Below are 57,671 nucleotides of genomic sequence, written 5' to 3' on the forward strand. Positions count from 1 at the left end.
AGAGTATACCCCTGATGAACTCAGTGCATTGCTGAATAAGGAATTTCGCCCGCAAAGTGATCATACCCGCAGTGCCGTTGAGAATGCGGTGAAAACACTGGCACAACAGGCGTTGGAAAATACGGTCACTATTTCTGGCGACACCTACCGAACTATCCAATCATTGATTGCTGAAATTGATACCAAAATATCACAGCAGATGAACCATATTCTGCACCATAAAGAATTCCAGACCTTGGAAGGTGCCTGGCGTGGTTTGCACTATTTGGTCAACAATACAGAAACCGATGAGATGTTGAAAATCCGTGTGATGTGCATTTCCAAAAAGGAATTAGGTAACACACTAAAACGTTTCAAAGGTGTTAGTTGGGATCAAAGCCCGATTTTCAAAAAGATCTATGAAGCGGAATATGGTCAATTTGGTGGCGAACCTTTCGGCTGTTTGGTGGGGGATTACTATTTCGACCATACCGCGCCGGATGTTGAACTTCTGCGCCAGATGGCACAAATCAGCGCGGCAGCACACTGTCCATTTATTTCAGGCGCATCACCGAGTGTTATGCAAATGGAATCGTGGCAGGAATTAGCGAATCCACGGGATCTTTCCAAGATTTTCCAAAACACGGAATATGCACCTTGGCGCAGTTTACGTGAATCAGAAGACGTGCGTTACATCGGATTGGCGTTACCTCGTTTCCTCTCCCGTCTGCCCTATGGTGCCCTCACCAATCCCGTTGATAATTTCAACTTTGAGGAGAATACGGAAGGCCCAACCCATGGTAACTACACCTGGGCAAATGCCGCCTATGCCATGGCGGTCAACATTAACCGCTCTTTTAAGCTGTATGGCTGGTGTACGTCTATCCGTGGTGTAGAATCCGGCGGTATTGTAGAAAACTTGCCTTGCTACACGTTTCCTTCCGATGATGGTGGCGTGGATATGAAGTGTCCGACTGAAATAGCCATTAGTGATCGGCGTGAAGCAGAATTGGCACAAAATGGTTTAATTCCGTTATTGCACCGCAAAAATACGGACATGGCCGCCTTTATCGGTGCCCAATCCTTGCAAAAGCCGGCAGAATACTACGATCCGGATGCGACCGCCAATGCCAACCTGGCTGCCCGTCTGCCCTACTTATTTGCCTGCTGCCGTTTTGCCCACTACCTGAAATGTATCGTGCGCGACAAAATCGGGACTTTTCAGGAGCGTTCAGATATGGAGCGTTGGCTTAATGATTGGATTATAAATTATGTTGATGGTGATCCGATCAACTCATCACAGGGAACCAAAGCGAGAAAACCGCTAGCCGCAGCAGAGGTTCTGGTAGAGGACATAGAGGGTAACCCTGGCTATTATCAAGCTAAATTTTTCCTGCGTCCCCACTATCAATTGGAAGGCTTGACCGTTTCTCTGCGTTTAGTCTCAAAACTCCCTTCCTTAAAAGGAACCTGATATTAACATGTTAAAGAACAGTCTTTACCTGTATACCAGTCCAACTTCAAGTTGCAGATTGCAAGCCAATGTGGGTGTTTATATCTCCCCGCGCCGCGGGGAGATATAAGACGCATCTTACTCTCTAAGACCTCCCTACCCTTGAATTTCAAAATACGCATAGATCCTTATGCATAACACCAATATGTATTTATTGGATTCATTTCATTCAACTCAATAAGGCGGTAATTATGTCTATTCCTGGTATTGATGCATTTATTAATTTTACTGATGTTAAAGGAGAATCAGGTGATAACGAGTTCAAAGATTGGACGGCGGTCAGATCGTTTTCACTTGAAATGGCGAACAGTATCAACGCACACGCCCAAAATACCGGGCTAGGTGCAGGTATTGTGACAGTCTCTGGCCTGTCGTTGGATCTCTTGTTTGACAAATCCTCTATCACCTTGCGCCAGTACCTTGTTAAAGGAACACATATCAAGGAGGTGAAACTTAATGTCCGTCGACAAGGGGGCACACAACAACCTTGGTATACACTCGCTTTGACAAATGCCTTAGTGGCTAAATCCAGCCTGACCTATGGGAGTGAAGGATTTTATGCCTCTATCCATCTGGCTTTCCAAAAACATAAAGAAAGTTATTTCTCTCAAGAATATGGCTCAGGTGCTAAGGGTGCTGAAGTCAGCTATGAATGGGATGCATATGCCAATAAAGCGGGTTAATACGCATAAACCACATTAACAGCTTTCCTGTGGGCGCCCGCAGGAAGGCTTTCTTTTCCACTTATTTCTCGATGAATTATCTCATAATTTATTGTTATTATTAACATTTAACCCCTAACATTTCATCCATAACAATAGGTATCCATGCTTATGAGATTCACCATTGTTAAGAATTCTGGTTCAAGCCAACCACCACAACTAAGCTGTGACTTTTCTCCCCCAGGAGGCACAATCGGTCGCAGTACGGAAAATAATTGGTATTTGCCCGATGAAGAACAGGCCATTGCCCGGTTGCAGGTTATTGTCTCCATTTCTGTTGATGGAGAATGCCGGATAAACAATCAAGGCGCTGCCTCAGATGTTTTACTGAACATGATCCCCCTGGCTCCCAAACGCCAGGTTGAAGTCCGTGATGGTGATAGGCTAAATATTGGTAATTATCAGATCCAAATCATTGATATCAAAAAAAACTCGTCACAACAATTTCCCAACCAAGTGACCAACACCGGATACCCGCCAACGCCCAGTGAAATTTGGGACGATCTTGAACAGGCTTTCCCGACACCTGATGATTTACACCAAGATAAACCAGACCAGATTAAACAGGAACTGGACGAGAATAATCCTCTGGTAACAAGCCAATACGATAAAGAACGAAATCCCATTGACCCACTGGCTCAAATTGAGGCCACAACCGATCTTGATGCCCTACAATTACGGGCGACAGATCCGATTGCCATGTTTAATTCAGATACCACTTTTCAACAGGAAGATATACTGAATAACCATACACCTACCACATTATTGCCGCGTGATGAGCAATACCATGATCAAGATGATAATAAGCAGGAAGTTGACCCACTGGCACTGTTTTCCGACAAACACATTAAGCCTGCACCGTCAGCTAAAAATGATGATCTGTTGAACCAGATATTGGACAACGCCGTACCATTGAACCCCGTGGGTGACGGGACGATTTCTAAACCCCAGCCGTTTTCGAATCCATTTGAATTATTTGAACCCCCAGAAACACCCCCTGAGCCGATAGCGGATCAAAATAAAATCCCATCATCTGACCTGCCTCCGCTCTTTGCAACAGAAACAATCCCCCAGGAGCCAGTTAAGACACCCAAAAGCGATCCTATAGAGCCTAGGGAAACAAAAAAGGGAATTTTCCAAAATTATTACCAAGATCAAGATATACACAACCACCAAGACGCATATGAGAATCAAGCCAGCAATGTCAAATTGGAAGGGGCATTACTGGCGGCATTAGTGGATGGTATGGGACTAAAAGAGATCAGCAGGCTACAGTTTGATGAACAACATATGTATCAATTAGGACTGTTAGTCAGACAGTTAACCCAGGGTATCGTTACGCTCAACACCTTACGTACCCAACTCAAGCACGAAGCAAATGCAGCCGAGCCCCAATTCCTGCCTGACGCCAACAATCCATTTAAACTTTTGCCTTCTGGCCAGTCTATCTTGGCACTGATGCTTGGCAATCATTTACCCGGATTTATGCCACTTGAGCAGGCAACCCGTGACATTTTAATCGAGTTGCAGGCACACCAATTAGGCATGATTGCGGGTATGCGTGCCATTACGGCAGATATATTGCATTCATTCCATCCAGCTATTCTTGAGCAAAAAGCACGAGAAGACGATTGCTTGTCGCGTTTGCCGTTGTTATCGAGCAGCAACAAAGCCTCTATGTGGGAATACCTCATCAAATATTATCAAAAGACGGCAAAAGAGTTTGAACAAGACCCGGTGCTGTTTGGTGAAAACTTCCTGCAGGCCTATGAAAAAGAAGTTAACCGATATAAAAACTCCCAATCATAATGGCGAATAGGTAATCCATGAATGACAATGTCACTTTATTACATGGCGGTTATCATAACCGCAATAATGCTACGCGCATTACTGCCAAAGATAAAATGCAGCCTTCTTTATTGGATAGGCTTACCGATAATGAGCCTGATAAAAAACAGGAGGCAACTAACAATTACCTGCTATCGCACACCGCCTTACGACAGAATCTCCTAAGGGATTTGCAATGGTTGCTCAATAATATCAATAGTGAATCGGAGCAAGATCTCAGTCGATTCCCAGAAATTCGCCATTCTGTCTATAACTTTGGTTTGCCTCCCTTATCGGGTAAATGCCTATCTGAAATAGAATGGGAAGATATTCAACACAGGATCATTACCGCAATTCATATATTCGAGCCACGTATCATTCCTGACGGGCTTGAAGTGAGTTGTGTCTCCGATACCCATTCATTGAGCCTATATAACACCTTATCCATAGAAATAAAGGGGTTCTTGTGGTGTGTTCCCTGGCCACTGGAATTCTTGTTCCGTAGTGATGTCGATTTGGAAAACGGTTATTTCACCATCAGAGAAGCCGGGTAAGGTCGAGACAACGAAGACACTAGAGGGGCTATGGACAATAAACTGCTTGAATATTACAACCGTGAATTAATGTATTTACGGGAAATGGGCAAAGAATTTGCCGAACTCTACCCTAAGGTCGCCAATCGCTTAGGAATGCATGGCATTGACGTTGTCGACCCTTATGTTGAACGCCTAATGGAAGGTTTTGCTTTTCTGACTTCCCGTATCCAATTGAAAATGGATGCGGAATTTCCACGCTTTTCCGAACAATTACTGGAAATGCTGTACCCTAACTATTTATCGCCTACACCTTCAATGGCAATTGTCGAACTCAAGCCAGATACCAGCAAGGGAGATATCAGTCACGGATTTTTAGTGCCACGTGGCACAATTATGCACTGTCAACCCCTGAAAAAAGATGGCATCAATTTCCACTATGCCACCACACAAGATGTGACCTTACAGCCGCTTCACCTAAAAAATGTTGAGCTTGGCAGAATTCCGGCTAACCTCCCGCTCGTCGCCTTAAACCTTCATCAATATGGGGCGGTCTGTGCGCTACGCATTCATCTCGGCTGTCAGGGTAAATTCTTCCTCAATGAACTGAATCTCAAGAAACTCGTATTCTTTCTTTCAGGGACGGATTTTCAATCCCAACAATTGTTGGAACTGATTATGGAACATTCGGTAGGCATCGTGTGCCAGACGCTGGGTGAGACTCCCCAATATCATGTGCTGCCCGATATTTTTCCGCATCATGAAGGATTTGATGATGATCAATCATTACTTCCCAATGATCCGCGTAATTTCAGTGGCTATCGGCAACTCCAAGAATATTTTGCTTTTCCTGCACGTCTCCAATTCTTCAGTATCAGTGGCATGGAATCGTTGCTGAAAAAGACAAAAGAGAAAAGTGAATTTGAGTTAATCGTGCTTTTGGATAAAACCCATCCCGATCTGGAACGTTTAGTGGATGTCTCTTACCTCGCCTTGAACAGTACCCCCGTCATTAATTTATTCCCTAAAATCACGGAACGGATCTCGGTGGAAGAAAGTACCAGTGAATACCATTTAGTTGTCGATAATATTCGCCCCCTGGATTACGAAATTTTTTCGGTACAGCGTCTGCATGGCGCAGACATCAAGCGCAAAGAAACACAAATATTCAGGCCATTTTGGTCTACTTTTAGTGACGATAAAGGCAATCACGGCTCTTACTTCTCTGTGCGCCGTGAACCCCGTATTTTATCTGCACATGCCCGTCACTACGGAACCCGAACCAGTTATGTCGGAACAGAAGCCTTTGTTTCTATTGTTGATGAACAACACACCCCGTGGCCCAATGAACTCAAATTCCTCACCGCCGATGTCATGTGTACCAACCGTGATTTATCGACAATGCTGCGCCAACAGGATCTCGACAATTTTGCCATGCTAGATTCGATTCCTATCAACCAAATTGTCTTTCTCAAACGACCCACAATTCCACGCCCTGCCCTGGCTCAAGGTTCAGTTTCCTGGAAATTAATCAGCCAGCTCCAACTGAATTACCTGAATTTCATGGATAAAGATGACGAACAAGGTACGCAGGCATTACGACAATTGCTAAGCCTATATGCCAACCTTGCAGAGCCGGCCGTCAACCGCCAAATCAATGGTATCCGACATTGTTCATTAAAAACGATTTACCGACGGGTTCCTGAGCCAGGCCCAATTGTCTTTGCCCGCGGTGTCAGCATTAGGATAGAAGTAAATGAACAAGAATTTGCGGGAACCAGTCCTTGGCTGTTAGGCAGCGTATTGGAAAAACTCTTTTCACGCCTGGTCACCATGAACTCGTTTACTGAAATGACACTGTATAGCCAGCAACGCGGCAATATCGGTTTTTGGCCTGCCCGCATGGGCGACAAGAAATTGATATAAGAGAAAAAATAGATGCAAAAAAATGCTATTTCTATTCATCGCCTATGTCGTTTGCCGGATGACTTTTGGCAACAACTCACTCAGGCACCGTGGCAATTCGACTTATTTCAAACCTTGCGCCGTATAGATGCCCAGTCTGGGGCATATTATACCCTTGGCTCAGCCCCATTACCGAAACACGAACTGTTGCGATTGGGGCAAAAGGCTTCCATGATATTTGCCCCATCGACTATTGCCGGCGTTAAGCAAAGGGAAAACTCAAAGCTGTATGACATACTTATCTACAGTTTTGGCTTGTTCGGTCCCAATGGCCCATTACCATTACATATGACCGAATATGCCCATACGCGGCAATATAATTATCAAGATCCGACTCTGGGTGCATTCGCCAATCTATTTCACCATAGATTAATCTTGTTATTCTACCGGGCCTGGGCTAATACCCAACCCACCGTATCCCTCGATCGCCAAGATAATCAACGTTTTTGCCATTATCTCTCCTGCCTGGTGGGGATGGGGCTGCCCGCCCAACAAAAACCAGATACTATCAACGATCATGCCCGTTATTTATTATCAGGGCATTTATCCCGCCAAGGGCATGGCGCGGAAGGGTTGGAGAAAATTCTATCCTGTTATTTCAACATACCACTAAAAGTGGTACAGAATATCCCTCAATGGCTAAAAATTGAAACACAGGATCAGGCTCAGTTAAAAGCAGGACGCAACATGCCCCAGTTGGGAAAATCAACCTTTTTGGGCATTGCTCTCTACGATATTCAGCACAAGTTTCGCATTGAACTAGGCCCGCTAAGCATGGATGAATATGACTTGTTCTTACCGGGAGGCTCTAAATCAAGGCAGTTGCGTGACTGGGTTTATCAATATCTGGGGATTGAGTATGCATGGGATGTCCGGTTAATTCTCCACCAATCAGCGGTGAAAAGCACTCATCTATCAGCACCAACAAAATTAGGGTTAAACAGTTGGCTTGGCAAAATTGAGCCTGATGAGAATAAACACCCTCCCCATCGCGGGGATTTAATTTACCACCCGGAGTGATTGGTTGATCCCTCTCTTTCAACACCCCCAATCACTGTCAACACTACCTGTCAACACCATCACGGATTATACGCTATGTCAGAAATCAGTCGTTCTGTACTCTTTGGCAAACTGAACCGTACCCTGTTCACTTCTTTAGAAAGTGCCACCACTTTTTGCAAACTGCGGGGCAATCCTTATGTTGAATTAGTTCACTGGTTGCATCAACTCCTGCAACAACAAAATAGCGACTTACAGCAACTTATCCGTTATTTTTCACTGGATGAAGCAACGCTGGCTAAAGACATTGTTACAGCGCTTGATCGCTTGCCACGTGGAGCCAGTGCCATCTCCGATCTTTCTGAACATATTGATAATGCCGTAGAGCGTGCTTGGGTATATGGATCATTGAAATTTGGTGTCAATGAAATTCGCAGTGCGCATTTGCTGATAGGGATATTGAAAACCTTCAATTTACACAATGCACTGAAATCCATTTCTCCTCAGTTTGACCACATTAATGCGGATACCCTGATCGACCATTTCAATGGTATTTGCGGTGATAGCGATGAATCCCAGGCAAGTGTATCAATGGATAAACAAGGTACAACGCCGCAAAGTACAACAACTTCCTCGCTACAACAATATGGACAAGAGCTGACTGCCCGTGCACGCAAGGGTGAAATTGATCCGGTATCAGGACGTGATGAAGAAATTCGTCAGATTATTGATATCCTAATGCGTCGCCGCCAAAACAACCCCCTACTGACTGGCGAGGCCGGTGTTGGTAAAACCGCCATCATTGAGGGATTGGCATTGAAAATTGTGGCGAAAGAAGTTCCCCCACCTTTACGCGATGTTCAGCTTTGGTTACTGGATATCGGGATGTTACAGGCCGGAGCCAGCACCAAAGGAGAATTCGAGTCACGTTTACGTAAAGTGATCGATGAAGTGCAGTCCAGCCCCACCCCAATCATTCTATTCATTGATGAAATTCATACCTTGATTGGTGCAGGGGGGCAACAAGGAACGGGTGATGCCGCCAATCTGTTAAAACCTGCATTGGCTCGCGGGCAATTACGCACCCTGGGCGCCACAACCTGGTCGGAATATAAAAAATATATCGAAAAAGATCCCGCCCTTACCCGTCGTTTCCAGGTGGTTCAAGTTCATGAACCCGATGAAAACAAGGCGCTACTCATGCTGCGCAGTCTGATCAAAGCACTGGAACAGCACCATCACGTGCTGTTGCTGGATGAAGCCATTGAAGCTGCTGTACGCCTTTCCCATCGCTATATCCCTGCCCGCCAATTACCAGACAAGGCTGTCGCCTTGCTGGATACAGCCTGTGCCAGAGTTGCAATCAGCCAATATGCGGAGCCTCCCCAATTGGAAGATTGTCGCCATCGCATGGACGCATTGCAAATTGAGCTAGAGATTGCCGAACGAGAAATTAAAGTCGGTATCGGTGATAAACAACGCCTGACCGCCATTCTTCATGAACTCGCCAATCTGGAAACGGAGAAAGTCCAATTACAGGCACGCTGGGAACAAGAACTGGCTTTGGTCGATAAAATTATTGCTTTGCGAACCCAATTGCATGAAAGCCAAAATGATACCCTTGAAACTGATGCCTTTGAAACAAAGCACACTGAACTGTCAGGGCTACAGCAACAATTGAATACCTTACAAGGAGAAGAACCCCTTATCTTTGCTGCCGTAGACAGCAATATTGTTTCTTCCGTTGTTTCAGATTGGACAGGCATTCCCCTCAATCGCATGGTAAAAGACGAAATCGATGCAATATTACAGTTGGCTGATACCCTCAGCCAACGTGTCATCGGCCAGTACCACGGGTTAGAGTTAATTGCAAAACGGGTACGCACTTCACGCGCCAGGTTAGACGATCCCAATAAACCGGTGGGTGTTTTCATGTTGTGTGGGCCGTCTGGTGTCGGTAAAACGGAAACCGCGCTCGCTCTTGCCGAAACGTTATATGGTGGAGAGCAAAATCTGATCACCATCAATATGAGTGAATTTCAGGAAGCACACACGGTATCCACATTGAAAGGTGCCCCCCCTGGTTATGTTGGTTATGGTGAAGGCGGTGTATTGACGGAAGCTGTCCGGCGCCGGCCTTATAGTGTGGTCTTGTTAGATGAAATCGAAAAAGCCCACCCTGATGTACATGAAATTTTCTTCCAGGTCTTCGACAAGGGTTGGATGGAAGATGGGGAAGGACGCCACATCGATTTTCGCAATACGATTATCATCCTAACATCCAATGTCGGGACTGATTTGATCTGTTCACTGTGCACCCAACAAGACGCTCGACCAGCGCCTGAGAAACTCAGCACGGCATTGCGTAAACCCTTATTGGATGTGTTTCCTGCTGCCCTGCTGGGGCGATTACTGGTCATCCCTTACTATCCATTAAGCGATGAAGAGATGACAAACATTGTGCATTTACAATTGGAAAGAATTAAAAAACGCCTGCTGGCAAACCATGACATTACAGCAACATTTGATGATGCCATGGTTGAACACATCGTTAGCCGGTGTACAGAAATTGAGTCCGGCGGACGTATGGTTGATGCTATCTTGACCAATTCCCTGTTGCCGAAAATTAGCCAGCAATTGCTTTCTGCCAGTGCACATAATGAACAATATCATTATCTTAGGGTTTCACTTGAGCAAGGTGAGTTTCAATGTCAGTTCACAGACTGATCAATTTGCCGATTAAAATGCCGGTTTAAATAGATAACCCAGGAGCCATCCATTTGCAGAACTTTCACCAGACACATATCGGTGGCAACACTGGCTTTACCCACCCACTCCCCATCGGCTACTGCCTCAATGAATTTGAAATCGAAGAAGTCATTGGCAAAAGCAGGGGCAGTATTGTGTATCGTGTTTGGGATCACCATCTTAAGCAAGCCATTGCAATCAAAGAATATACTCCCTATCCTTTTGCCACCCGCAGACACGATATGACACTCAGCTTACGCGGGAAAAAATCAAAGAAACGGTTCCATGCCGGGTTGCAAAACTTTATCCGTGAAGCACACTTAATGTCGAGTTTCGAACATCCCTGTCTCCCCCATTTTCTGCGTTTCTGGCAACAAAACTACACCGCATATATAGCGGCTTCCTTTTATAAAGGAATGACATTAAATAAATTGAGAATAGAACACCCCCATTTCATCAATGAAAAGTGGCTATGTCAGATACTGCTCCCTTTGTTGGATGCGCTGGATATTCTCCATCAAAAAAATTACTTACACTGTGACATTTCTTTGGACAATATCTTGATCCAAGAGAATCAATCACCCATCTTGCTGGACTTAGGCTCTATCCGCCAAACAACAAAATGCTTATCTGATGATACAGAGATAACCATCCGATCCGGCTTTACGCCCATTGAACAATACACGGCCAACGAAGAAAACCAACAAGGTCCCTGGACAGATCTCTATGCATTGGGGGCGGTGCTATATACCTTAATTGTGGGTAAATCACCGCCAGTCAGTATCGTGCGCAATTTTGAAGACCATTATCAGCCCCTGGTCAAATTGCGTCCAATGGGCTATTCCCTGCCGTTTCTACAGGCGGTTGATTCTGCTCTGGCAATAAATCCTTCAGGGCGTCCACTGTCTATATCCAAATTCATTGCCATTTTTTCAACAAAACCAACACGGCCAACCGTTCCCACGCACATCCCAACAAATTTATAAGTCCACATTCCCCCACGAATCATTAATCAATGATGTCAGCACATGATCCTGCCAGACGCCATCAATCATTAAGTAATTCCTGGCATAGCCTTCTCGTTCAAAGCCTAACTTTTTAAGTAACTTCCCACTGCGGTGATTATGTGGCATATAATTAGCCATAATTCGGTGTATTTTCTGCTGACTCTGCATGTAGCGAATGGCGGATTGCAATGCTTCGTACATTAACCCTTGCCCTTGCCATTTTTCGCCCAAAGAATAACCAAGGTAACAGGAGTAAAACGCCCCTCGTATAACATTATTGAAATTGGCAACCCCCATGACTTCATTTTCATCAGGATCTAATAACAGGAAATTAAATGCCAATCCCTGCCGCTGTAATTCCGCAATATAACTCAGCCTGTTTGTCCATCCAGAAGGTTGATAAAAACCACCATCCCTTGTCGGTTCCCATGGCTTAAGAAAATCTTTATTTTCTGAATAATATTCAGCCAGCCTATAAGCATCCCGTTCATACACCACACGAACAACCATTCTATTCGTAATAAAGCGAATCTTGGGAGATGTAGAACGATAACCAAACATATTGTCTCCTGATACTGACTTTGGAAAATTTTTAAATAATTTAGCGCCGAAGACATTTTTAATCACCATCCGACGATAAAAAAATATCATCTATGCTCCCTCTACCTTAATACTTAAATTGAGTCCAAAATAACCAGAAATTTACATTTATTTTTTCATATTTCAATGGTGCATAATGTCATTAGTTTCACAAGCACGTAGCTTGGGTAAATATTTTCTTTTATTTGATAATCTATTGGTTATTTTAGGTTTTTTTGTTGTTTTCCCCTTAATTTCTATTCGCTTCGTCGAACAACTTGGCTGGGCAGCCGTCATTGTCGGCTTCGCACTAGGTTTACGTCAACTGGTACAACAAGGGCTGGGCATTTTTGGTGGCGCTATCGCGGATAGGTTCGGTGCCAAGCCCATGATTGTTACAGGTATGTTACTTCGTGCGCTAGGGTTTGCTCTAATGGCTTTGGCAATGGAGCCTTGGATATTATTCCTCTCCTGTATTTTATCTGGGTTAGGCGGAACGTTGTTCGATCCCCCAAGGGCTGCATTGGTCATTAAATTAACCCGCCCTCATGAACGTAACCGCTTTTACTCACTCTTATTGATGCAAGACAGTGCGGGTGCCGTAGTTGGGGCACTGATAGGAAGCTGGTTGTTGCAATATAACTTCAATATTGTCTGCTGGATTGGTGCAACGATTTTTGTGCTGGCAGCCCTATTTAACGCTCTGTTTCTGCCCGCTTACCGTATCTCTACCATTCGAACACCCATCAAAGAAGGAATGGGGCGAGTGATTAAAGATCGACGGTTTTTTTACTATGTACTGACATTAGCAGGGTATTTTGTCTTATCAGTACAAGTTATGTTGATGTTTCCGATTGTGATCCATGAAATTTCTGGTACAGCTACCGCAGTTAAGTGGATGTATGCCATTGAAGCCGTTATTTCCCTGACATTGCTCTATCCTATTGCCCGCTGGAGTGAGAAATATTTTCGCCAGGAGCAACGTTTGATGGCTGGCCTGTTTTTAATGAGCCTCTGCATGTTTCCAATCGGTTGGGTCAATCAATTGCATCTTATCTTTGGCCTGATTTGCCTGTTTTATCTGGGCTTGGTCACCGCAGAGCCGGCACGGGAAACGCTCAGTGCATCACTGGCTGATCCACGGGCACGGGGTAGTTACATGGGGTTCAGCCGTCTGGGGCTGGCATTAGGCGGCGCATTGGGCTATACCGGCGGGGGATGGCTCTATGATGCAGGCCATGCCTTGAATATACCGCAATTACCCTGGCTCCTGTTGGGACTCGTGGGTCTGGTTACCATTTATGCCCTTCATTACCAATTTAATCAGAAAAAAATTGAAACGGTCATGATTAACAAACATTAATCATTTAATGGGATAATTAAACAATAATCATCAGGAAATAGTGTAAAATCTGCCCATTGAGAACAAAAGGAGACAACAATGAGAAGATTTTTCTTAGGCGCCGTATTGCTATTGGCTGGGCTAATCAGCGGCTGTGATCAATTCAAGGAAGTCAGTATCAACGAAGGCTTGCTCAATGACTACTTACTGAAAGGCGTTCATTACCAAAAGCAAATTAGTCTGCCTGGTGCTACCAAAGCGAATATTACACTGGGAGATTTAACCAGTCAGATAGGCCGCCAAGAACCCGAAAAAATTGCGTTGTCGACTCTGGCAAAAGTTCAGTTAGTGACTTTACTGGGAACGATCCAGGCTGATATGAAACTGACGATTAGAGCTAAACCAATATTTAATGCAGAAAAAGGGGCTATTTTCATCAAGGAGTTAGAAATCGTAGACTACCAAACCACACCAGAAAAAATGGCTACCCCCATTAAGTCGTTACTCCCTTATTTGAATGCCTCGTTAAGTGAGTTTTTTGATGATCATCCGGTTTATGTTTTGAATCCTGAAAAAAGCAAGGCCGAAGCTACTGCCTTAAAATTAGCCAAAGGATTGGAAATTCAACCGGGTAAATTGGTTATTGATTTGGTTGATAAATAATTTTCATTATCAATGATAATAGTAATGGCGGTTTATTAAACCGCCATTATTTATTGTTCGCTATTTACCGATTGAGTTGCTTACAGGTTACGTTGTCACGCTAATTCCAACTCTTCACGTAATGCTTGTAATGCTTCGCGGGTAACAATCGCCAATGTTCGATAAAAACTGCTGGTCGCATAGGCTTCAACTTTACCAAGAAATTGTCCACTCCAAGGCAATAAATACTCATCAAATAACCTAATTTGGGCCTGAACTTCATCTTCTTCAGCCTGATCTTCCAACCATGACGCCGCCAACAATAAAGAGCCAAATTGATCAGCCGGAGTATCAGACAAAGGCATGCCCCGCTCCGCTAAAAACTGACGCACCTCGCTTTCATCCTTATTGCTATAATCAGAGCGGCAAACTGCAACCCCCGCAGATCCCCCAGTAAACAAGGCATGATAATCGGCTTCAATCACCGATAATTCGCTGTGTTGCTGTAACCTATCCAACAATTCATCCTGCTCCAAAGGCCACAATTGTTTCAGTTTTCCCTCAGCAATTAAGGTCACCACAGGTTGCAAAACAGGATCTTGTGGAGCCCGATTAAACAATGTTCCCAAGATGCGGCAAACAATAGAAAATTCGTTCATGGTTTCATTCTCTCCCAATAACCGACTTAAATAATCAATATCTGTTATTGTCCCTAATCGTCTGCCTTGCTGTAAAGCGACTTATTAATAACCAAGGGTCATATCAACGAGACCCGTAGGTGATCCCCCCTTTTCCATTCGCCGGATATTGTCACAAATTCTATCCATAGCTTCATCAGGGATCGTTTTAGCCGCGATATGTGGGGTGATATTAATGCGTGGGTGAGTCCAGAAAGGATGAAATTTTGATAGTGGCTCTTCAACAAAGACATCAAGAGTGGCGCCGGCAACATAACCTTTGTCAATGGCAATCAGCAGGTCTTGCTCTACCAGTTGAGCACCTCGTGCAATATTAATCACATATGAACCAGGTTTTAACTGTTTGAATAATGAAAAATTTAAGATACCACGCGTTTCTGGTGTATCTGGCAGGATATTAATCAACACCTTACATTCAGAAAGAAAATCATCTAGCTGCGTTTTTCCGTAAAAACTGTCAACATCATCAATTTGTTTTGCTGTCCGGCTCCAGCAGCGGATATTGAAATCAAACTCTTTCAATTTTTCAATAACGCGACGCCCTAAAACCCCAGCCCCCAAGACACCAATAACAAATTGTTTCCGGTTATGGGAAGGCATGGGATTCCAAAGGCGCTGTTCTTGATATTGTTTATATTCATCCATGCGGCGGAAATAGTATAAAACCGAGGCAACCGCATATTCCTGCATTTGCCGTGCCATGCCCGTATCTTCAAGGCGTATCAACGGAACCCCTTTAGGTAAGGTGCCCGGATTTTCCAATTCTTGCCTAAGGATAGCATCCACCCCGGCACCAAGTGAAAATATCCCTTTGATATCATGGCGATTAGCTAACATTTCATAGGGAGGCAACCAAACTAAGGCATAATCGGCGGGGGCATTATCACCACTGACCCAGTGCCGGACGTTAGCCTCAGGCAATCTGGCTTGTATTTCCTGAACCCATTTATCAGAATTAAAATCAGAGGAAGGGTGAAAAAAAATGATGTTCATAAGATCTCATTCCTTTTTGTTTTTCTAATAGGGTTAACCTATTGCTGCAAGGTTGCAAGGCTCCGATTAGAAAGACAGGAATGAAATTATTGATAATGTTATCTGGTTAACAGATTTACCCTCATTCATTGCAACAAAAAAAACGCTTTTACTATTTTAATTGGCTGTCAAGCACACAAATTGTTTTTTATTTGTCTAATCAGTCAAAAAGCCTGAAAAAATCATCATAAGCCTGTTGACGCTTGACCTGCTTTTCCCTATAGTAGCGCCCCGTTGCCGCGATGAATGCAAAAAATCACTGCAACGAAATACGGTGAGGTGTCCGAGAGGCTGAAGGAGCACGCCTGGAAAGTGTGTATACGTGAAAACGTATCGAGGGTTCGAATCCCTCCCTCACCGCCATATTCTATGAAAGAGCCTGAACAGAACGCTCAGGCTTTTTTAATGCATAACCCACTAACCAGAGCAATTATTTCTATTACAGTAGTGTGTTATGTTGTTGTTAAATACAACAAAGACAAAATTTGGTGAGGTGTCCGAGAGGCTGAAGGAGCACGCCTGGAAAGTGTGTATACGTGAAAACGTATCGAGGGTTCGAATCCCTCCCTCACCGCCATCTTAAAAAAAGCCTGAATTGATATTCAGGCTTTTTTTATTCAATCTCAAAGAAATTATTGCAACCACCTTTATCAAGAAAAACATAAAAAACTTTATTTTATGCCTTTTTGTTATTTTTATAATAAGGGATAAATAAATTAAGCGTTACTCCCCAAAAGACACCATCCGACAGGCCGCAGATAAAACCAAACAATAAATTAAAATTGAAAGAATATAACAAATTAGAGTTGATATTCATCATGGCAGAAATAACAAATTTCACTATGAAAACAATAAGGATCAGACTCAAAGTCAAGGGCGTTCCTGAACGGATGATAGAGCCATCTTCATTCCCCTTTCTTAATCTTGGTCGGTTACTCCATAAACCCCACCCAATGCCCCCTCCTACAACGATACCCACAATAAGCGCTATAAATGCCGAATTTTGAAATATCGTTTCATTTAATACACTGTAAACCGCCCATATCAAAAATAAAATTGGCATAAAAAACAGTCGTTCAATGCGCATTTCCCGGTCATATAATGCCCGGATACCCCGGTTAATTAAAAAAACAAATAAAATCCAAATCCAGATAGGAGTACCTTTAATAATGCCTAAAATTGACATATCACTCACCCTTCTTACGTTGAGCACTAGTGCTTCGCTATTTATACAATAGACAACCCTTCATATTTATTCACCATTCCGCTATTAAGAGGCTCCTGGATTTTTAATATGATGGATCAAATCATTAGTGACAAAAACTTTCGTTTTTTGCCCCAATGATAATATCAAGAAAATATTTACTTTTTACTGGCTTATGATCAAACCAGCGAGTGGCTTTATCCGAAAAAGAATGCTGTCCAAAGTAATTAGCAAATTAAATAACAAACTTTAGCGATAAAGTAGGTAGAAAATCACATTTGAACAAATGTCACCATCTTGAACCAATAAAAATGGCAAGCTATTCAGAAGATGAACATGCCTGAGATAAACCACCACAACTCTCAGGCATGAGAAATTTTCCTTAATCCAAAGGACACACTCGGATCATATGACCATCAGGATCTTTTACCAGGAAAGTGCGGCCAAAAACGTCAGTGTAAGGTTCTTGTTGAATTTCAATGTTTGCATTTTGTTGCCATTGTTCAAAGAGTTGATCGACCTCTTCGCAAGAGGGTAACATGATACCAATCTCCGAAAATCGCGGTACTGCGTTGTCGGGCTGCTCTCCTCCACCCCAAATAGCAAAAATGGCTTCTTTACCCGCACTAAATGCCACATAACGTGGGCTGGAAAAGACGGGTTCAGCGTTAAAAATAGTCGAATAAAAGGCCGTGGAACGTTCAATATCAGAGACATAAATTAATTGAAGATTAGGTTTAATAGCAGAACCCCATTTTTCTGTTTCAGTTTTTTCAACCACAATCTTAAGCCTTGAAAGTGTTTCGACCAGATCTTGCGTCACTTGCTTAAAAAAACTGACCGCCTGGGCATCAGAAATATGGCCCTCAGGCTCAAAAGAAACACTCACCTGAATACGCTTTGCCATGTTGCTTGCGTCAGTAAAAATTTTATGGCAAAACGTCAACACGCCCATCTGTGGCAAATTTACCTGATCAGTGAATTCCTTATTGACTTCAATGTTTGCAAGATAAAAACGAATTTCCGGCCGACCACTTAATACCATTTTGCCGTATTGCCCTGTTTTCACTTCACCTTCAAATTCAAAATACTCAAGATCAATCTCCCATTTTTTCCGCAAGTCAAAATCAACATAGTGGGCCCAAATCTGAGATGGCTTTGCATTTACCGATGTAGAAAAAGTGAGGGTTAACATAAAAAGCTCCAGTCAGTAGAAAATTAACGTAGGACATCAGGAGCCATCAAGGTAGCAAACCGATATGACAATTTTTGTCAGTAGCTAATGCAATATCTTTTCTGTTTCCCGCCATTCTTTAAGTAAAGATTGTCTTGAACGGGGATAACATTGTTGTTCTATCGTCAAATGACTCATCCTATCCGATCTGAAATGACGAAATGTGTTCCTTAATTCACACCAGCCAATAACAATACTGATACTCTCAAAATACCCCAAGGCAAATGGCCATATTGTTCTGGTTGATTGATTGTTTTTCAGATCTAAATAAGTGAAGGTGATTTTATGCCGCTTGCTGATCGCTTGCCGAATTTGCGGGATATCAACGGAAGGCTCAATTCTCATAGCGGCAGGCCCAATTAATAATGAGTTCGTTTCAAGATATTGTTTGAGTTCCTCTGGGATCACTGCCGCAATTTTATTGATTGCGCTATTTGCAGAGATCTTTAATTGTGGATCAGCGCGCCTGGCCACCCAGCCAGCCCCTAACGCCAAAGCCTCTATCTCATTTTGCGTTAACATCAATGGCGGTAAAACAAATCCTGGCCGTAAAACATAACCAATACCCGCTTCCCCCTCGATATTCACTCCCTGGGACTGTAAGGTCGCAATATCCCGATAGAGTGTCCTTAAGCTAATATCCAACTTTTGCGCCAATACCTTGCCCTGTACAGGAAAGTGATAACCGCGCAATAATTCCATCAGAGTTAACAAACGTTGTGCCCTGGACAATTTATCCTATCCTTAACATTAACCCATCGATTCATCCCAATTGTAAAACTTCTCATCATCGTGCCACCACCTCAGAGGAGCAGAAATTAATCTATTCGTTTTGCAATGGAAGATTAGACTGGATATTCAGAAGATCATTTTCATTAAACTCAATATTTGCCTTTTCTCCCTTATCATTTAATATTTTTTCCGCGATAAGATTGGTCAATGGTCTAATAATATTAAAATGATCACCGTTTTCAATGCGATAAATATATAAAGGGATGTCTTTGTTTTTAGCAATCTCTTTGACTTCATCAAATTCCTCCCAATAAGCATCTTCCCCTTCAAAATAGAAAGTCGGAGATTTTATGGATTTTAAAAAAGTTCGGGGAGAACGCAGTTCAAACTCTCTAGGATCATTCTGATCAAAAGGAACTGCAACAGGAATAGGAGCATAATTGATACGTAAACGTAAGTCAGGAATCCCACCCAATGAAAAAACGGCTCTAAAACCCTTGGAATATTCGCTGGCTAACAGTGCTCGAGTACCGCCAGTACTATGTCCAGCTAAGTAAATTCTATTTTGGTCAACATAAGGTAATTTGGCGAGGTATTGTCTCGCTGATTCAATGTCACGTAACTCTCCGTAAAACATTTCATAACGCCCTGGATTGGCATTTTCTCCCCGAAAACTAGGGATCATTAATACCAATCCATTGCGTCTAAATGCTGAAGCTGATTGATCATTATCAGCAGAATGCTGAGACCAAAAAAAATCATCGTTTCCAATCCCACCATATCCGCCTGTTAACCAAATTATTGCTGGATATTTTTGGCTTTTATCAGTTGGAGGGGTACTAAGAAATGCAGCCATATTCCCATCTTCAGCGGGATAATATATCAATGAGAAAACATCTATTGGTGGCATAGCGGGTTGTCCATCACCAATAAAGCTATTTTCAATAAGATGAGTTTTGAATTTATTGTGCGCTTTAGTATAATTATCTTTACGTAATTTAAAACTGTGGTTGTCTTCATCACATGCAAAAAGTAAAAAGCTAAAAATCAGAGGGATGAATTTTAGCCAGAGATATTGTTTTTTCATAAATATTAACCTAATGGTTCCTTGTTAAATTTTATATTTTCTTCTCCTTATTTTTATCATTTAACCTTAGGTTTTAAAAGCTCAAATATAAATATATTCTGGCAATTATCTAACCATTTTAATAGCTTTAGAATAATTTCCTATTGATAAAATATAGCGCTAAAACGATTGACAAAGTCCATTTCTCCGAAATTGACAAGTAATATAGTTAACTTTTTGACATATAACACTTTTTTGGATTAATAAAAGCGATATGCTGGTATCACTTTTTTCAGCCTATCATTTGATATCTTATTTTTTGGTTCTCAATGAAATGAATACTCGTAAAATTAAGGGAATACGTCCATTTAGTGCACTGATTGACGCTTGTTGGAAAGAAACTTATTCGTTTCAACGTCTTATAAAAGACATGATTGCCGGGATCACCGTGGGGATAATTGCTATCCCACTGGCAATGGCTCTGGCAATCGGCAGTGGTGTTGCACCACAATATGGCCTGTATACTGCGGCCATTGCCGGTATCGTTATTGCGGTTACCGGTGGATCACGCTATAGCGTTTCCGGCCCAACGGCGGCTTTTGTGGTGATACTCTATCCTGTATCACAGCAATTTGGTCTCAGTGGCCTGCTTATCGCCACGTTCATGTCAGGCATTATTTTGCTTATCATGGGGTTAGCGCGATTTGGCCGACTGATTGAATACATTCCACTGTCGGTAACGCTTGGTTTCACTTCGGGTATCGCAATCACTATCGCGACCATGCAAGTGCAAAATTTTTTCGGCCTAAGGCTGGAACATGTGCCGGAAAATTATATTAGTAAGGTGGCAGCTCTCTCCCAAGCGTTTTCGTCATTACAATTCAGCGATACCCTGATCGGGTTAACCACCCTGCTGGTATTGATTTTTTGGCCAAAATTAGGGTTAAAGTTACCTGGTCACTTACCGGCTTTAATTGCAGGCACGGGGATCATGGGGATTATGCATCTGTTAGGCCATGATGTCGCAACGATTGGCTCATCATTTAGTTATACGCTGGAAGACGGTACACAGGGACAAGGTATTCCCCCCATTCTTCCTCAATTTCTCCTGCCGTGGAATTTACCTGATACCCATGCTTTCAACGTTAGCTGGGATACTGTGTCAGCATTACTGCCCGCCGCTTTTTCTATGGCAATGTTAGGTGCGATTGAATCCCTGTTGTGTGCCGTTATTCTGGATGGGATGACCGGGAAAAAACACCATTCCAACAGTGAATTGATCGGTCAGGGCATGGGGAATATTGTCGCCCCCTTCTTTGGCGGGATCACCGCAACTGCGGCTATCGCCCGTTCAGCCGCCAATGTGCGGGCAGGTGCAACCTCACCGATTGCCGCTATCATTCACTCGCTGCTGGTATTGCTGGCGTTGCTGGTGCTTGCCCCAATGCTCTCTTATTTACCGCTTGCCGCGATGTCAGCCATTTTGCTGATTGTGGCCTGGAATATGAGCGAAGCTCATAAAGTTGTGGATCTCATCCGTCATGCCCCCAAAGACGATATCATCGTCATGTTGCTGTGTATGTCATTAACGGTTCTGTTTGATATGGTGGTGGCCATCACGATAGGTATTGTACTGGCTTCACTGCTGTTTATGCGCAAGATTGCCAATATGACCCGGATCAGCATTTCCCCTGCGACAAATAATGATAAAGGGTTACTGGTTGTGCGAATTAATGGTCCCCTGTTTTTCGCGGCCGCAGAGCGTATTTTTGCGGAACTGAAAGAACAAGGAGCCGATTATCACACCATGATTATGCAGTGGGATGCCGTTCCGGTGCTGGATGCCGGCGGGTTGCATGCCTTCCAAGGATTTATTCGCGAGATGGGGAAAGGGAAACATATCGTTGTATGCGATATCTCCTTCCAACCACTGAAAACGCTGGCACGCGCTAAAATCGAACCGATCAACGGGCAATTGAGTTTTTATGCCACTTTATCCAAGGCACTGGAAGAAATAAATTAACCTAACCGCCAAGATAAGAATATTAGATTGATTTTTTGGGTCTAATATTCTTATTGCCAACCTCACGGTAAGCTCCTTTTTCAGCCCGAAATTTGACTTAAACATGAACGCAGGTATGGAGAATTTTTATGCTTTCACTAAAGAAACATTTTACGGCAATAATAGTTACCGTTTTTTCTTCCGTTACGCCATGGTTTGTCACAGATTCCATGGCTGCGGAAGAAGTCATGCATATAGACTTTCAATTGGATAAATTTTCCACTCCGATAGCAACGCTCGACATTGATGGAAAAAAGCAAAAATTAGCGATCGATACGGGTTCAAATCAGGGCCTCCATTTAACGAAAGCGTTTATGGCAAAAATCCCAGGCTTAGTTATCGAGCCTGAAAAAGCCCGCTCGACTGACGTTACGGGCAAAGTCTTTTTTAAAGACAAATTTCATATTCCGCAACTCTCGATAAATGGCATGATATTTAAGGATATTCCGGGAGTTTCGCTAACGCCGTGGGGTGTGACCTTATCAGATCAGGAAAAAAAACTGCCCTCTTCGATGGTAATCGGTCTTGGCTTATTCAAAGATAAAGTTGTTCTCATTGATTACAAAAACCAGAGACTGTCCGTTTCTGACCATTTATCCGCGTTGGGCGTCAATGTGGCTGATGGCTGGGTAGAATTACCGCTGAGGCTCACTCAAGAAGGCATTGCGGTCAAGGTTTCACAAAACTTGCAGAATTACAGTATGATCCTGGACACTGGCGCATCAATTTCAGTGTTTTGGAAAGAAAGGTTTCAATTGCCTCCGGTTTACATTCCCTGTCAGGCTTTAAGTAAAGGGCTGGATAATAACGAGTGCGTTGCATCGACGTTTCAACTTGACGACACCGGCGCTAAAGAAATAGCACTGAATTCGTTACTGATTGATGGAGGTTTTAATCACTTACATGCAGATGGATTAATTGGAAAGAACTTTTTCGATCAGTATGCAGTGTTAATTGATTTCACTGGCAAGAGATTATTGATTAAAGATAACGCGTAAAAAAGTCATTTTACGTTTGTAGATATAACACCCCCGCCGCAGCAAAGCCATAGTCGAGAAAAAAATCAGCGGTTACAGCGCGAAATGCCTGTAACCACATTCTCAAAAAACTGACGGATTGAGTGATTATTTGCTGGTATCCAGCGCCGGGAAATTTTTCACCACATCATCAATGGCTTTTATCTGCATCAGGAATGGCTCCAGTTTTGCCAATGGCAGTGCTGATGGACCATCACATTTTGCATTTTCTGGATCAGGATGGGCTTCAAGGAATAAACCGGCAATGCCTACCGCCATACCCGCGCGAGCCAACTCTGATACTTGTGCACGACGGCCGCTAGATGCTGCACCAAATGGGTCACGGCATTGCAATGAATGAGTGACATCAAAAATCACGGGTGCACCATGGGTTGCCTGTTTCATGACACCAAAGCCTAACATATCAACCACCAGATTGTCGTAACCAAAGTTACTGCCACGGTCACACAGTATTACCTGATCGTTGCCGCCTTCTTTAAATTTTTCAACGATATTTCCCATCTGCCCTGGGCTGACGAATTGGGGTTTTTTGACATTGATAACGGCGCCAGTTTTTGCCATCGCTTCAACCAAATCAGTTTGGCGAGCCAGGAAAGCCGGAAGCTGGATGACATCAACCACCTCTGCGACAGGCTGGGCTTGTGCAGGTTCATGCACATCAGTGATGATTTTCACGCCAAAAGTCTGTTTCAGTTCCTGAAAAATTTTCATTCCCTCTTCTAAACCAGGTCCACGGTAGGAGCGGATTGAAGAACGGTTAGCCTTATCAAAAGACGCCTTAAAAACATAAGGAATGCCCAGTTTTTGTGTTACGGTCACATAATGCTCACAAATACGCATGGCCAAATCCCGTGACTCAAGGACGTTCATACCACCAAACAGGACAAAAGGCAGATCATTTGCGACCTTGATGTCACCAATATTAACCACTTTCTGTTGCATGTTTATACCTTCTCTTGTTAAGGGCAAATAAATTTGTTGTATCCGTAAAATAAATCAGGGGCAGAGAAATGCCGCCTCATCATGCTTAATGGAGGATGATTGCTCCCTGCCCAATAGTGTTAATCTGCATTTTTATCATTTCTGAGATAGGATCTTCGGGGCAATGTTCCACGAAATAACTTAAATCTGAAACAGCAATGTGATTGCAGTCGAGTTGTGCATAAATCAGCCCTCGGTCGCGAATTTCATACGGATCTTCGGGATCGAACATCAGCACGACTTCACTGGCTTTTAATGCCAACTCCATCTTTTTCTCTTCCATCAAAGAAACCTTGATGACATCGGTGACTTTTCGCACAAGACTAATATTATCAGCTTCCTGTAAGTCTTTATTTTCCAGGCAAACCGTTGGGCCGATATTTCCTTTCAACCAAACATCAAGAATATGTTCGTTGAGCGTATCCCCATTCATCGGGTTAATAAACCATGCCAGCTCATCAGCCAAATCAACCCGCAAGATTAGCTGTGTCGGGAATATAACCGGCTGTACAGGTAATGCCAGTGCCTGAGCGATATGCGAAAATACCGTCCCCAATGTAACGGGAGCACCCTGGCGTGAACACAATACACTATCCAACCACAGGGTATCAGACAAACAATACACCCCATTTGCCCCACCAAACTTCCATTCCCGATAAAAAAGCGTCAATAGCGCCTGTAATTTTTCTTTAGTGCCCATAATAGGAGAAAGTTTTTGACGGGCTTCTTCAACCAATGCCGTTAACTGTTCAGTTACCGTGGCTTGGGGGAAATCAGGACGAATGACCCGTGTTATGAGAATAATACCGTCTATCAGGGAAGCATTATTGAATTCATAATTAACTATGGTTTTCATTTTTATTCCATTGACCTACCGTGATACGTTCGTTACCACCATAATCCTGAAATGTGGCTATCTGTTGATAACCTTGTTCCAAAAATAGGTTTCTGACAACGATTCCCTGTTTCCAGCCATGTTCCAATAATAACCATCCACTTGGTAACAAGAAGTGGCGAGCCTGCTCCACAATTATCTGCAAATCTGCCATCCCATTTTGGGCAGCAATCAAGGCAGTGGCCGGTTCAAACCTGACATCTCCTTCACGCAGATGAAGGTCATGTTCATCAATATAGGGAGGATTGCTGACAATCATATCAAATTGTCTTTCCCCAACTGTAGAAAACCACTCACTTTGCAAAAAATTCACATTGTGAAAGGACAGTTTTGCAGCATTGTGTTTTGCCAATGCCACTGCATCAGGATTGATATCCACCCCGGTTATCTGGCAGTCATGTCGCTCACTTGCCAACGCCAATGCTATCGCCCCTGTCCCCGTACCGAGATCCAAAATCAGGGCTGATGAATCAGGCAGCAGTTCCAGAGCCTTTTCAACCAAACATTCCGTATCAGGACGTGGGATCAAGGTTGCTGGTGACACAGCCAGGGGCAGCGACCAAAATTCACGCTCCCCCACAATATAAGCTATCGGCTCACCTTGAATGCGACGAGCCAAAACAGCATCGAGCCGGCTGGCCGCTTCCGGGGAAATAGGCGTTTCATTAAATGCAATTAAATAAGTACGGGAACGCCCTGTTACGTATTGCAACAGGATTTCTGCATCACGCTTCGGGCTATCACTTTCAGTCAACTGCGCAGACGCATACAGGAGCCAATCTTGATAATTCATCAATCCTGCTCTGACAATGCGGATAATTGGTCTGCCTGATATTCCGTAATGATAGGTTGGATAAGCATATCCAGTTTGCCTTCCATTACTTCTTCAAGGCGGTATAACGTTAGGTTGATACGGTGATCGGTCACGCGTCCCTGTGGGAAGTTATAGGTCCGATTGCGATCTGAACGGTCGCCAGAGCCGAGCAAGTTGCGGCGTTCAGAAGCCTCAGCTTCCTGGCGCTTTTGCATCTCAGCGGCACGAATACGCGCAGCAAGCACAGACATCGCTTTGGCTTTGTTCTTATGTTGTGAACGCTCATCCTGACACTCCACGACAATCCCGGTTGGCAGGTGGGTAATTCGAATGGCGGAGTCAGTAGTGTTGACGTGCTGCCCACCCGCGCCGGAAGAGCGGTAAGTATCAATTTTCAGATCGCCCGGACTGATTTCCGGTAATTCCGCTTCCGGGATTTCGGGCAGAATAGCGACGGTACAAGCGGAGGTATGGATACGACCCTGAGATTCGGTTTCCGGCACACGCTGAACACGATGGCCACCAGACTCAAATTTCAGGTGACCATAAACTTGTTCACCTGAAATTTTGGCAATCACTTCCTTATATCCGCCATGCTCACCCTCATTGGCGCTCATGATCTCAACTTTCCAACGGCGGGATTCGGCATAACGGCTATACATGCGGAATAAATCGCCGGCAAATATCGCCGCTTCATCTCCCCCCGTTCCGGCACGAACTTCGAGGAAACAGTTACGCTCATCATCCGGATCTTTTGGTAATAACAACAATTGCAGTTGCTGTTCCAACTCTTCATTACGAATTTTTGCGCTTTTGAGTTCTTCTTGCGCCATCTCCCGCATTTCGGGATCGTCAAGCATCATCTCAGCTGTTTCGATATCACCCTGAACGCTTTTCCACACTTTAAAACAGTGAGTCACGTCGGTCAGTTGAGCATATTCCTTGGATAATGCGCGAAAACGCTCTTGATCGGCGATAACATCAGCATCACCGAGGTGAGCCAAAACTTCTTCATGGCGTTCTTGCAATGCTTCCAATTTAGCGACAATAGAAGGCTTCATTCGTAATATCAGACCTTATTTAGAATAGGGTTAGGTTAGTTATGATCCAGCCCAAGGCTGTCCCGTAATAGATTCAGGCGTTCCAAATCGCCATCACTGGCAGCCTGTTGGAGAGATTTCGTCGGTGTGTGGATCAGACGATTCGTCAATTGGTAGGTCAATTGGTTAATGATCTGCTCAGCATCAGCACCCTGTCTTATGGACATCAATGCTTTTGCCGTCATCTCAGCCCTGATTTTCTCTGCCTGTTCTCGATATTCACGAATTGTATTAACAGCGCCTTGAGAACGCAACCAGTCCATGAAACGGCTGCTTTCTTGTTGCACAATACCTTCTGCAACAACTGCCGCCGCTTTACGTTGGGCGAGATTTTGCTGAATGATAGCCTGTAGGTCATCTACGCTGTATAAATACACATCACTCAGTTTTTCCACGTCTGGTTCAATATCGCGAGGAACGGCAATGTCAATCAGCAACATGGGCTGGTTGCGACGTAATTTCAACGCCCTTTCGACCATGCCCTTGCCAATGATCGGCAATGGGCTGGCTGTGGAACTAATGACAATATCAGCTTCCGCCAATCGGGTATCGATATCCGGCAGGGAAATCACTTCGGCATTGACTTCACTGGCAAGCATCTGTGCCCGTTCTTTGGTACGATTGGCGATCATCATACGATTCACGCCGTGCTCTTTTAGGTGACGAGCGACCAGTTCAATCGTTTCCCCTGCGCCCACCAGCAGGATATTCAGTTGGGAAAGGGATTCGAAAATTTGCCGGGCAAGCGTACAGGCGGCAAATGCCACCGAAACCGCATTTGCGCCAATTTCCGTTTCTGTCCTGATCCGCTTAGCCACCGAAAAAGATTTTTGGAATAGGCGTTCCAGTTCATTCGACAGGGATTGATAATTTTGCGATTCAGAGAAAGCCTTTTTCACCTGCCCTAAAATCTGTGGCTCCCCTAATACGAGGGAGTCGAGGCCGCTGGCGACTCGCATTAAATGGCTGACGGCTTCATTGCCTAAATACCAATAGAGACTTCCCGTCAAATCATCGGGATTAAGTTGATGATATCGGCATAGCCAATGAATTAACTGCTCTTCAAAATTATCTTGCTGTTCAACGCTGAGGTAGAGTTCCGTACGGTTACAAGTGGACAGCACGACGCCGCCTCGCACCAGGGGTTGCCGGAGCAAGTCATCAAGCGCCAAACCTATTGTGTCAGGAGAAAAGGCCACCCGCTCACGTAAAGAAATAGGCGCTGTTTTATGGTTGATACCGAGTGCTAATAAAGTCATCTTAACTGCATTGAGTTATCACCGGAGGCAAGATTATGATGATATCGATAATTATTCTCATAAACTCACACCCTTCATAAGGACTCTCATTGGCCGTGCATTCTACTTGATGCATTAGTTCAATAAAAGTCAATCGGATGATCTTGCGATAATTTATTGGAGAATTCTTTGCAAACTTTCGCTAAATTACGCCCTTAATTATAGGCTTGGGTCGCACACTTTACGTTTTCATCTTTAAATATGCCATATTTATAATCGACAGAATGCCAAATTCTCTTACCACCAAGGGTTACCCTATGAAAATATCTGCTTTTTTTCGCTTACTTCCCCTCTGCGGTGTTTTACTGACTGCCTGTACAGTCACACAACCTCCTACCGGCACAGGATCAGCGGATACACCACAATGGCACGCCCGTGAACAGCAACTGCAAAAATTGGCGCATTACCAAACCCGCGGCTCTTTCGCTTATCTGGCGGATGAAAAAAAAGTGTACGCCCGGTTTTTCTGGCAACAATATTCGCCTGATAATTATAAATTACTGCTGCTCAACCCACTGGGAACCACAGAATTGGAATTATTCGTCGAACCCAATCTGATCCAAATCACTGACAATAGCGGTAAAAAATACCTCAGCGATAAACCTGAATCTTTAATTTACCAACTGACTAATATGCATATTCCTCTGGACAATTTAAAAAGCTGGATTATCGGCCTGCCTGGCAGTGCCAAAGATTTCCAGTTGGATGCAAATTATCTGCTTAAATCCGTAAGTGACAAAAAAAAGGGTGACGTTTGGCGAGTCAATTATCAAGGTTACGATACATCAACCACGCCAGCTTTACCCATTCGACTGGAGCTTACGCAAGGAAACAACCGCATAAAATTAAAAATGGATAACTGGACGATTCAATAATGACCTTAACCTGGCCTTCTCCGGCAAAATTGAATTTATTTTTGTATATTACCGGGCAACGACCTGATGGCTACCACGAACTGCAAACGTTGTTTCAATTTTTAGATTATGGCGATGAAATAACTATTTCAGTGCGCCAAGATAATCAAATCCGCTTGCTGACGCCGGTCGCAGGCGTCGCCCACGATGATAATTTAATCGTACGGGCAGCCCGATTATTACAAAATCATTTGCGACAAAGACGCACTTTGCCGGATCACAATGCGAATGCCCACGTCAAAACTGAATATTTGGGAGCCGATATTCGCATTCATAAATGCTTGCCAATGGGGGGAGGATTGGGCGGCGGTTCTTCCAATGCTGCGACGGTATTGATTGCACTGAACCACCACTGGCAAGCTAACCTGTCTGATGATGAACTGGCGCAGCTTGGCGTATGCCTTGGGGCAGACGTTCCCGTATTTGTCAAAGGCCAGGCCGCTTTTGCCGAAGGCATTGGGGAAAAACTCCAGCCGGCTTCACCGGAAGAAAAATGGTTTTTGGTTGCCCATCCTGGAATTGAAATATCAACGCCGATGATCTTCACAGATCCTGAATTAAAAAGAAATTCTCCGATCCGCACTCTACCCGCATTATTACAGGCACCATTTGCAAATGATTGTGAACCAATCGCAAGAAAACGTTTTCGTGAGGTTGAACAGCTTGTTTTATGGCTGTTAGAATACGCACCGTCACGCCTGACCGGAACCGGTGCATGTGTTTTCGGCGAGTTCGAATCAGAAGCATCGGCCCGCAAGGTGTTAAATCAAGCTCCAGAGTGGATGCAGGGCTTTGTTGCGCGGGGCGTTAACATTTCTCCATTGCATACATTCCGCTCTGGGATAACCATGTTATTGAACCAATGAGCAATGTTTGTTTGATTGGTCAACAATATCTCTCTGGACGCAAGCCTGAGGTTTTTCTCGTGCCCGATATGAAGCTTTTTGCTGGTAATGCCACACCTGAACTAGCACAACGTGTTGCCAACCGCCTATATACCAGCCTGGGAGACGCTGCTGTCGGTCGTTTCAGCGACGGTGAAGTCAGCGTGCAAATCAATGAAAATGTACGCGGTGGTGATGTTTTCATCATCCAGTCTACCTGTGCACCCACCAATGACAACCTGATGGAATTAGTTGTTATGGTCGATGCACTACGTCGTGCTTCTGCTGGCCGTATTACTGCTGTCATTCCTTACTTCGGTTATGCCCGTCAAGATCGCCGTGTCCGTTCAGCACGTGTACCTATCACAGCTAAAGTTGTCGCTGACTTTCTGTCCAGCGTGGGTGTAGACCGTGTTCTCACTGTTGACCTACACGCCGAGCAGATCCAAGGCTTCTTTGATGTTCCGGTTGATAATGTATTTGGTAGCCCAATTCTGCTGGAAGATATGCTCCAGCAAGAGTTGGAAAACCCGATTGTTGTCTCTCCAGATATCGGTGGTGTTGTTCGCGCTCGTGCGATAGCCAAGCTGCTGAACGATACGGATATGGCTATCATTGATAAACGTCGCCCACGTGCAAACGTTTCTCAAGTTATGCATATTATTGGCGATGTTGCTGGCCGTGATTGCGTTCTGGTTGATGACATGATCGATACAGGTGGCACACTGTGCAAAGCGGCTGAAGCATTGAAAGAGCGCGGAGCGAAGCGGGTGTTTGCCTATGCAACCCACCCTATTTTCTCTGGCAATGCAGTGGAAAACATCAAAAACTCAGTGATTGATGAATTTGTGGTTTGTGACACCATTCCTCTGTCTGATGAGATCAAGGCGTTGAACAAAGTTCGTACTTTGACACTGTCTGGCATGCTTGCTGAAGCTATTCGCCGTATCAGTAATGAAGAGTCAATCTCTGCGATGTTTGAGCACTGATATTTAGGTTTTCGCGCAGATATTAGGCGTTAACTTATTCAAGTGATTAAATAAGCCATTGCTTGAAAACCCCGTTGCTGTATCCGCAGCAGCGGGGTTTTTTGTTTATTTTATATACATTGTTAATGTTTTCACACTAAAGAAATAACCTCTATAAATATTTCCATAAATTAAATATTTAATTTTATCAAAAAGTTACCTATAGACAGTGAATTTTATTCAACAAGATAATATGGTTGTTTTATACGCAATCCAAAATGAATTTTTTACAACCCATACCATCCATCTGGTACGTCCAGTTTCCAAATTTCCTCACTACACTGGTGTCATTAAATGGTTACTGCTAATCTATCGCCGCTTAATAACAGCAGGTTATAGCGCTTGTCGTCACACAGTGGCATTGGAAAAAATTAACTATTTCCTTCCTGAAAAAATAAATAATTTTAATGATATGGCGACCAATATCTGGAAATGAAAGGAATGACTTTTTTTAATCTTAATCTAGCCAGGGCAGGTTTTCAGTTGGTTTTTTATACACATATTTAAAATTTGGGCATTTTAGATCACATTATATACAAAAAATTCACATCAATATGGCCGTTTAATCACAACGAACCATAATTAATCGTAGACAGCCGCTATCAATAAGTTAGCTGTCTTATATGGGTTTATTTCAATATTAAACATATCGACAACCCTCACGCTGGCAAGGAAGGGTTAAGGGATTTTTTTGTCCAAAAATCAGTCCCTACAAGGGCGATGTGTTGGTTAATAACAAAAACGACTTTTTAAGGAGAGTGCCAATGAAAAAGGCATTTTTATTCACACCTGCACTGTTAGCGCTTTCAATCAGTGCCATTTCTAATGCCCATGCTTATAGCCAGGTTTGTGTTTTTGGTGATAGTTTGAGTGATGGCGGGAATAACGGACGTTATACAACAGATGGGGCTACCAGCCAGTTATATGATGAGTATTTTTCCCAATACATTACTGGCTCTGTGCCAAGACCTTCCAAGGAGGGTGGCACTAATTATGCGCAAGGGGGTGCGACTGCCCTTGAATATAAACCAGGTGGCGCGAATACCCAGACTCAGGTAGATACCTATCTTAAAACCCATAATAGGAAAGCGGCCTCCAACTGTATCTATATTCATTGGGTGGGGGGGAATGACCTTGCCAAGGCTTTGCGAGATGGTCAAGTCGCCCTGAAAACGACAAAAGATCCAGACGAAGGGCAAAAAGCTGCCCTTGGCACCGTCAACACCAGCGCTACCGCCGCGGCCAATCAAATCAATACTCTCATTGATGCAGGCGCAGGGCTGGTTATCGCGCCAACTGTCCCTGACGTTGGCACAACCCCCCTGCTTTTGGATGGCTTAATAAGGGCAGGGTTGGAAGGGAAAGGCGTTCCTGAAAACACCATTGATGGTGTTTTACAAGAAGTTCATGTAAAACTTAATCAACATGAACTTCCCAATGTTCAGGCTCGCGATATTGCCCTAAAAACAGTGTTTCATTCATTAGCACAAGAAGGTGCAAAAATGATCCCAGGGGCTTCTGCGCAACAAATTGAAAAAGAGCTGACGGAGCAATATGAAAAAGTCAGCAAAGATGCCACTGCGCTCACCAATCTCTATAACCAACTGGTAGACGAGAAAATCAGCCAAAAAAACGGCAACATCTTGCGTGCCGATATCAATGGTTTGCTGCATGAAGTGATCGCCAATCCATTGATGTATGGCATCCAAAATACATTAGGTTATTCCTGTGCATTAAATGTGGACGCCGATAACGAGAAATGTTCCATCCACGATCCAGGATTTACTAAAGACAAAAAGTTTTTATTCGCTGACCTCTTGCACCCAACCCCGTTGGGACATGAAATAATGGGCCAATACATTACCTCTATCTATATTGCCCCATCACAAGTCATGACACTGACCCAGGCCAACCGTGCGCCCGTTAAAAGCGCCCTCTCTTCCCTTGATGGTCACCTGCAACAACTGCGCAATGGCAGCAATGAACAGGGCAAAGTGGGTATCTTTGGGGGCTATACTGGCAACCAAGATAAAACCTTCACGCTGGGTAGCGATTACCAGTTGCTAGATAATGTGCTATTGGGCGCAATGTATTCTCGCTATAAAGAAGAACGCTCACCCATTACTGATTTTTCTTATTCAGGCAATGGCCATGTGCTGACCGCATATACATTGTGGAACTACTACAATAATGGTTGGTTAAGCGGTGACATTCACTATTCACGCACCAACTATGACAGCCTGACCCGGACTATCCAGCTTGGACAAGCTACACGCCGGGAAACGGGTTCAACCACAGGTAAACAGTGGGGAGCACGCATTACCGCAGGTTGGGATATCCCTGTCACTCACTCTCTGACCACCAGCCCAATCATCCAGTATGCCTGGGATAAGGGTGAAGTCGATAGCTACCATGAATCCGGTAACAGTAGCTCTTCCATGAATTTTGGCGACCAAAACTACACTTCCAAAGTTGGAACCTTGGGCTGGCGAGTCGATACTCAGCTAGGCCGTTTCAATCCTTATGCCTCTGTTCAGTTCAATCACCAATTTGGTGATACCAGTCACAAACTGAGCGGTTCTATCCACTCCACCAACACCGAGTTTGTACAAGAAAGCGGCAAACAGAACACCAACTGGCGTCAATATACTGTCGGTGTGAACGCAAACTTCCTCAACAACCTGCGTGGGTTTGCTTCCGTCACCCGTAATGACGGTAATACTCAGGATCCTAGCTACAATTTCAGCTTGGGTATCAACGCCAGTTTTTAATTCTGTCTAAATAAATCGATATCAATAAGCGATCGACAACAGAAAAAAGCGCTGAACTAGGGACGCAAGGCAATACATGTTACTGCCTTGCGTTTTTTTAATAGTTATTCAGCACAATCACCCCCCTGTTAATATTTCGTTTAATTTTTGTATATGCAGATGAAAGTAGTATCGAACTGAAATAATCAAAAACCAGCCATCAACCGAAGAGAAAAATGAGCAAATGCTCTTTAGATCAAAGATCTGTTGGCTGGTATGCAAATAATGCGCTGTTTTTTCAGGAGAACTACATGAAGAAAACAACCTTTTTCGTATCCGCCACGACAGCATTACTCGTTAGCCTCATCACAAACCCCTCTTATGCCTATAATAATATGTATGTTTTTGGGGATAGCTTGAGTGATGGTGGAAACCTCGGAAGATTCACAACCGATGGGGAAAAAAGTGAACTCTATGATGAATATCTGGCTCACGACCTCACTGGCAAGAAACTGCTGCCGTCTAATAACGGCGGAACCAATTATGCGAAGGGAGGTGCGACAGCTAACGGTTCCGGGGATCCATTTTGGGACTATGTGGCAGGTACAACACAAAAACAACTCGATAGTTATTTGCAAGCACACGATGGGCGTGCTGATCCCAATGGGGTATACATACATTGGGTGGGAGGCAATGATGTCAAGGACGCTTTGGAAGAGGTCGCAAAAGGTAATAAAGAAGCAGCGCAAGGCATTATCAATGATAGCGCCACCGCCTCGGCATCACAGGTTAATCAACTCATCAAAGCGGGCGCAGGATTGATTATTGTTCCTAATGTTCCCGATGTGGGTAGCACCCCCGGAATTGTCGAAAAGGTGATTGAGGGCGCTTTAAAAAAAAATCAAGTATCTTCTGACAAGATTAAGCAAATTTTGCAGCAAGTGCATGAGGCCATCGACAAATACCCAACACCGAATGCCGAAAGTCGGGACAAAATTATCCAGGGCGTTTTTGACAAGATTGGTCAAGAGGCTTCCCCCCAAGATCCAGAAAAAGCCAAAGAAATTTCTCGCCAGTTGCTTGATGCCTATAATAATACCAGCAAAACCGCTTCCCAATATTCCGACGAATTTAACCAGAAAGAAGAAGAGCAATTCATTGACGGTAATATCCTGCGTGCCGATGTCAGTAAACTCTTACGGGAAGTTATTGAGAATCCAACCATTTATGGTATTTCTAATACCCTTGGTTATGCCTGTTCACAAGGCAGGTTAGCTGCTGCGTGTTCTTCTTCTGATCCTGACTTTGATAAAAGCCAGCCATACCTGTTTTCTGATAGTCTTCACCCGACACCCGATGCACACAAAGTCATCGGCCAGTACATTATGTCGATCTACAACGCCCCTTTCCTGGTTATGGCGTTGAACCATATCAACCGAACACCGGTCACAATGGCGCTTAGCTCACTTGACGGTCACCTGCAACAACTTCGCAATAACCGTACTGCCCAAGGTAAGGTTGGCGTATTCGGCGGTTATACCGGTAACCATAATAATACCTTCACATTAGGCAGCGATTATCAACTGACGGATAACTTGCTCCTGGGCGCAACAATTTCACGTTATAAAGCTGAACAAGATGTCACGTCTAATTTTAATTATGCCTCGACGGGTCATGTCATCACAGGATATACGCTATGGAATTACTATGGCAATGGATGGCTGAGCGGCGATATCCATTATTCACGCACCAATTACGACAATCTGTCACGCTCCATCCAGCTTGGTCAGGCCACACGCAGGGAATCAGGTTCAACCATGGGGAGACAATGGGGTTGGCGGGTTACGGCAGGCTGGAATATCCCTGTTACGCATTACCTGTCCACCAGCCCAATCATCCAATATGCCTGGGACAAAGGACGTGTTGATGGTTATCGTGAAACGGGTGACAACAGTACATCCATGCATTTTAGCGATCAAAACTATCATTCCAAAATTGGTTCAGTGGGTTGGCGGGTGGATACACAATTAGGGCGTTTCAATCCTTATGCCTCTATCCTGCTCAACCATCAATTTGATGATGAAAGCTACACACTTCGCAGTGCGATCAATTCAACTAAAACCAGTTTCGTCCAACCGGGAGAAAAACAGGCGAGAAATAGCGTCCGATACACGCTTGGGGTTAATGCCAACCTGACCAATGATTTTCACGCATTTGCGGCGGTATCACATGAAAAAAATGATAATGAATCGAATCATGACTACAACTTCAATCTCGGTTTCAATGTCAGCTTTTAATATACCGCTCATTTAACAAACCAAGATAAGGCGGCAACTATGCCGCCTTACCTAAACTCTCTGGCTGCTAACCTAAAATAATCACGGATGTCGATGTTTTTTACGGCAATAACGTTCATCGTAATTCTTCAGCCACCAATATTTATCAGTCACCTGTTCCCGGCCGCCAATGCTGGCCCCTACCAACCAAATAAATGCGCCGATAAACAGCACCATTAATGAGAGGCTTGTCAAAAATTCAGAGAGACCAAAATTGAAGATATGACTAAGCAATACATAAGCCAGACTAATAAGCATTGCCGCCATTCCCATTCCCATGAGAATATTGCCAAAAATAAACGCCTTTTTACTCTTCATAACCAACCTCCAATACTTTTTGTGAACGCCAATTTGCTAATAAAACGAACGCAAAAGCACGAAAGCAGATATCTCCTTTAGTATTAATTATAGCCTTATCATATAAAAGGTTATTGCGGTAGTGATCACAAACCGTACAAATTTAAACCTAATTTTTTACGTTCCATCAAAATAATATTTGTTAAAAGAATATATTGACCAAATACAAGCAAAAAAACAGTCCACGTAATTCGGGTTAATGCGTCCGATAAAACCCATCAATTGCCAGATAAAGGCATAATCCATTTTGTACTCAAGCCTTGAGATAGGTAAACTAATCTCCTTTTTTGTTCTATACCCTATGGATTTCAAAATGCAGCGCGGCGGCAAGGGAATGAATCCCCAGGAGCATAGATAACTCTGTGACTGGGGTGAATGAGCGCAGCCAACAAAGCGGCAACTTGAAAGACGACGGGTATACTGCCAATAAGCGAAATTAAACCGTGAGTAACATAAAATTAATCGTTGGCCTGGCAAACCCGGGTGCTGAATATGCACAGACCAGACACAATGCCGGAGCCTGGTTTGTCGATTTGTTAGCACAACGCCACAACCAACCCCTGAAAGAAGAGAGTAAATTTTTCGGTTATACCGCCCGTATCAACATTCATGGGCAGGATATTCGTTTACTCGTACCCACGACTTTTATGAACCTCAGCGGTAAAGCTGTCCTTGCCCTTGCCGGGTTTTATCGTATCCAGCCGGATGAAATCTTGGTTGCACATGATGAGTTAGATCTACCGCCTGGCATAGTGAAAATGAAACTCGGTGGCAGCAATGGCGGCCATAATGGTCTTAAAGATATTCAGAACAAACTCGGTAATAACCCTCATTTTCATCGCCTGCGTATCGGGATTGGTCATCCTGGCGACAAAAACAAGGTCGTGGGTTTCGTCCTCGGCAAGCCCCCTGCCAGTGAACAAAAACTGATTGACGATGCGATAGATGAGGCATTGCGCTGTACCGACATCCTCATTAAAGAGGGAATGAATAAGGCAATTAACCGTCTGCATGCATTTAAAGCCAGCGCCTGACTGGGGAGTGCATGGCGCATCGGGCTATTGCGTGTATAATAGCGCCAATTTTGTAAACTCACCGACAAGCCCATTACTTGTTGGTTTATACGTGATTTAAGGTGATAAATATATGGGATTCAAATGCGGTATCGTTGGCCTGCCTAACGTTGGGAAATCTACATTATTCAATGCGCTGACCAAAGCAGGTATCGAAGCAGCAAACTTCCCGTTCTGCACTATCGAGCCAAACACCGGTGTGGTGCCGATGCCAGACCCACGTCTCGACCAATTGGCGGAGATTGTGAAACCTCAACGCATCCTGCCAACCACGATGGAATTCGTGGATATTGCAGGTCTAGTAAAAGGCGCTTCAAAAGGTGAAGGTTTAGGCAATCAATTCCTGACCAATATCCGTGAAACCGAAGCGATCGGCCATGTAGTTCGCTGCTTTGAAAACGACAACATTATCCACGTTTCCGGTCAGGTTGATCCTGCGGCGGATATTGAAGTTATCAATACAGAGTTGGCACTGTCGGATCTGGATACTTGCGAGCGCGCTATCCACCGTATACAGAAAAAAGCCAAAGGCGGTGATAAAGACGCCAAAGCAGAGCTGGAAGTCTTGGAAAAGTGCCTTCCACACCTTGAACAAGCAGGTATGCTGCGCTCTTTAAATTTGAGTGCTGAAGAAAAAGCGATAATTCGTTACCTGAGTTTTCTGACCCTGAAACCCACCATGTACATTGCCAATGTCAATGAAGAGGGTTTCGAGAATAACCCATACCTTGATACCGTTCGCGCCATTGCTGAGACAGAAGGTTCCGTCGTTGTTCCCGTTTGTGCTGCCATTGAAGCCGATATCGCAGAGCTGGAAGATGCTGAGCGCGAAGAATTTATGGCGGAATTAGGCCTTGAAGAGCCGGGCCTGAACCGTGTCATTCGTGCGGGCTATCAGTTGCTGAACCTGCAAACCTATTTTACTGCGGGCGTGAAGGAGGTTCGTGCCTGGACGATCCCAGTTGGTGCAACTGCCCCACAAGCAGCGGGTAAAATCCATACTGATTTTGAAAAAGGCTTTATCCGCGCCCAAACTATTTCGTTTGAAGATTTTATCACTTACAAGGGTGAACAAGGCGCAAAAGAAGCGGGCAAGATGCGGGCAGAAGGGAAAGATTATATCGTTAAAGATGGCGATGTGATGAATTTCTTGTTTAACGTTTAAGCATTTTCTCTTGTATTAAGGCATTTCAGGATGCCTTAGACAGACAATATCGTTAAAATCCACGCGGTTGCGTGGATTTTAGTTTTTATCATTCCGCAAAATACGATGATGTTCTGGTTACCTGTCGTGGCAAAATATGTATCCTCCGTAATTTTTGCCTAATTCTCCTAATTCCCTGTTACTGATACAAAATTTTCCTTTCTGGCGATATGCTGTATAACGCACGAATAATCATGATTTGTACATAGGTAAGGGAATAAAAAATGAGCACATCGAATCCACAACCCGATAGAACAGAAATTGAGACCCAGTTACAACAATTAGCGATTAGAGTAGCCAGATTAACTCCCCCCAATATACATGCGGTAAAGACAGTAATTCCTCAATTAACTCTCTGTCACTTGGAGCAACCGATAGAACCAATCAGTTGGCTATATGAACCCAGTGTTATGGTTATTGCCCAGGGAGTAAAACGAGTAACAATCGGTGATCGTTCATACTGTTGTGGCCCCCAACAACTTTTAGTGACTTCGACAAATATCCCCACCATCACCCAGATTTGCACCGCATCTAAGGAAAACCCCTTTTTTGCCTTGACGTTGAAACTTGATATTCAGGAAGCATCAAAGTTAATCATTGAAAATAAGGTCATGATAAAGCGTCAGACTCAGGATACATGTGCATTAGCGGTAACTTCTGCGACCACGGATCTGCTGAACTGTTTTAATCGTCTATTGGATATATTAAACACACCGGAAGACATCCCCATCCTCTCCCCCCTGATACATAAAGAAATCATCTATCGGCTACTGAAAAGTGAGTTGGGAGAACGTTTACTGCAAATGGCGACTCAAGAAAGCCCAAGCCACCAAATCAGCCATGCAATTAAATGGCTAAAAGAACATTTTGCCGATCCGATTAAAGTCGAACAACTTGCCCAAATCGCCAAAATGAGCGCTTCTTCTTTTCATCACCACTTTAAAGCCGTCACCTCTATGAGTCCATTACAATACCAAAAATGGCTACGCCTACACGAAGCAAGACGAATATTGCTGACCCAACACCACAACGCGACAACCACAGCATTTCAAGTTGGCTATGAAAGCACGTCACAATTCAACCGTGAATATAGCCGTCTGTTTGGTGAATCTCCCTGCCGAGATATAAAACGGTTTCGGGTAACCCAAATGAAGAAAATAGGCATTATTGGAGAATTAGGCAAAGATTGACAATAAACAAGCACACATTCAATCAAAATCAGTTCTAAGATAATCCTTGAATTATCAACAAAATAAAATAGAGGATGATTATGGGCCGCATTCTGATTATTAATTCAGCAAAAGATTTTGGCGAATCAAAAGGAACATTAAATAATACCTTAACCGACGTTATCAGAGATCATCTGATAGAGACAGGCCATGATATTCAGGTAACGCAAGTAGATAAAGGTTATGATGTTACCGCAGAGGTTGATAAATTTCTTTGGGCGGATAGTGTTATTTATCAAATGCCCGGTTGGTGGATGGAAGCACCGTGGATTTTAAAGAAATATGTCGATGAAGTTTTCAGTGCTGGTCACAGTACATTTTTTAAAGATGATGGGAGAACCCGTCATGATCCTGCCAAAAAATACGGTTCAGGCGGCCTGGTACACGGCAAGACTTATATGTTTTCGGTAACCTGGAATGCGCCACTGGAATCATTTGAAGATCCCAATCAATTTTTTGAAGGGAAAGGCATTGACAGTGTTTATTACCCTTTCCACAAAGCAAACCAATTTTTAGGTATGACACCAATACCAACGTTTGCTTGCTATGACGTGATAAAAAACCCACAGATTTCTCAAGACATTCAACGATTAAAAGAACATTTATCTGCCTTTTTCTAAGTGTTTATTTATGATATTCAATCAATCTCAACCTAACAATTTATACCAGTCGCCTTTCAAGATGCGTCTTATATCTCCCCGCGCAGCGGGGAGATATAAGCACTTCCATTGGTTTGCAAACTGCAACTTGAAGTTGGATTGGTATATAAAAAATAAATCGCACACATCCACTTGTATATCAAGTGGATTTTTATTTTTTAAAAAATAAACTTAATATAAAACCATTCAACCAGAACACAAAAATAACCTATTTAATTATCACATAAGAAATAAAACATTTCATTAATGCTAACAAAGAAAGTTAAACTCATCTAAAGTATTTTTACCTACTTTTTATCATCACTTTTTTATAACATGATGAAAAAAAGTATGTTATTTCATTGTAAACAAATTATAAATACAATGATAAAACCAATAGCCAAAAACACGTAATACTTGTAAAAATGAGTGTGCTGACGTTAGCGACAATACTGACGTCAGCACTATCCATTTATGCTTTTATTCATGTTAATCTCTAACCCTATGAGGTACGAATCATGAAAAGAAAATTAGCCGCTTGTATACTTACATTGCTTATCGGAACAGTGGTCACAACGAACGCAAACGCATTTATCTGTAAGGCATTCAATGATAGTATAAAGAGTTCCTGCGATAACGCATGTGGCCTGATAAAAAATGAAATTCTTAAAGGGCTTTGCCTGTAATTCAGTTATAGGATTACACTAATAATAAAAGGCAATGATATTTTAGCGATTATTTAATACGACGCTAGCCTAGATTTTACTGTTACGGTAGAAAATTGAAGTTAGAGTCTAAAAAAATAATATCGAAATGAAGTATTAAGATATAATGGCGGGATATTTTTGGCGTGACATTTATATCCTCATGTCATAAAATTTTCCCGCCATTATTTATCCTAATTAATTGATTATTAATATTTATTTTATTGAAAGCCTTCAAGAAATTCGACCAACTTAGGATTAAATAACGCCGAAGCTTCCCAGAACGGCGCATGACCAACACCCGTTAAATTAAATACTTCCCCCTTCCAAAGGTTCCGGTAATTCAGTCCATTAATATAGTCAAAATTAATATAGGGGTCATTTGCCCCATTAACAATCGCTAACGGTATTTCACTAGTTTCAGCCAATAATTTTTGATTTGTTGCCTGAGGAGAAAGAAAAGCCTCAAACATATATTGCCGGGCTAATCCATCTGTCCTTACCACCGCGTCAACAATAAAAGGCTCATCAGAGGCATTAGCCCCATAGGTATCAGAGACAAAATTTTTGACATCTTCTTCAGTAAATTCCGCTTTACCCGCAAGCCCCAAACCAGGCCGAAAACCAAGAGCCACATTTTCTGCACCCACTGATACCGGTGGCGTGCCACAAATCATCAGGCCAACCACCTTAGGGTATAAGGCCAACATTTCCAAGCCAACATGCCCCCCTAATGACCAACCAAAAACCACCACTCTGTTAATGCCTATTTTTTCCAGTACCTCTATGACCGTACGGGCATAACCAGGCATTGAATATGTTTGACGTGGTTCACTGGCATTGGCTGACAAACCATGCCCCGGTAAATCTAATGCCAGAACCCGATATTTTCCTTTTAACCGGTTAATTTGATGACGAAATATTTCCTTACAACTTGAATTACCATGAATAAATAGAACAGGCAGCCCATTCCCTCCCGTATCGATCAATGAGATACCTGCATAACGGGTTTTGATATCATAATAATGAATATCATCATGTGTAGTCGTCATTATTCTACCTCCTCAAAAGTCAATAGCGGATTAGTTTAAGAAAGCTATTGAATTAGCTGTATTACAAATCATCCGTATTGAATCATCATCAAACGAGAGTGATTTTTTACTAAATTGTGGTTTCCCTTAAAATTAATATGAAATTCACTTATAAAACCTGATTTTTTTATCCTCGGCAAGAGGATACTGCGCCCTTCCAGCGCTTAAAATCGATCAGTGATTTCATATTTTCCGTCTATTTTTTTAGGCATACAAAACACCTATCACAAATTTTCAACATAATACTCTGAACCCGATGGGTAATGTTGTATACAAGTTAATGCAAATATTTAACATTTATGACACAACATCATCGGGTAATCACATTATGACGATAAAGAATATGGCCTCCTCAAAAGTAAAACTCCTATTGACGGCTATTGTCGCCATTGCTCTGGTCATCATGGCTATTACAGGAAAAATGGAAAATGCCAAGAAACGTTTTCTCTCCGTTGCCACCGCTTCCACAGGCGGTACTTATTATCCAATGGGAGTCGGCTTAGCCAATATCTGGAGTAACCATCTGAAACAAGAGAATATTCAGGTCACGGGGCAATCTTCAGCCGGCTCGATTGAAAATATTGATCTACTCCAAAAAAATGAGGCGCAACTCGCTATATTACAGAGTTTGATCGCCGTTGAAGCCTATCAAGGTGTCCGAAATTTCAAAAACCATCCTTATCAGGATCTGCGTTCTATCTCCGTTCTTTGGCCAAATGTTGAACACTTTGTTTTGTTAGACGATAAAGTCAAAGATGGAACGTTAAGCGATATTGCCGGAACACATTTTTCTGTCGGACCGCAAGCCAGTGGTACTGAGCAATCTACCCTGATTATTCTGCAAGGTGTCAATCTCAGCAAACAGGATATCTATCCTGAGTATCTGGGCTATGGCGATACCGTTTCAGCCATGCGGGACGGTCGCCTTGATGGTGGTGCCTTACCTGCGGGTGTACCCGCTTCGGCAGTGACCGATATGTATGCCAGTGGCGTTCCTGCCCGAATTCTCAATGTGACGGATAAGCAACTAGAAAAAATCAACGCTATCGCCAACTCATGGTTCCGGTTTGTCATTAAACCAGACACTTACCCACGACAAAAACAGCCTATCCAAACTATTGCGCAACCCAATATTCTGATGACAACACGCAAAATAGATGAAAAAACCATCTATGAATTAACCAAAGTGATGTTTGAAAACCAGAAGGAAGTTCACCAGATCCATAGCTCCGCGCAATACATCCTGCCTGAAAACGCCTTAAAAGGTGTTTCCGTCCCATTACATCTTGGTGCCTACCAATATTATCGTGAAATTGGCCTGGCTATTCCTGACTATCTTGTACCTCCAGAACTGAAATCGACGGACAGCCAACAATGACTTTTGAGCTGAAACTAACCCTGATTTTCCCATCATGCTATTGACCATGATAATTATGGAGTCACTATGAACACTGATAATGTCACATCATCCACGATAGAATTGGATAAAGAAGCAGGTTCAGGCAGTCGCCAATTAAGCGGTTTCTATTTGAAGTTTACGACAATACTTGCCATCGCCATTTCCCTTTATGCTATCTATTCCAATGCGTTATCCAATACGCAGGAGTTTTATCGTAATGTAACATTTCTTGGTGGCATTCTGGTGTTAGGTTTTATTCTGTTTCCCATTTCTAAGCGTTATTCAACAGCCAAATTCAATTATTGGGATTACCTGTTTATTCTGCTTACCTTGGTTAGTTATGGGTATTTTTACTTTACTTACACTGACTTGCATGTTGTACGCAACAGCATACCCAATTCCACAGATTATGTGATGTCGATTATTGGCATCGCTGTATTGTTTGAGGTAGCCAGACGCACAACAGGCTATTTCATACCGGGTTTATCGCTTTTTGCCATCATCTATGCCTTATTTGGTGAATATTTCATGGGCATTTTCGGGCATGCCGGATTTTCGCTTGAGCGTCTATTGTTTCGCTTATTTATGACTAGCGAAGGTATTTTCGGCATTACCCTATCCACAGCGTCAACGGCAATCATTGTTTTTATCCTGTTTGGCGCATTCTTAAGTGTCAGCGGTGCGACGGCATTATTCAATGATCTTGCTATGGCAATAGCTGGACGTCGTCGTGGTGGGCCTGCCCAGGTCGCGGTCATTTCCTCTGCTTTGACGGGATCACTGAGTGGCAGTGCAGTTGCCAACGTTGCCACAACCGGCACCTTCACCATTCCCCTCATGAAAAACATTGGCCTGTCTCCCCGTTTTGCCGGCGCTGTCGAAGCCGCAGCGTCAACAGGCGGCATGATCATGCCACCAATTATGGGGGCAGCCGCATTTATCATGGCGGGTTTTTTGGGCATCTCTTATACCACGATTGTCATTGCGGCTATCATTCCGGCACTGCTCTATTACGCAGCCCTGATTATCGCGATTGATTTGGAAGCCAAGAAACAAGGATTGCAAGGCATCAGTAAGGAAAATATTCCCAAAGTCAAAACCGTACTCAAGTCCCGTGGCCTACTATTACTGCCACTCTTTATCGTCATTGGGACTTTATTAACCGGCAAGACCCCGATTTATGCCGGTTTCCTCGGTATTATCGCGATAATCATTGCAAGTTGGATCACACCGGATACTTCCGTGCGCATGACTCCCAGAAAAATCGCCTCTGCCCTGAATGAAGCTGCGCGTGGCGCTATTCAGGTGACGGTTGCCTGTGCAGCCATTGGCGTGATTATCTGTGTTGTCACGATGACAGGAATTGGATCAACCCTCGCGTTCAATATCGTATCCCTGACCAACAATACACTGTGGATGATCCTGCTTGTCGTTATGTTCGTTTGTATCGTCCTCAGCATGGGGCTGCCTTCGACTGCCTTGTACATTGTTGTTGCAGTGACGGTGTCACCTATATTAATCAAAGCGGGCGTTTTACCATTAGCTGCTCATTTCTTTGTTTTCTGGTTTGGCGCACTTTCCAATATCACGCCACCTGTCGCACTCGCCAGTTATACGGCTGCCAGTATTGCCCGTTCTGATCCCATACAGACCTCATGGAAAGCCGTACACCTGGCTCTGCCAGGGTTTATCATTCCATTTATTTTGGTCTACAACCCTGCATTATTGATGCAAGGCGATGATTTAAATGCCCTATCCATTAGTTATATGATCCTGACTGCCCTGATTGGCATTTATTCACTTTCCATTGCCAGCGCAAATTTTTGGATGTACAAAACGCATTGGTTAGAAAGAATTCTCTTCGCCATTGCTGCCATCCTTCTCATCAAACCGGGAATGATCACTGACCTAATTGGAATAGCGTTGATTATCGTGGCGGGGATCCTGCATTTTTTACGTAATAAATGGGAACATGCAAAAAACAAACATCATGAGGAACATCCTAAAAATGTATGACGTCATTATTATTGGTGCAGGATTGGTCGGGCTTGGTGCCGCCCATGCTTTGCAAGAACAACATCCACATTTGCGCTTGCTGATATTAGATAAAGAAAATGGCGTGGCAGCGCATCAAAGCGGCCATAACAGCAACGTCGTACACTCCGGCATTTACTATGCACCCGGCAGTTTAAAAGCAAGGTTGGCGAAACAGGGAAACCACACAATATATGCGTTTTGTCAGCGGCATGGATTATATTACGACCGTTGCGGGAAGGTGATTGTTGCAACGCAGCTCAAAGAGCTTCCTTTACTGGAAAATATCTACCAGCGAGGATTGAAAAACGGCCTTGAAGTCAGCCTGCTTTCGCAAGCCCAACTGAAAGAACGCGAACCTTATGTCAACGGGCTTGAGGCAATATTCGTGCCGGATGCCGGGATCGTGAATTACCCAGAAATTGCGGCCAAACTGGCCGAAATAATTCAAACCAAGGGTGGCGATATTCATTATCAGCAGCAAGTCCAAGGTATTTATGAATCGGGTGACCACGTTGAAGTACACACTCAGCAAACCCGTTATCAGGCAAAATGGTTGATAAATTGTGCTGGATTGCACAGTGACAGAATTGCCAGGTTAGCAGGCTATGAGACAGGTATGAAGATCGTTCCCTTCCGCGGTGAATATTATGTCCTGGACAGCAGCAAAAACCATCTGGTCAATCACCTGATTTATCCCGTTCCTAATCCTGACTTTCCTTTCCTCGGTGTCCATTTTACACGAATGCACAACGGCAAACGGGATGTTGGCCCCAATGCCGTATTGGCATTTAAACGTGAGGGATATCATAAAACAGATTTCAATTTACGGGATTTAGCCGAGGTACTGGCTTACAAAGGATTTTGGAAAATAGCCACACGTTATTTCTGTGAAGGCATGGCAGAAATGCGACGCTCCTTTTCTCGCCAGCTTTTTACCGAAAATGCCCGCCAGCTTATTCCTGATTTGCAACCGGAAGATATCACACCAGGGCCAGCCGGCGTGCGAGCCCAGGCACTCACTGCCGATGGCAAATTAGTGGATGATTTTTACTTTGTGAAAGGCCGACGTTCACTGCACGTTTGCAATGCACCTTCACCAGCAGCCACGGCTTCAATAGAGATTGGCCGAGAAATGATAAGACGATATTTTACTGACTTGTGAGGATTAGGATGTTTCAAACTGACAGATACCGAAAAAGCGGTGACTGTCAGTGATGTCATTAACCCGTAAAACGATGGCCCGCTATAAAACAGGCCACTTGTTAGATTAATTCGCATTGTTTATCCCACTCACCCAATCGGGCGTAAATCAACCCACAATAACTGGCTATCCGCAATCAATGGCTTAATGACTCCTTCCCGTATATCCGGCAACCACCATGCACCTTGCCCAAAAGTAAGCTGGACACAATTCGCTCCCGCCATTTCCCAACGCCCCTTTAAAACATAAAGTGCGCCGCTGTGTGATGTGGGCAGTGAGCGCTCATCAGAAACCACTGAAATCTCAGAAGCCCAGCATGAACGACGCGTCATGATATTGAAACACTGGACGGGACCGTCCAATAATTCCGCATGTGTCAAAATATCACCTGAAAAATGGAATGGCGTCATCTTTTTCACCAGTTCATGCTCCAAAAAACCTGGGCTAGTCAAGCGGATACCTTTTCCTTTTAATAAAACAATTGTGCGTTCAATATCAGGAAATTGCCCTAATACCTCACTTTGATAGATCGCCGTAAAACAGGCTCGCCAGGAAAAATCATCAGACACAGGCCAACAAACAATATCCTTTGTTTCGCCTTTTCCCCCAGACCATTGCACCCTAGGTAACGTTGCATAATCGAAACATTTCATTTTCATGCCACTCCCTCACCACTTTTAAACTTTGTTTACAGAGCCAAAAAATAACCAGTGTCAACTTGTTAACAGAAACATTGGCAAATAATTTCCCTTGCGACAATATTGAAATAGTTGAAATGTGATTGATTACCCGCATTCCTTTACGAGCATATGACAAATATTCCCCAGTTCTTTCATTGCCGCAGCCTGTGTTTCATTCCAGGCAAATGAAGTGTTCAAACGAAAGGCATGATCAAACTGGGCACTCGTGGAAAACATACTACCGGGTGCAATGCTGATCTTCTTTGCCAGGGCCAGTTGATAGAGTCGCTTGGCATTAAAAGGGGGTTCAAACTCCAGCCAGAGAAAATAACCACCACGTGCGCTGTTCACTTTCACGGATTGGGGAAAATATTCACTGATCGCCCACAGCATCCGGCTTTGACGTTGTTCCAACTGCCGCCTTAAGCGACGCAAGTGGTTGTCATATCCTCCCTGCGCCAAATAGTCCGCAATCGCCAGTTGTGTCGGCGTACTGGCAGATACCGTGCTCATCATCTGTAATTGTTGAATTGTCTTCGCGTGTTTGCCTGCCGCAACCCAGCCTACCCGATAACCCGGAGCAAGACATTTTGAAAATGATGCACAGTGCATAAAATTATTTTCTGTATCCCACGCTTTTATTGGCGCCGGAGGTTCTTGCCCGAAATACAATTCACCATAGACATCATCTTCGATCAGGGCAATCTGGCGTTGGTTCAAAATTTCGACCAATCGCTGTTTATTTTCAGGCGGCATTGTGCTGCACAGTGGATTTTGGAAACGCGACATCAACCAACAGGCTTTTATTGGATATTTTTGCACAATGTCTTCCAGCGTATCCAAATCGATACCTGTATGGGGATCAGTTTTAATGGCAACCGCTTTCAAACGTAACCGTTCTATCGCCTGCAATGCACCATAAAAAGCGGGCGATTCAATCACCACCCAATCCCCCGGCGAAGTGACAGACTGCAAACTGAAACTTAACGACTCCATCGCACCAGCCGTAATGACAATTTCATCAGGAGAAACATGGATACCGTGAGAAGCATAACGACGGGATATATTACGCCGTAACTTCTCATTACCCGGAGGCAAATTTGCCAGTGAACTGTGTGGCACGAAACGGCGAGCGACTGAGGCCAATATTTTTGATAATTTGGGTTCTACCAATAGAGAGGGATCGGGAAATGCCGAACCGAAAGGAATAATGTGCGGATCTTTGCATGCCTGCAATACATCGAAAATAGATGCACTGATCTCCACATTTTCACTTAAATTGAGGGCCTTTCCCCCTTTTGCCGCGGCAAAAGGTTTTAACCGCGTGGCAACATAGTACCCGGATTGTGGACGCGCGACGATCCATCCTTGACTTTCCAATAATTGGTAGGCTTGTAGCACCGTCATCAAACTCAAGCCCGATGATTTCACTGATTCCCGCAATGATGGCAATCTATCCCCTACTTGCCAAATATCGTCCTCTATTTGCTGGCGGATCACCCCAGCCAACTGTTCGTAACGCGTCATATGCTTGGCCTTTGTTTAAACTGTTATAGATATAAATAAAAAAATTTTCAGTATTATACTTGGTATCCTTAGAAACAGAAATCACTCTATGAGTGGGGTCAAAAAAATATGGCTGAAAAAGAAAATATTCATATATAGCCGTCGCCTTTCAATATGCGTCTTATATCTCCCCGCGCAGCGGGGAGATATAAATACTCTCATGGGTTTGCAACCTGCAACTTGAAGTTTAATAGGGATATAACTTCGCTATGATACATTATAAAACAATAGCAATGAAATATAATAAATGAAGTTTTCATATTGTTCATTATTGAAAATAACATCATTCCAATATTTATTTATTTTTCCCTATAAATAGGTTGTCATAATAGCGATACACTCAACGTATCAGGAAGTGATCTACAATTTTGGGTTCTTATTTATTAACAGGAAAATAAAAACACAAAAAATAATAAAATTTAAACACTGCCTTGATTATCATTTATATGCAACCCATGCTTTATACCTATTAATCTTCCTTTAAGCTAGCGGTACGATTAAATGAAAGTCAATAAACTAAGCTCGCATTCAGGGCAAATTTAGGATAGGATCTTCGCCCTTTTTTGAAATTTTCCACAATTAAACATGAGGAAACCTATGTTTATCGGTTTTGATTATGGCACATCAAATTGCGTGGTAGCAGAAATGCTCGAAGACACACCACAGCTAATTGCTATCGAAGATGGTAACTTCTACATGCCTTCTGCTTTGGCTGCCCCAAACCGAGAATCGGTTTCCGAACATTTATTTCGTCACTGGAATATCAAACCCGGTAATCAAACAGGGGAGCAATTACTTCGTCGCGCGATCACAACAAACCGCGAAGAAGGCATCGAACTTTCACCCGGCGACCTCGTTTTTGGGCAAAAAGCATTGGCCCGCTATCTGGAAGATCCTCAAGATGTTTACTACGTTAAATCACCGAAATCTTTTCTAGGAGCAATGGGGTTAAGAGATATTCAAATCAGTTTTTTTGAGGATCTGGTTTGCGCCATGATGACGAATATTAAACAACAAGTAGAAGCGAATAAACAGCAAACTGTTGAGGATGTTGTCATTGGGCGCCCAATCAATTTTCATGGGCGTGGTGGCGATAAATCGAACCAACAAGCTGAAAATATCTTATTTAATGCCGCAAGGCGAGCAGGTTTCCGCAACATTGAATTCCAATTTGAACCCGTGGCAGCAGGCCTGGAATATGAAGCCACATTAGCAGAAGACAAGACGGTGTTGGTCGTTGATATTGGGGGCGGGACAACAGATTGCTCTCTGATCCAAATGGGACCAAGTTGGCGGGGTCAATTTGAGCGTAATGACAGCCTATTGGCGCACACGGGTCAACGTATTGGGGGGAATGATTTAGATATTAACCTGACGTTTAAACAGCTAATGCACCCTTTTGGATTAGGCAGCAAAGTTACCTCAGGTATTGACATGCCATTGACGCAATTCTGGAATCCTATTGCTATCAATGATATACAAGCCCAAAAAGAGTTCTACTCTCGCCAGAACTTAGCAACATTAAAATCCATGCACAGAGATGCCCAAGAACCAGAAAAACTCGCCCGTTTATTGAAAGTGTACCAAGATACATTAGGATACAGTCTTGTTCGCAGTGCAGAGGAAGCCAAGATTGCCCTTTCAGGGCAGTCTGAGTACCGCGTTAAACTTAATCTATTATCAGAAACGATTGAAGTTAATATTCAGCGTGATCAAATGATTACGGCAATTGAATCCACTAAAGAAAAAATGGCGAAATTAGTCAGCGAAGCCGTCGCACAAGGTGGAACCCAACCGGATGTGATCTTTATGACAGGTGGCTCAGCCAGTTCACCTATTCTGCGCCAGGCAGTTGAACAAGAGTTACCCAATATCCCGCTGGTTGGTGGTAATTATTTCGGTTCAGTAACGACAGGCCTGGCACGCTGGGCAAAAATTTGTTTTGCTTAATAGAAGACAAGCAGGCCCAATAATATTGGGCTGCTTTTTATTAAAAATCCATCAATTTATTTAGATAAATCAATTACTATTGATAAATCAGAATAATTATTTAAAAAGATATTAAAAGTGATTAATTAAATGACCACTTTATCTCAATTATCTCAATTATCTCAATTATCTCAATTATCTCAATTATCTCAATTATCTCAATTATCTCAATTATCTCAATTATCTCAATTATCTCAATTATCTCATTAACCACCTTTTCTTTTGGTAAATCCATGCCAATATACTGGCCAGCGATGTTCTTTTCCTAAGTTATTAATAAAAGAGGCGATCACAACAAGCGCCAAACTACCCGTCAACACAGGGGTAAACAGAAAATCAAAACCGACGACTTCCTGCCCGGCCAAAAATACAACCAATGGATTAGCCCCCGCAGGTGGATGAACAACGCGGAATAATTGCATCAACATAATGGCTATCCCTACCGCCAGAGACATCACAATTAAAGAATCCCCCAATGTGTATAATGTGATAAGGCCAACAAGAGTGGTCAGTAAATGCCCACCAATAATATTTCTTGGTTGGGCAAGCGGAGAAGTTGGGGCTGCGAAAAGGATGACGCAGGTTGCCCCAAAAGGTGCCATTAACCACGGATATTCTGTTGTTTGGCTTAAACAGCCCAACACCAAAATAGCCAAAAACCCCCCGCATAACCCTTTAATTAATTGAATAAAATCGGGTTTTGGTGGTAAGACACCCCCACCCCTCAATTTGTTCATTCTTTATTCTCCAGATGATTGGTATGCACTACTTATTCAGCAAATATGATATTGTATGTACAAATCTGTTCACTCAATAAATGGTACAGATCTGTACACACAAAAACAACCTCTTATTAAATAAGGTTATTAATCAAAGCCAATTGGAGTCACCAAGAGAAATGACGATAAACAAAAAAGAACATATCTTAGATATTGCAGAATCACTGTTTAACGAATTCGGTTACAACGCGGTCGGGGTTGATCTCATTCGGGATGAAGCAAGTGTGTCAAAAACCTCCATGTATCGCTATTTCGGTTCAAAAAACAAATTGATTGAAAGTTTGCTCATCAGGAGACATAAAAAATTTGAAGAGTCATTAAATAGCACTATATCGGCCCCAGTAGGAACAGAAAGCAAACTGAATGCGATCCTTGATTGGCATTTTTCATGGTTCCAATCTGCTAATTTTAAAGGATGTATGTTCATGCATGCTTTGGCAGAATTTAAAGGCCATGATGAGGCTATTGCCAAACAAGCCCAACAACATAAAACATGGCTAAAATCGCTCTTATTATCTATTTTTCCACCCAACCAGCGGGATGCTGAAACTAAAGCAGAAGTTCTGATAACGTTTATCGAAGGAATGGTAGTCCGAGCTGAATTTGGTGAAGTGACTGGTCATGAACAAATTTACCGGATGGGGGCAAAGGCATTGCTTTAAATTTCTCAAAAGTCATTTTGGAAGAAAAAAGTTAGGGGCAGGCAGAGATTAAGTCATAGCAAACTGGCGTTCAGTATGAACCAAGGGCGTCAGTGAATATAGAAACGTCGTCATGTTGATATTAACCCGCAATTTTTTACGGATTAACATCGGCTACTCACTAAGATGCTTTTTAATACGGTTAAGAATTCCTTTATCATTGACATAAACTAACTCTATATGGTGCGTGGGATCACTATGCATTAATTGTCTTACATACCTCAGCTCCGAATGTCCAATGGCAGAACGATAGTCAAGGGAACCAATATCTTTGTAATCACAATGGCGCCAATTATGATGTAAATTTCGCTCATCAATATTCGATTTTACATTATATTTCTTGGAACGATTATCATCCTCCATATAGAAAATTAATCCTTTAATGGGGGAATTCGGATCTTTGGCTTGCCCTTCAATCCAATCAACGGCTAATTTTGATATTTTTCGCCAATAGGATTTGGCAAAAGTTCGGGTAATCAATTCACCATGTAGCATCTTTTCATAATCTCTCGACACCTTAGGAAGATTTTTAATTCTTTCTATTTCTTTCCTAAAATTTAACATATTTAGGATACCCTCCTTGTCACTCCTAAGATAACTTTCAAAAGCATGGGAGGTATAATCCTTCTCCCTGAGTTCATTAATTAAATTTGGATAGGTAAATGAGTAATTAGCATCCAATTTCCCTGACCTGATCTTTTCTTCTTGTTCTTTTTTTTCTTTTACATAATGAAAAGGGATATTTTTTGCCAAAAAACCCGCCTTGTAATCAGAATAAAATTTTCCACTACCATTCTTGTTTAGATTATTTACCCTTCGTGTAAACGTACTATGGAGTGATATCCTATGTAAGTTTTGGTTTAAAAAATCGCCCCAGCTTTTCAATAGGTAAACAACTGTCTCAGGCTTCACCAAAACCATCAGTTCTTTTTCTTGTTGTGGTGAAAGAGAAAAATTTTCCGGAACGGATTTGTTCCCATGAATAATAAGCCATAAAGAAAGGTAGAAAGATTTCTGACAATTGGACTGGAAAATATCACATGAAATATTAGGAATAATATTTTTATTTTTAATAAAATCATTCATTGAATTTAATAAATTATTTGTTGACGAGTACCATCCTAAGGAAGAATTTAATATATCTATCGTCAGGTATACATCACCATCCCCACGACGCTTTTGATTATATTTTCTTTCCAAATAACCCACTCGCACGCTGTCAAGGCCTAAAACGAACATTATGTTTTTATTCATATCGTCACCTTAATAAAATCACCACAATGTTAAATATTATTGATGTAATAAAATAGTTTAAAAAATGCTTTTCATATCTAAAGGTGGGTTCTCTGTAATAAGTAAGTTTATCTATTTCACTATCTTTTCCCTTTTATGGACATATATCCCAAAATAAGCATATTGGTTAACCTAATTAATATTGATGAAATCGGTACAAATTATACCCACTTTTGAAACAAAAAATAACCATTTTATTTCTGTTCTGGTGCAGGTTTCCCTATCCATCAACGGGTTGGATATAACCAAATTAAGGCCGCAATGTTTTATATGGCTGGCTTTCACCCAAAACTGTTATAGTCAATAACGTAAAAATTGTCACTATTATACTTCAGTTCCCTGTGCTCTACTTGTCTGTACCTTCTAACTTCGTTTACCTATATACCCAATAGATTTCAATAAGAGGTCACTATGTTAGGGTTAAATGCCCTTGAACTTGCAAGGGTACAATTTGCATTTACGGTTTCTTTCCACATTATCTTTCCTGCCATTACGATAGGCTTAGCCAGCTTTTTGGCAGTATTGGAAGGTTTATGGCTTAAAACACGTAATACGGACTACAAAACCTTATTCCACTTCTGGTCAAAAATTTTCGCGGTGAATTTCGGTATGGGGGTGGTTTCGGGTCTGGTGATGGCCTATCAGTTCGGCACCAACTGGAGTTTTTTCTCCGATTTCGCCGGTACGATTACTGGCCCGTTGTTAGTCTATGAAGTGCTGACCGCATTTTTTCTTGAGGCTGGATTCCTCGGTGTTATGCTATTTGGCTGGCAGCGGGTCGGGGAAAAGCTACATTTTTTCTCAACCTGTATGGTCGCGCTCGGCACGATTATTTCGACATTCTGGATACTGGCCTCCAATAGCTGGATGCAAACACCACAAGGCCATGAAATTGTTAATAATCAAGTGATCCCTGTTGACTGGTTTGCAGTGATTTTCAACCCCTCTTTCCCTTATCGCTTGCTGCATATGGGCACAGCGGCATTTCTGGCTTCGGCATTTTTCATTGCGGCTTCTGCTGCCTGGCATTTGCTAAAAGGTAACGATTCATCCGCAATGCGAAAAATGTTGTCAATGGCGATGTGGATGATCCTGATTATTGCGCCATTACAAGCCATGATTGGCGATATGCACGGGCTGAATACGTTAAAATATCAACCGGCTAAAGTTGCTGCGATGGAAGGCCATTGGGAAAATCATCCTGGCGAAGCCACACCGTTAATCCTGTTTGGTATTCCCGATCAGGCAATGGAAGAGACACGTTATGCAGTCAAAATTCCCTATCTTGCCAGCCTGATCCTGACGCATAGCCTGGATAAGCAAGTGCCGGCGTTGAAAGAATTTGCCCCAGAAGATCGCCCTAATGCTTTTATGGTGTTTTGGTCATTTCGCATCATGGTGGGATTGGGGATTTTGATGATTTTTGCTGGCATCTGGGGACTTTGGTTACGCCACAAAAAGCGCCTGTATCAAAATCCGCTCTTTCTCCGTTTTATGCTCTTGATGGCACCTTCCGGCCTTATCGCCATTCTGGCAGGCTGGTTTACCACAGAAATTGGCCGTCAACCGTGGGTTGTCTACGGTTTAATGCGCACCAAAGAGGCGGTATCCGCACACGGTGAGATCCACATGAGCATCAGCCTGCTTATTTTCTTTATCGTTTATACCGCCGTCTTCGGCGTTGGTTATGCCTATATGATGAAACTCATCCGTAAAGGCCTTCCCCCTGCCCTCAATAAGGAGTCAGCAAATGGGCATTGATCTTCCTCTCATTTGGTTCCTGATCATCATATTTAGCACCCTAATGTATATCGTGATGGATGGTTTTGATCTTGGGATCGGCATCTTATATCCAGCGATTAAGGGGCAACCCGATCGCGATTTGATGATGAATTCTGTTGCTCCCGTCTGGGATGGTAATGAAACCTGGCTAGTGCTGGGAGGTGCAGGGTTATTTGGCGCATTCCCTTTGGCTTATGCCGTGATTCTGGATGCACTGGCAATCCCATTGACGATGATGTTATTGGGTTTGATATTTCGTGGTGTTGCTTTTGAATTTCGTTTCAAGGCTGCGGCCAAGCACCAACCTTTCTGGGATAAGGCATTTATTGCCGGTTCAATTATCGCCACTTTTATGCAGGGTATCGTTGTTGGGGCAGTGATTACCGGCTTTTCTGTCGAAAATCGTGTTTATACCGGTAATTATTTTGATTGGTTAGCGCCTTTTCCGCTATTTTGTGGGGTTGGACTCGTTATTGCTTATGCCTTATTAGGATGCGGCTGGCTGGTGATGAAAACAGAAGGTCATCTGCAACAGCACATGTATCGTGTCCTGCGCCCTCTGGCGTTGCTGATGTTAGCAATTATTGTCATTATCAGCATCTGGACACCACTCGCCCACTCAACCATTGCTGAGCGTTGGTTCAGTTTGCCAAATCTATTTTTCTGCATGCCCGTACCCTTATTGGTCTTGTGGTCAAGCTGGCAGCTATTAAAAGCTAACCCAAATTCCAGCCATTACACGCCATTTCTGGCAGCGCTGTTGTTGATTTTTATGGGCTTTACTGGATTGGGCATCAGCCTTTGGCCAAATATTATTCCTCCCTTCATTAGTTACGAAGAGGCTGCCTCCCCGCCTCAATCATTGGGTTTTATGCTGGTTGGCGCTCTGTTCATTATCCCGATTATTTTGACTTATACCTTTTGGAGTTATTATGTCTTCCGAGGAAAAATCACCCATGAACAAGGCTACCATTAAAACAACACCACGACACTCTCCATTATGGAAGCGCCTGGGCTGGATGATCACAATTTGGTTTTGCAGTGTATTGGCCTTATACGCTGTATCTACGTTATTTCGCGCCCTGATGACAATGGCAGGAATGAAAATCAAGTGATAACTCACTATCTTCATGACTAAGGCGGCGCCTGAATTAAGGTTTTAATCAGGACAACAACAGGTTTGTTTAACTGATTAAAACCTTCTCTGACAAGTTAAATGATAAAATACTTGAATATATAGATTACGTCATTGCAATAATGATGCTGGTTTCTTTTACCAGTATAATTATTAAGATTGTTAAAAACTTAACTACCACCTACTGAAGTAGGTGGGTTAGCGTACTTCGGTGCCGACGACTGAAAGTCGTCGAACCACGCACCTCGTAAACGCGCATAGGTCAAAGAATTAAAGTCAACGTCACCGTCTAAAGACGGTGGTTTTAAACCTTTCATATGGAAAAATAAATATTGTGGCTAAAGTTCATCAATACCTTAAATATACAATAGAAAATATTAATACATAGTAAAGATTCTTTATTAGATCAACCCTGACAGTTTGCATTATTGGACACCTCTTCATATTTCTATGGATTTGGAGGTGTCCATTTCATTATAATCAAAAGTCCCCTCTCTCATAAAAACATCTAAATTTAAAATATTAAGCAACCAGATTTCATCAAAAACGCTTATTCATTGTTACCTGGTAAAAGCCGCTAGGAATTCCTACCATTTTTGGCACCCTAACTTCAGGGCGGAATAATCCATTAATAACTTGATTTATTTCATCATCAGTTCGTGCAGATAAAATCAAATTTGCATCATTTTTCATCCATGAATAATTACCAAGATCTCTTATTTCTAAAACAATTGAATAAAGTAATCCTTCTAAACAATTATCAATACCACAGAAATGTGTTTTTTCTCTTGTGAAATTCCTTGTTTCAAGATGTTTGCGTGCTGATTCACTAATATTTTTAATCATCCTACTTTTAGGAGGTTCTAATTTAATTTGATCAATCAGTGTCATA

Annotated in this window: 48 protein-coding genes and 2 tRNA genes (2 of these 50 cut by a window edge); 31 read left to right on the forward strand and 19 right to left on the reverse strand. The window is 43.0% G+C overall.

All coding sequences use genetic code 11. The features are described from left to right. The 8 genes from tssC to Xkoz_RS09250 form a co-directional block, all read left to right on the forward strand. On the forward strand, positions 1-1,453 hold the 3' portion of the coding sequence (gene tssC / locus Xkoz_RS09215; RefSeq protein WP_099141880.1) for a type VI secretion system contractile sheath large subunit. 50 nt of this gene lie to the left of the window's left edge; only the last 1,453 of its 1,503 coding nucleotides appear in the window; the start codon falls outside the window, past its left edge; its stop codon occupies positions 1,451-1,453. 230 nt (positions 1,454-1,683) lie between these two features. Further along, positions 1,684-2,175: an Hcp family type VI secretion system effector gene (locus tag Xkoz_RS09220; protein ID WP_099141881.1), complete on the forward strand. Its 492-nt coding sequence runs from the start codon at positions 1,684-1,686 to the stop codon at positions 2,173-2,175. 150 nt (positions 2,176-2,325) lie between these two features. After that, complete coding sequence (locus tag Xkoz_RS09225; protein WP_099141882.1) at positions 2,326-4,023, forward strand: type VI secretion system-associated FHA domain protein; 1,698 nt, start codon at positions 2,326-2,328, stop codon at positions 4,021-4,023. 17 nt (positions 4,024-4,040) lie between these two features. Further along, on the forward strand, positions 4,041-4,595 hold the full coding sequence (locus Xkoz_RS09230) for a type VI secretion system baseplate subunit TssE (RefSeq protein WP_099141883.1): 555 nt from the start codon (positions 4,041-4,043) through the stop codon (positions 4,593-4,595). A gap of 30 nt (positions 4,596-4,625) precedes the next feature. Further along, positions 4,626-6,500: a type VI secretion system baseplate subunit TssF gene (gene tssF / locus Xkoz_RS09235; protein WP_099141884.1), complete on the forward strand. Its 1,875-nt coding sequence runs from the start codon at positions 4,626-4,628 to the stop codon at positions 6,498-6,500. Positions 6,501-6,512: 12 nt separating this feature from the next. After that, positions 6,513-7,559: a type VI secretion system baseplate subunit TssG gene (gene tssG, locus Xkoz_RS09240; RefSeq protein WP_099141885.1), complete on the forward strand. Its 1,047-nt coding sequence runs from the start codon at positions 6,513-6,515 to the stop codon at positions 7,557-7,559. A 75-nt stretch (positions 7,560-7,634) separates the two neighbouring features. Continuing rightward, the gene (gene tssH / locus Xkoz_RS09245) at positions 7,635-10,265 is read left to right on the forward strand and encodes a type VI secretion system ATPase TssH (protein ID WP_099141886.1); all 2,631 of its coding nucleotides are present in this window, start codon (positions 7,635-7,637) and stop codon (positions 10,263-10,265) included. Between the two features lie 53 nt (positions 10,266-10,318). Next, a complete protein-coding gene (locus tag Xkoz_RS09250) occupies positions 10,319-11,272 on the forward strand; it encodes a serine/threonine protein kinase (protein WP_167386573.1) in 954 nt (317 codons plus the stop codon). On the opposite strand, the gene rimJ is transcribed toward Xkoz_RS09250, so the two are convergent. After that, positions 11,267-11,854: a ribosomal protein S5-alanine N-acetyltransferase gene (gene rimJ / locus Xkoz_RS09255; protein WP_099141940.1), complete on the reverse strand. Its 588-nt coding sequence runs from the start codon at positions 11,852-11,854 to the stop codon at positions 11,267-11,269. The genes Xkoz_RS09250 and rimJ overlap by 6 nt on opposite strands. A gap of 175 nt (positions 11,855-12,029) precedes the next feature. Here rimJ and mdtH point away from each other — a divergent pair, with 175 nt between their 5' ends. Both mdtH and Xkoz_RS09265 read left to right on the forward strand, forming a co-directional pair. Continuing rightward, positions 12,030-13,235 (forward strand): multidrug efflux MFS transporter MdtH, encoded by a 1,206-nt coding sequence (mdtH, locus tag Xkoz_RS09260; RefSeq protein ID WP_099141888.1) that lies wholly within the window; start codon positions 12,030-12,032, stop codon positions 13,233-13,235. Positions 13,236-13,313: 78 nt separating this feature from the next. After that, positions 13,314-13,877 (forward strand): lipoprotein, encoded by a 564-nt coding sequence (locus tag Xkoz_RS09265; protein WP_099141889.1) that lies wholly within the window; start codon positions 13,314-13,316, stop codon positions 13,875-13,877. Positions 13,878-13,972: 95 nt separating this feature from the next. Here Xkoz_RS09265 and Xkoz_RS09270 read toward each other — a convergent pair whose 3' ends face one another. Continuing rightward, entirely contained in the window at positions 13,973-14,515 is a 543-nt protein-coding gene (locus Xkoz_RS09270) for a TorD/DmsD family molecular chaperone (RefSeq protein WP_099141890.1), read from the reverse strand. An 84-nt stretch (positions 14,516-14,599) separates the two neighbouring features. Next, positions 14,600-15,547, reverse strand: coding sequence for a glyoxylate/hydroxypyruvate reductase GhrA (gene ghrA / locus Xkoz_RS09275; RefSeq protein ID WP_099141891.1), 948 nt, complete (start codon positions 15,545-15,547; stop codon positions 14,600-14,602). A 312-nt stretch (positions 15,548-15,859) separates the two neighbouring features. Between ghrA and Xkoz_RS09280 the strand changes: the two genes are divergently transcribed. Together Xkoz_RS09280 and Xkoz_RS09285 are read left to right on the forward strand one after the other, a co-directional pair. Beyond that, a tRNA-Ser gene (locus Xkoz_RS09280) sits at positions 15,860-15,949 on the forward strand. A 124-nt stretch (positions 15,950-16,073) separates the two neighbouring features. After that, positions 16,074-16,163 (forward strand) — tRNA-Ser (locus Xkoz_RS09285). A 99-nt stretch (positions 16,164-16,262) separates the two neighbouring features. Here the strand turns inward: Xkoz_RS09285 and Xkoz_RS09290 are convergent. The 4 genes from Xkoz_RS09290 to Xkoz_RS09305 all read right to left on the reverse strand — a co-directional run bounded on the left by Xkoz_RS09290 (position 16,263) and on the right by Xkoz_RS09305 (position 19,843). Beyond that, positions 16,263-16,772, reverse strand: coding sequence for a DUF6622 family protein (locus Xkoz_RS09290; RefSeq protein ID WP_099141892.1), 510 nt, complete (start codon positions 16,770-16,772; stop codon positions 16,263-16,265). A 400-nt stretch (positions 16,773-17,172) separates the two neighbouring features. After that, the gene (locus tag Xkoz_RS22945) at positions 17,173-17,985 is read right to left on the reverse strand and encodes a VOC family protein (protein ID WP_244183439.1); all 813 of its coding nucleotides are present in this window, start codon (positions 17,983-17,985) and stop codon (positions 17,173-17,175) included. A gap of 84 nt (positions 17,986-18,069) precedes the next feature. Next, positions 18,070-18,756 (reverse strand): helix-turn-helix transcriptional regulator, encoded by a 687-nt coding sequence (locus tag Xkoz_RS09300; protein ID WP_099141893.1) that lies wholly within the window; start codon positions 18,754-18,756, stop codon positions 18,070-18,072. A 91-nt stretch (positions 18,757-18,847) separates the two neighbouring features. Continuing rightward, the gene (locus Xkoz_RS09305; RefSeq protein WP_099141894.1) at positions 18,848-19,843 is read right to left on the reverse strand and encodes an alpha/beta hydrolase family protein; all 996 of its coding nucleotides are present in this window, start codon (positions 19,841-19,843) and stop codon (positions 18,848-18,850) included. A 313-nt stretch (positions 19,844-20,156) separates the two neighbouring features. On the opposite strand from Xkoz_RS09305, the gene dauA reads away from it, so the two are divergent. After that, a complete protein-coding gene (gene dauA / locus Xkoz_RS09310; RefSeq protein ID WP_099141942.1) occupies positions 20,157-21,845 on the forward strand; it encodes a C4-dicarboxylic acid transporter DauA in 1,689 nt (562 codons plus the stop codon). Positions 21,846-22,054: 209 nt separating this feature from the next. Continuing rightward, complete coding sequence (locus tag Xkoz_RS09315; RefSeq protein WP_099141943.1) at positions 22,055-22,882, forward strand: hypothetical protein; 828 nt, start codon at positions 22,055-22,057, stop codon at positions 22,880-22,882. 126 nt (positions 22,883-23,008) lie between these two features. Here the strand turns inward: Xkoz_RS09315 and kdsA are convergent, their stop codons facing one another. The 5 genes from kdsA to hemA all read right to left on the reverse strand — a co-directional run bounded on the left by kdsA (position 23,009) and on the right by hemA (position 27,970). Beyond that, a complete protein-coding gene (kdsA, locus tag Xkoz_RS09320; protein WP_099141895.1) occupies positions 23,009-23,863 on the reverse strand; it encodes a 3-deoxy-8-phosphooctulonate synthase in 855 nt (284 codons plus the stop codon). Between the two features lie 85 nt (positions 23,864-23,948). Further along, complete coding sequence (gene sirB1 / locus Xkoz_RS09325) at positions 23,949-24,758, reverse strand: invasion regulator SirB1 (protein WP_099141896.1); 810 nt, start codon at positions 24,756-24,758, stop codon at positions 23,949-23,951. Continuing rightward, entirely contained in the window at positions 24,742-25,590 is an 849-nt protein-coding gene (prmC, locus tag Xkoz_RS09330) for a peptide chain release factor N(5)-glutamine methyltransferase (RefSeq protein ID WP_099141897.1), read from the reverse strand. Before prmC ends, sirB1 begins: the two co-directional genes overlap by 17 nt. Then, positions 25,590-26,672 carry a peptide chain release factor 1 gene (prfA, locus tag Xkoz_RS09335; RefSeq protein WP_099141898.1) on the reverse strand — a complete coding sequence of 361 codons (1,083 nt, stop codon included), beginning with the start codon at positions 26,670-26,672 and terminating at the stop codon, positions 25,590-25,592. The genes prmC and prfA overlap by 1 nt, the downstream gene beginning before the upstream one ends. Positions 26,673-26,707: 35 nt before the next feature. Then, on the reverse strand, positions 26,708-27,970 hold the full coding sequence (gene hemA / locus Xkoz_RS09340) for a glutamyl-tRNA reductase (RefSeq protein WP_099141899.1): 1,263 nt from the start codon (positions 27,968-27,970) through the stop codon (positions 26,708-26,710). 296 nt (positions 27,971-28,266) lie between these two features. Here hemA and lolB point away from each other — a divergent pair, with 296 nt between their 5' ends. The 5 genes from lolB (at position 28,267) to Xkoz_RS09370 (ending at position 35,882) form a co-directional block, all read left to right on the forward strand. Continuing rightward, a complete protein-coding gene (gene lolB, locus Xkoz_RS09345; RefSeq protein ID WP_099141900.1) occupies positions 28,267-28,884 on the forward strand; it encodes a lipoprotein insertase outer membrane protein LolB in 618 nt (205 codons plus the stop codon). After that, on the forward strand, positions 28,884-29,789 hold the full coding sequence (gene ispE / locus Xkoz_RS09350) for a 4-(cytidine 5'-diphospho)-2-C-methyl-D-erythritol kinase (protein WP_099141901.1): 906 nt from the start codon (positions 28,884-28,886) through the stop codon (positions 29,787-29,789). The genes lolB and ispE overlap by 1 nt, the downstream gene beginning before the upstream one ends. 59 nt (positions 29,790-29,848) lie before the next feature. Then, complete coding sequence (gene prs, locus Xkoz_RS09355) at positions 29,849-30,796, forward strand: ribose-phosphate diphosphokinase (protein WP_045973432.1); 948 nt, start codon at positions 29,849-29,851, stop codon at positions 30,794-30,796. Positions 30,797-31,599: 803 nt separating this feature from the next. Further along, the gene (locus Xkoz_RS09365) at positions 31,600-33,606 is read left to right on the forward strand and encodes an autotransporter outer membrane beta-barrel domain-containing protein (RefSeq protein ID WP_099141904.1); all 2,007 of its coding nucleotides are present in this window, start codon (positions 31,600-31,602) and stop codon (positions 33,604-33,606) included. A gap of 290 nt (positions 33,607-33,896) precedes the next feature. Next, on the forward strand, positions 33,897-35,882 hold the full coding sequence (locus Xkoz_RS09370; protein ID WP_099141905.1) for an autotransporter outer membrane beta-barrel domain-containing protein: 1,986 nt from the start codon (positions 33,897-33,899) through the stop codon (positions 35,880-35,882). A gap of 81 nt (positions 35,883-35,963) precedes the next feature. Here Xkoz_RS09370 and ychH read toward each other — a convergent pair whose 3' ends face one another. Next, the gene (gene ychH, locus Xkoz_RS09375) at positions 35,964-36,239 is read right to left on the reverse strand and encodes a stress-induced protein YchH (RefSeq protein ID WP_099141906.1); all 276 of its coding nucleotides are present in this window, start codon (positions 36,237-36,239) and stop codon (positions 35,964-35,966) included. A 482-nt stretch (positions 36,240-36,721) separates the two neighbouring features. Here ychH and pth point away from each other — a divergent pair, with 482 nt between their 5' ends. From pth to Xkoz_RS09395, 4 genes are all read left to right on the forward strand, one after another. Continuing rightward, entirely contained in the window at positions 36,722-37,312 is a 591-nt protein-coding gene (gene pth, locus Xkoz_RS09380) for an aminoacyl-tRNA hydrolase (RefSeq protein WP_099141907.1), read from the forward strand. 112 nt (positions 37,313-37,424) lie between these two features. After that, a complete protein-coding gene (gene ychF / locus Xkoz_RS09385) occupies positions 37,425-38,516 on the forward strand; it encodes a redox-regulated ATPase YchF (RefSeq protein WP_099141908.1) in 1,092 nt (363 codons plus the stop codon). A gap of 263 nt (positions 38,517-38,779) precedes the next feature. Then, positions 38,780-39,745, forward strand: a complete 966-nt coding sequence (locus Xkoz_RS09390) for an AraC family transcriptional regulator (protein WP_099141909.1) — start codon at positions 38,780-38,782, stop codon at positions 39,743-39,745. Between the two features lie 80 nt (positions 39,746-39,825). Further along, a complete protein-coding gene (locus tag Xkoz_RS09395) occupies positions 39,826-40,404 on the forward strand; it encodes an NAD(P)H-dependent oxidoreductase (protein WP_099141910.1) in 579 nt (192 codons plus the stop codon). Positions 40,405-41,347: 943 nt separating this feature from the next. Here Xkoz_RS09395 and Xkoz_RS09400 read toward each other — a convergent pair. Continuing rightward, on the reverse strand, positions 41,348-42,178 hold the full coding sequence (locus Xkoz_RS09400; protein WP_099141911.1) for an alpha/beta fold hydrolase: 831 nt from the start codon (positions 42,176-42,178) through the stop codon (positions 41,348-41,350). A gap of 382 nt (positions 42,179-42,560) precedes the next feature. On the opposite strand from Xkoz_RS09400, the gene Xkoz_RS09405 reads away from it, so the two are divergent. From Xkoz_RS09405 to lhgO, 3 genes are all read left to right on the forward strand, one after another. Next, positions 42,561-43,595, forward strand: coding sequence for a TAXI family TRAP transporter solute-binding subunit (locus Xkoz_RS09405; RefSeq protein ID WP_099141944.1), 1,035 nt, complete (start codon positions 42,561-42,563; stop codon positions 43,593-43,595). 66 nt (positions 43,596-43,661) lie between these two features. Further along, on the forward strand, positions 43,662-45,632 hold the full coding sequence (locus tag Xkoz_RS09410; RefSeq protein WP_099141912.1) for a TRAP transporter permease: 1,971 nt from the start codon (positions 43,662-43,664) through the stop codon (positions 45,630-45,632). Continuing rightward, complete coding sequence (lhgO, locus tag Xkoz_RS09415; RefSeq protein ID WP_099141913.1) at positions 45,625-46,815, forward strand: L-2-hydroxyglutarate oxidase; 1,191 nt, start codon at positions 45,625-45,627, stop codon at positions 46,813-46,815. The genes Xkoz_RS09410 and lhgO overlap by 8 nt, the downstream gene beginning before the upstream one ends. Before the next feature lie 128 nt (positions 46,816-46,943). Here the strand turns inward: lhgO and Xkoz_RS09420 are convergent, their stop codons facing one another. Together Xkoz_RS09420 and Xkoz_RS09425 are read right to left on the reverse strand one after the other, a co-directional pair. Next, a complete protein-coding gene (locus tag Xkoz_RS09420) occupies positions 46,944-47,513 on the reverse strand; it encodes a HutD/Ves family protein (protein WP_099141914.1) in 570 nt (189 codons plus the stop codon). A gap of 126 nt (positions 47,514-47,639) precedes the next feature. After that, positions 47,640-49,061, reverse strand: coding sequence for an aminotransferase-like domain-containing protein (locus Xkoz_RS09425; RefSeq protein WP_099141915.1), 1,422 nt, complete (start codon positions 49,059-49,061; stop codon positions 47,640-47,642). A gap of 636 nt (positions 49,062-49,697) precedes the next feature. On the opposite strand from Xkoz_RS09425, the gene yegD reads away from it, so the two are divergent. Then, positions 49,698-51,050: a molecular chaperone gene (gene yegD / locus Xkoz_RS09430; RefSeq protein WP_099141916.1), complete on the forward strand. Its 1,353-nt coding sequence runs from the start codon at positions 49,698-49,700 to the stop codon at positions 51,048-51,050. A gap of 245 nt (positions 51,051-51,295) precedes the next feature. Here the strand turns inward: yegD and Xkoz_RS09440 are convergent, their stop codons facing one another. Next, entirely contained in the window at positions 51,296-51,826 is a 531-nt protein-coding gene (locus Xkoz_RS09440) for an HPP family protein (protein WP_099141917.1), read from the reverse strand. Positions 51,827-51,987: 161 nt separating this feature from the next. Here Xkoz_RS09440 and Xkoz_RS09445 point away from each other — a divergent pair, with 161 nt between their 5' ends. Beyond that, positions 51,988-52,530 carry a TetR/AcrR family transcriptional regulator gene (locus Xkoz_RS09445; protein ID WP_244183441.1) on the forward strand — a complete coding sequence of 181 codons (543 nt, stop codon included), beginning with the start codon at positions 51,988-51,990 and terminating at the stop codon, positions 52,528-52,530. Positions 52,531-52,683: 153 nt separating this feature from the next. On the opposite strand, the gene Xkoz_RS09450 is transcribed toward Xkoz_RS09445, so the two are convergent. After that, positions 52,684-53,823, reverse strand: coding sequence for a hypothetical protein (locus Xkoz_RS09450; RefSeq protein ID WP_099141918.1), 1,140 nt, complete (start codon positions 53,821-53,823; stop codon positions 52,684-52,686). Between the two features lie 450 nt (positions 53,824-54,273). Here Xkoz_RS09450 and Xkoz_RS09455 point away from each other — a divergent pair, with 450 nt between their 5' ends. Genes Xkoz_RS09455 through Xkoz_RS09465 form a run of 3 tightly spaced genes read left to right on the forward strand, consistent with a single transcriptional unit; the run spans position 54,274 to position 56,759 of the window. Continuing rightward, positions 54,274-55,623 carry a cytochrome ubiquinol oxidase subunit I gene (locus tag Xkoz_RS09455; RefSeq protein WP_099141919.1) on the forward strand — a complete coding sequence of 450 codons (1,350 nt, stop codon included), beginning with the start codon at positions 54,274-54,276 and terminating at the stop codon, positions 55,621-55,623. Then, positions 55,613-56,620 carry a cytochrome d ubiquinol oxidase subunit II gene (gene cydB, locus Xkoz_RS09460; RefSeq protein WP_099141920.1) on the forward strand — a complete coding sequence of 336 codons (1,008 nt, stop codon included), beginning with the start codon at positions 55,613-55,615 and terminating at the stop codon, positions 56,618-56,620. The genes Xkoz_RS09455 and cydB overlap by 11 nt, the downstream gene beginning before the upstream one ends. Further along, positions 56,601-56,759, forward strand: coding sequence for a DUF2474 domain-containing protein (locus Xkoz_RS09465; RefSeq protein WP_099141921.1), 159 nt, complete (start codon positions 56,601-56,603; stop codon positions 56,757-56,759). The genes cydB and Xkoz_RS09465 overlap by 20 nt, the downstream gene beginning before the upstream one ends. A 560-nt stretch (positions 56,760-57,319) precedes the next feature. Here Xkoz_RS09465 and Xkoz_RS09470 read toward each other — a convergent pair. Beyond that, on the reverse strand, positions 57,320-57,671 hold the end of the coding sequence (locus tag Xkoz_RS09470; RefSeq protein ID WP_099141922.1) for a hypothetical protein. Its footprint extends 524 nt past the window's final position; 352 of the gene's 876 nt are visible here — the last part of the coding sequence; its start codon lies beyond the right edge, outside the window; its stop codon occupies positions 57,320-57,322.

The sequence above is a fragment of the Xenorhabdus kozodoii genome, assembly GCF_002632875.1.
Taxonomy (GTDB): Bacteria; Pseudomonadota; Gammaproteobacteria; order Enterobacterales; family Enterobacteriaceae; genus Xenorhabdus; species Xenorhabdus kozodoii.

Bases quoted from the DNA above. Each gene is read 5' to 3' on its own strand.
- cydB (WP_099141920.1), top strand. From the start codon at position 55,613: ATGGGCATTGATCTTCCTCTCATTTGGTTCCTGATCATCATATTTAGC.
- Xkoz_RS09400 (WP_099141911.1), bottom strand. From the start codon at position 42,178: ATGACGACTACACATGATGATATTCATTATTATGATATCAAAACCCGT.
- prmC (WP_099141897.1), bottom strand. From the start codon at position 25,590: ATGAATTATCAAGATTGGCTCCTGTATGCGTCTGCGCAGTTGACTGAA.
- ychH (WP_099141906.1), bottom strand. From the start codon at position 36,239: ATGAAGAGTAAAAAGGCGTTTATTTTTGGCAATATTCTCATGGGAATG.
- Xkoz_RS09455 (WP_099141919.1), top strand. From the start codon at position 54,274: ATGTTAGGGTTAAATGCCCTTGAACTTGCAAGGGTACAATTTGCATTT.
- Xkoz_RS09230 (WP_099141883.1), top strand. From the start codon at position 4,041: ATGAATGACAATGTCACTTTATTACATGGCGGTTATCATAACCGCAAT.
- ghrA (WP_099141891.1), bottom strand. From the start codon at position 15,547: ATGAACATCATTTTTTTTCACCCTTCCTCTGATTTTAATTCTGATAAA.
- Xkoz_RS09440 (WP_099141917.1), bottom strand. From the start codon at position 51,826: ATGAACAAATTGAGGGGTGGGGGTGTCTTACCACCAAAACCCGATTTT.
- Xkoz_RS09395 (WP_099141910.1), top strand. From the start codon at position 39,826: ATGGGCCGCATTCTGATTATTAATTCAGCAAAAGATTTTGGCGAATCA.
- Xkoz_RS09315 (WP_099141943.1), top strand. From the start codon at position 22,055: ATGGCTGCGGAAGAAGTCATGCATATAGACTTTCAATTGGATAAATTT.
- Xkoz_RS09270 (WP_099141890.1), bottom strand. From the start codon at position 14,515: ATGAACGAATTTTCTATTGTTTGCCGCATCTTGGGAACATTGTTTAAT.
- ispE (WP_099141901.1), top strand. From the start codon at position 28,884: ATGACCTTAACCTGGCCTTCTCCGGCAAAATTGAATTTATTTTTGTAT.
- Xkoz_RS09410 (WP_099141912.1), top strand. From the start codon at position 43,662: ATGAACACTGATAATGTCACATCATCCACGATAGAATTGGATAAAGAA.
- Xkoz_RS09425 (WP_099141915.1), bottom strand. From the start codon at position 49,061: ATGACGCGTTACGAACAGTTGGCTGGGGTGATCCGCCAGCAAATAGAG.
- tssH (WP_099141886.1), top strand. From the start codon at position 7,635: ATGTCAGAAATCAGTCGTTCTGTACTCTTTGGCAAACTGAACCGTACC.
- ychF (WP_099141908.1), top strand. From the start codon at position 37,425: ATGGGATTCAAATGCGGTATCGTTGGCCTGCCTAACGTTGGGAAATCT.
- Xkoz_RS09365 (WP_099141904.1), top strand. From the start codon at position 31,600: ATGAAAAAGGCATTTTTATTCACACCTGCACTGTTAGCGCTTTCAATC.
- lhgO (WP_099141913.1), top strand. From the start codon at position 45,625: ATGTATGACGTCATTATTATTGGTGCAGGATTGGTCGGGCTTGGTGCC.
- Xkoz_RS09445 (WP_244183441.1), top strand. From the start codon at position 51,988: ATGACGATAAACAAAAAAGAACATATCTTAGATATTGCAGAATCACTG.
- kdsA (WP_099141895.1), bottom strand. From the start codon at position 23,863: ATGCAACAGAAAGTGGTTAATATTGGTGACATCAAGGTCGCAAATGAT.
- Xkoz_RS09220 (WP_099141881.1), top strand. From the start codon at position 1,684: ATGTCTATTCCTGGTATTGATGCATTTATTAATTTTACTGATGTTAAA.
- lolB (WP_099141900.1), top strand. From the start codon at position 28,267: ATGAAAATATCTGCTTTTTTTCGCTTACTTCCCCTCTGCGGTGTTTTA.
- Xkoz_RS09420 (WP_099141914.1), bottom strand. From the start codon at position 47,513: ATGAAAATGAAATGTTTCGATTATGCAACGTTACCTAGGGTGCAATGG.
- rimJ (WP_099141940.1), bottom strand. From the start codon at position 11,854: ATGTTTGGTTATCGTTCTACATCTCCCAAGATTCGCTTTATTACGAAT.
- dauA (WP_099141942.1), top strand. From the start codon at position 20,157: ATGAATACTCGTAAAATTAAGGGAATACGTCCATTTAGTGCACTGATT.
- yegD (WP_099141916.1), top strand. From the start codon at position 49,698: ATGTTTATCGGTTTTGATTATGGCACATCAAATTGCGTGGTAGCAGAA.
- Xkoz_RS09265 (WP_099141889.1), top strand. From the start codon at position 13,314: ATGAGAAGATTTTTCTTAGGCGCCGTATTGCTATTGGCTGGGCTAATC.
- prfA (WP_099141898.1), bottom strand. From the start codon at position 26,672: ATGAAGCCTTCTATTGTCGCTAAATTGGAAGCATTGCAAGAACGCCAT.
- Xkoz_RS09450 (WP_099141918.1), bottom strand. From the start codon at position 53,823: ATGAATAAAAACATAATGTTCGTTTTAGGCCTTGACAGCGTGCGAGTG.
- Xkoz_RS09390 (WP_099141909.1), top strand. From the start codon at position 38,780: ATGAGCACATCGAATCCACAACCCGATAGAACAGAAATTGAGACCCAG.
- Xkoz_RS09370 (WP_099141905.1), top strand. From the start codon at position 33,897: ATGAAGAAAACAACCTTTTTCGTATCCGCCACGACAGCATTACTCGTT.
- Xkoz_RS09405 (WP_099141944.1), top strand. From the start codon at position 42,561: ATGGCCTCCTCAAAAGTAAAACTCCTATTGACGGCTATTGTCGCCATT.
- sirB1 (WP_099141896.1), bottom strand. From the start codon at position 24,758: ATGAAAACCATAGTTAATTATGAATTCAATAATGCTTCCCTGATAGAC.
- Xkoz_RS09290 (WP_099141892.1), bottom strand. From the start codon at position 16,772: ATGTCAATTTTAGGCATTATTAAAGGTACTCCTATCTGGATTTGGATT.
- Xkoz_RS09225 (WP_099141882.1), top strand. From the start codon at position 2,326: ATGAGATTCACCATTGTTAAGAATTCTGGTTCAAGCCAACCACCACAA.
- tssF (WP_099141884.1), top strand. From the start codon at position 4,626: ATGGACAATAAACTGCTTGAATATTACAACCGTGAATTAATGTATTTA.
- hemA (WP_099141899.1), bottom strand. From the start codon at position 27,970: ATGACTTTATTAGCACTCGGTATCAACCATAAAACAGCGCCTATTTCT.
- Xkoz_RS09465 (WP_099141921.1), top strand. From the start codon at position 56,601: ATGAACAAGGCTACCATTAAAACAACACCACGACACTCTCCATTATGG.
- mdtH (WP_099141888.1), top strand. From the start codon at position 12,030: ATGTCATTAGTTTCACAAGCACGTAGCTTGGGTAAATATTTTCTTTTA.
- tssG (WP_099141885.1), top strand. From the start codon at position 6,513: ATGCAAAAAAATGCTATTTCTATTCATCGCCTATGTCGTTTGCCGGAT.
- Xkoz_RS22945 (WP_244183439.1), bottom strand. From the start codon at position 17,985: ATGTTAACCCTCACTTTTTCTACATCGGTAAATGCAAAGCCATCTCAG.
- Xkoz_RS09305 (WP_099141894.1), bottom strand. From the start codon at position 19,843: ATGAAAAAACAATATCTCTGGCTAAAATTCATCCCTCTGATTTTTAGC.